At 47.4% G+C, this 57,671-nt stretch carries 53 protein-coding genes and 1 other annotated feature (1 of these 54 cut by a window edge); of the genes, 16 read left to right on the plus strand and 37 right to left on the minus strand.

The genetic code is table 11. From position 1 onward, the window contains the following. Positions 1-85 precede the first annotated feature (85 nt). From speD to ACRPK8_RS00865, 7 genes are all read right to left on the minus strand, one after another. Complete coding sequence (speD, locus tag ACRPK8_RS00835) at positions 86-472, minus strand: adenosylmethionine decarboxylase (RefSeq protein ID WP_023469024.1); 387 nt, start codon at positions 470-472, stop codon at positions 86-88. A 258-nt stretch (positions 473-730) separates the two neighbouring features. Next, positions 731-1,774 (minus strand): glyceraldehyde-3-phosphate dehydrogenase, encoded by a 1,044-nt coding sequence (locus ACRPK8_RS00840; protein WP_432236492.1) that lies wholly within the window; start codon positions 1,772-1,774, stop codon positions 731-733. A 150-nt stretch (positions 1,775-1,924) separates the two neighbouring features. Beyond that, positions 1,925-2,512, minus strand: a complete 588-nt coding sequence (gene coaE, locus ACRPK8_RS00845) for a dephospho-CoA kinase (protein ID WP_432236493.1) — start codon at positions 2,510-2,512, stop codon at positions 1,925-1,927. Further along, a complete protein-coding gene (gene mutM / locus ACRPK8_RS00850; RefSeq protein WP_035396555.1) occupies positions 2,509-3,339 on the minus strand; it encodes a DNA-formamidopyrimidine glycosylase in 831 nt (276 codons plus the stop codon). Before mutM ends, coaE begins: the two co-directional genes overlap by 4 nt. A 16-nt stretch (positions 3,340-3,355) precedes the next feature. Further along, a complete protein-coding gene (gene polA, locus ACRPK8_RS00855) occupies positions 3,356-5,953 on the minus strand; it encodes a DNA polymerase I (RefSeq protein WP_432236494.1) in 2,598 nt (865 codons plus the stop codon). 212 nt (positions 5,954-6,165) lie between these two features. Beyond that, positions 6,166-7,899, minus strand: coding sequence for a two-component system histidine kinase PnpS (pnpS, locus tag ACRPK8_RS00860; protein WP_432236495.1), 1,734 nt, complete (start codon positions 7,897-7,899; stop codon positions 6,166-6,168). Continuing rightward, a complete protein-coding gene (locus tag ACRPK8_RS00865) occupies positions 7,896-8,606 on the minus strand; it encodes a response regulator (RefSeq protein WP_432236496.1) in 711 nt (236 codons plus the stop codon). Before ACRPK8_RS00865 ends, pnpS begins: the two co-directional genes overlap by 4 nt. Positions 8,607-8,828: 222 nt before the next feature. Here ACRPK8_RS00865 and ACRPK8_RS00870 point away from each other — a divergent pair, with 222 nt between their 5' ends. Continuing rightward, the gene (locus tag ACRPK8_RS00870; RefSeq protein WP_432236497.1) at positions 8,829-9,254 is read left to right on the plus strand and encodes a divergent PAP2 family protein; all 426 of its coding nucleotides are present in this window, start codon (positions 8,829-8,831) and stop codon (positions 9,252-9,254) included. Positions 9,255-9,736: 482 nt separating this feature from the next. Here ACRPK8_RS00870 and mdh read toward each other — a convergent pair whose 3' ends face one another. The 10 genes from mdh to dnaE all read right to left on the minus strand — a co-directional run bounded on the left by mdh (position 9,737) and on the right by dnaE (position 22,417). Continuing rightward, positions 9,737-10,675, minus strand: a complete 939-nt coding sequence (gene mdh / locus ACRPK8_RS00875) for a malate dehydrogenase (protein ID WP_432236498.1) — start codon at positions 10,673-10,675, stop codon at positions 9,737-9,739. Between the two features lie 22 nt (positions 10,676-10,697). After that, entirely contained in the window at positions 10,698-11,972 is a 1,275-nt protein-coding gene (gene icd, locus ACRPK8_RS00880) for an NADP-dependent isocitrate dehydrogenase (RefSeq protein ID WP_432236499.1), read from the minus strand. Positions 11,973-12,043: 71 nt separating this feature from the next. Then, on the minus strand, positions 12,044-13,156 hold the full coding sequence (gene citZ / locus ACRPK8_RS00885) for a citrate synthase (protein WP_432236500.1): 1,113 nt from the start codon (positions 13,154-13,156) through the stop codon (positions 12,044-12,046). Between the two features lie 218 nt (positions 13,157-13,374). Beyond that, a complete protein-coding gene (locus tag ACRPK8_RS00890) occupies positions 13,375-13,845 on the minus strand; it encodes a DUF441 domain-containing protein (protein WP_432236501.1) in 471 nt (156 codons plus the stop codon). 55 nt (positions 13,846-13,900) lie between these two features. Then, entirely contained in the window at positions 13,901-15,649 is a 1,749-nt protein-coding gene (gene pyk, locus ACRPK8_RS00895; RefSeq protein ID WP_432236502.1) for a pyruvate kinase, read from the minus strand. A gap of 65 nt (positions 15,650-15,714) precedes the next feature. Continuing rightward, positions 15,715-16,683, minus strand: a complete 969-nt coding sequence (gene pfkA, locus ACRPK8_RS00900; protein ID WP_432236503.1) for a 6-phosphofructokinase — start codon at positions 16,681-16,683, stop codon at positions 15,715-15,717. Positions 16,684-16,830: 147 nt separating this feature from the next. Further along, entirely contained in the window at positions 16,831-17,766 is a 936-nt protein-coding gene (gene accA, locus ACRPK8_RS00905) for an acetyl-CoA carboxylase carboxyl transferase subunit alpha (protein ID WP_432236504.1), read from the minus strand. After that, positions 17,753-18,613, minus strand: coding sequence for an acetyl-CoA carboxylase, carboxyltransferase subunit beta (gene accD, locus ACRPK8_RS00910; RefSeq protein ID WP_432236505.1), 861 nt, complete (start codon positions 18,611-18,613; stop codon positions 17,753-17,755). Before accD ends, accA begins: the two co-directional genes overlap by 14 nt. A gap of 21 nt (positions 18,614-18,634) precedes the next feature. Continuing rightward, on the minus strand, positions 18,635-19,153 hold the full coding sequence (locus ACRPK8_RS00915; protein WP_432236506.1) for a FadR/GntR family transcriptional regulator: 519 nt from the start codon (positions 19,151-19,153) through the stop codon (positions 18,635-18,637). 102 nt (positions 19,154-19,255) lie between these two features. Next, the gene (gene dnaE, locus ACRPK8_RS00920; RefSeq protein ID WP_432236507.1) at positions 19,256-22,417 is read right to left on the minus strand and encodes a DNA polymerase III subunit alpha; all 3,162 of its coding nucleotides are present in this window, start codon (positions 22,415-22,417) and stop codon (positions 19,256-19,258) included. Positions 22,418-22,565: 148 nt separating this feature from the next. Between dnaE and ACRPK8_RS00925 the strand changes: the two genes are divergently transcribed. Then, the gene (locus tag ACRPK8_RS00925) at positions 22,566-22,760 is read left to right on the plus strand and encodes a hypothetical protein (protein WP_294740417.1); all 195 of its coding nucleotides are present in this window, start codon (positions 22,566-22,568) and stop codon (positions 22,758-22,760) included. A 65-nt stretch (positions 22,761-22,825) separates the two neighbouring features. Here ACRPK8_RS00925 and ACRPK8_RS00930 read toward each other — a convergent pair whose 3' ends face one another. Further along, positions 22,826-23,761, minus strand: a complete 936-nt coding sequence (locus ACRPK8_RS00930) for a DHH family phosphoesterase (protein WP_432236508.1) — start codon at positions 23,759-23,761, stop codon at positions 22,826-22,828. A gap of 63 nt (positions 23,762-23,824) precedes the next feature. On the opposite strand from ACRPK8_RS00930, the gene ACRPK8_RS00935 reads away from it, so the two are divergent. After that, positions 23,825-24,133, plus strand: coding sequence for a YtpI family protein (locus tag ACRPK8_RS00935; RefSeq protein ID WP_050677658.1), 309 nt, complete (start codon positions 23,825-23,827; stop codon positions 24,131-24,133). A gap of 52 nt (positions 24,134-24,185) precedes the next feature. Here ACRPK8_RS00935 and ACRPK8_RS00940 read toward each other — a convergent pair whose 3' ends face one another. After that, positions 24,186-25,496: a DRTGG domain-containing protein gene (locus ACRPK8_RS00940; RefSeq protein WP_432236509.1), complete on the minus strand. Its 1,311-nt coding sequence runs from the start codon at positions 25,494-25,496 to the stop codon at positions 24,186-24,188. 156 nt (positions 25,497-25,652) lie between these two features. Here ACRPK8_RS00940 and ACRPK8_RS00945 point away from each other — a divergent pair, with 156 nt between their 5' ends. Continuing rightward, positions 25,653-26,756, plus strand: a complete 1,104-nt coding sequence (locus ACRPK8_RS00945) for a M24 family metallopeptidase (protein WP_432236510.1) — start codon at positions 25,653-25,655, stop codon at positions 26,754-26,756. 58 nt (positions 26,757-26,814) lie between these two features. On the opposite strand, the gene ACRPK8_RS00950 is transcribed toward ACRPK8_RS00945, so the two are convergent. Beyond that, positions 26,815-27,540 carry an SDR family oxidoreductase gene (locus tag ACRPK8_RS00950; protein ID WP_432236511.1) on the minus strand — a complete coding sequence of 242 codons (726 nt, stop codon included), beginning with the start codon at positions 27,538-27,540 and terminating at the stop codon, positions 26,815-26,817. A 154-nt stretch (positions 27,541-27,694) separates the two neighbouring features. Between ACRPK8_RS00950 and ACRPK8_RS00955 the strand changes: the two genes are divergently transcribed. Next, positions 27,695-28,132 (plus strand): universal stress protein, encoded by a 438-nt coding sequence (locus tag ACRPK8_RS00955; RefSeq protein WP_029342342.1) that lies wholly within the window; start codon positions 27,695-27,697, stop codon positions 28,130-28,132. A 104-nt stretch (positions 28,133-28,236) separates the two neighbouring features. Here the strand turns inward: ACRPK8_RS00955 and ACRPK8_RS00960 are convergent, their stop codons facing one another. The 4 genes from ACRPK8_RS00960 to tpx form a co-directional block, all read right to left on the minus strand. Then, positions 28,237-28,842: a 3D domain-containing protein gene (locus ACRPK8_RS00960; RefSeq protein WP_432236512.1), complete on the minus strand. Its 606-nt coding sequence runs from the start codon at positions 28,840-28,842 to the stop codon at positions 28,237-28,239. 305 nt (positions 28,843-29,147) lie between these two features. Next, on the minus strand, positions 29,148-30,359 hold the full coding sequence (locus ACRPK8_RS00965) for an acetate kinase (RefSeq protein ID WP_432236513.1): 1,212 nt from the start codon (positions 30,357-30,359) through the stop codon (positions 29,148-29,150). A 120-nt stretch (positions 30,360-30,479) separates the two neighbouring features. After that, positions 30,480-31,388 (minus strand): class I SAM-dependent methyltransferase, encoded by a 909-nt coding sequence (locus tag ACRPK8_RS00970; RefSeq protein WP_432236514.1) that lies wholly within the window; start codon positions 31,386-31,388, stop codon positions 30,480-30,482. Positions 31,389-31,488: 100 nt separating this feature from the next. Continuing rightward, positions 31,489-31,980, minus strand: coding sequence for a thiol peroxidase (gene tpx, locus ACRPK8_RS00975; protein WP_432236515.1), 492 nt, complete (start codon positions 31,978-31,980; stop codon positions 31,489-31,491). A gap of 171 nt (positions 31,981-32,151) precedes the next feature. Between tpx and ACRPK8_RS00980 the strand changes: the two genes are divergently transcribed. Together ACRPK8_RS00980 and ACRPK8_RS00985 are read left to right on the plus strand one after the other, a co-directional pair. Then, the gene (locus tag ACRPK8_RS00980; RefSeq protein WP_432236516.1) at positions 32,152-32,967 is read left to right on the plus strand and encodes an NAD kinase; all 816 of its coding nucleotides are present in this window, start codon (positions 32,152-32,154) and stop codon (positions 32,965-32,967) included. A 90-nt stretch (positions 32,968-33,057) separates the two neighbouring features. Then, complete coding sequence (locus tag ACRPK8_RS00985; RefSeq protein ID WP_432236517.1) at positions 33,058-33,825, plus strand: MerR family transcriptional regulator; 768 nt, start codon at positions 33,058-33,060, stop codon at positions 33,823-33,825. Here the strand turns inward: ACRPK8_RS00985 and ACRPK8_RS00990 are convergent. Then, on the minus strand, positions 33,817-35,376 hold the full coding sequence (locus ACRPK8_RS00990; RefSeq protein ID WP_432236518.1) for an amidohydrolase: 1,560 nt from the start codon (positions 35,374-35,376) through the stop codon (positions 33,817-33,819). The genes ACRPK8_RS00985 and ACRPK8_RS00990 overlap by 9 nt on opposite strands. A 67-nt stretch (positions 35,377-35,443) precedes the next feature. After that, a complete protein-coding gene (gene ezrA / locus ACRPK8_RS00995; protein WP_432236519.1) occupies positions 35,444-37,150 on the minus strand; it encodes a septation ring formation regulator EzrA in 1,707 nt (568 codons plus the stop codon). A gap of 224 nt (positions 37,151-37,374) precedes the next feature. On the opposite strand from ezrA, the gene ACRPK8_RS01000 reads away from it, so the two are divergent. The 3 genes from ACRPK8_RS01000 to ACRPK8_RS01010 all read left to right on the plus strand — a co-directional run bounded on the left by ACRPK8_RS01000 (position 37,375) and on the right by ACRPK8_RS01010 (position 39,354). Further along, positions 37,375-37,860, plus strand: a complete 486-nt coding sequence (locus tag ACRPK8_RS01000) for a GAF domain-containing protein (protein ID WP_432236520.1) — start codon at positions 37,375-37,377, stop codon at positions 37,858-37,860. A 233-nt stretch (positions 37,861-38,093) separates the two neighbouring features. After that, positions 38,094-38,693 carry a 30S ribosomal protein S4 gene (gene rpsD / locus ACRPK8_RS01005; RefSeq protein WP_432236521.1) on the plus strand — a complete coding sequence of 200 codons (600 nt, stop codon included), beginning with the start codon at positions 38,094-38,096 and terminating at the stop codon, positions 38,691-38,693. A 133-nt stretch (positions 38,694-38,826) separates the two neighbouring features. Further along, positions 38,827-39,354 (plus strand): biotin transporter BioY, encoded by a 528-nt coding sequence (locus ACRPK8_RS01010; protein ID WP_432236522.1) that lies wholly within the window; start codon positions 38,827-38,829, stop codon positions 39,352-39,354. 42 nt (positions 39,355-39,396) lie between these two features. Here ACRPK8_RS01010 and tyrS read toward each other — a convergent pair whose 3' ends face one another. Further along, positions 39,397-40,647 carry a tyrosine--tRNA ligase gene (gene tyrS, locus ACRPK8_RS01015; RefSeq protein ID WP_432236523.1) on the minus strand — a complete coding sequence of 417 codons (1,251 nt, stop codon included), beginning with the start codon at positions 40,645-40,647 and terminating at the stop codon, positions 39,397-39,399. Between the two features lie 55 nt (positions 40,648-40,702). Then, positions 40,703-40,909 (minus strand) — a binding site (T-box leader). Between the two features lie 148 nt (positions 40,910-41,057). Here tyrS and ACRPK8_RS01020 point away from each other — a divergent pair. Next, positions 41,058-43,556 (plus strand): transglycosylase domain-containing protein, encoded by a 2,499-nt coding sequence (locus tag ACRPK8_RS01020; protein ID WP_432236524.1) that lies wholly within the window; start codon positions 41,058-41,060, stop codon positions 43,554-43,556. A 46-nt stretch (positions 43,557-43,602) separates the two neighbouring features. On the opposite strand, the gene acsA is transcribed toward ACRPK8_RS01020, so the two are convergent. After that, positions 43,603-45,306, minus strand: a complete 1,704-nt coding sequence (acsA, locus tag ACRPK8_RS01025; protein WP_432236525.1) for an acetate--CoA ligase — start codon at positions 45,304-45,306, stop codon at positions 43,603-43,605. 146 nt (positions 45,307-45,452) lie between these two features. Here acsA and ACRPK8_RS01030 point away from each other — a divergent pair, with 146 nt between their 5' ends. The 4 genes from ACRPK8_RS01030 (at position 45,453) to ACRPK8_RS01045 (ending at position 48,778) form a co-directional block, all read left to right on the plus strand. Continuing rightward, positions 45,453-46,085, plus strand: coding sequence for an N-acetyltransferase family protein (locus ACRPK8_RS01030; protein WP_432236526.1), 633 nt, complete (start codon positions 45,453-45,455; stop codon positions 46,083-46,085). A gap of 18 nt (positions 46,086-46,103) precedes the next feature. Next, on the plus strand, positions 46,104-46,736 hold the full coding sequence (locus tag ACRPK8_RS01035; protein WP_432236527.1) for an acetoin utilization AcuB family protein: 633 nt from the start codon (positions 46,104-46,106) through the stop codon (positions 46,734-46,736). Beyond that, positions 46,733-47,926, plus strand: a complete 1,194-nt coding sequence (locus tag ACRPK8_RS01040; protein ID WP_432236528.1) for an acetoin utilization protein AcuC — start codon at positions 46,733-46,735, stop codon at positions 47,924-47,926. Before ACRPK8_RS01035 ends, ACRPK8_RS01040 begins: the two co-directional genes overlap by 4 nt. 102 nt (positions 47,927-48,028) lie before the next feature. Continuing rightward, positions 48,029-48,778, plus strand: a complete 750-nt coding sequence (locus ACRPK8_RS01045) for a FixH family protein (protein WP_432236529.1) — start codon at positions 48,029-48,031, stop codon at positions 48,776-48,778. 53 nt (positions 48,779-48,831) lie between these two features. On the opposite strand, the gene ccpA is transcribed toward ACRPK8_RS01045, so the two are convergent. The 4 genes from ccpA to ACRPK8_RS01065 all read right to left on the minus strand — a co-directional run bounded on the left by ccpA (position 48,832) and on the right by ACRPK8_RS01065 (position 52,388). Further along, on the minus strand, positions 48,832-49,842 hold the full coding sequence (gene ccpA, locus ACRPK8_RS01050; protein ID WP_432236530.1) for a catabolite control protein A: 1,011 nt from the start codon (positions 49,840-49,842) through the stop codon (positions 48,832-48,834). Positions 49,843-50,000: 158 nt separating this feature from the next. After that, the gene (locus ACRPK8_RS01055; RefSeq protein ID WP_432236531.1) at positions 50,001-51,086 is read right to left on the minus strand and encodes a bifunctional 3-deoxy-7-phosphoheptulonate synthase/chorismate mutase; all 1,086 of its coding nucleotides are present in this window, start codon (positions 51,084-51,086) and stop codon (positions 50,001-50,003) included. A 199-nt stretch (positions 51,087-51,285) separates the two neighbouring features. Next, positions 51,286-51,822 carry a YtxH domain-containing protein gene (locus ACRPK8_RS01060; protein ID WP_432236532.1) on the minus strand — a complete coding sequence of 179 codons (537 nt, stop codon included), beginning with the start codon at positions 51,820-51,822 and terminating at the stop codon, positions 51,286-51,288. Beyond that, the gene (locus tag ACRPK8_RS01065) at positions 51,819-52,388 is read right to left on the minus strand and encodes a DUF948 domain-containing protein (RefSeq protein WP_432236533.1); all 570 of its coding nucleotides are present in this window, start codon (positions 52,386-52,388) and stop codon (positions 51,819-51,821) included. The genes ACRPK8_RS01060 and ACRPK8_RS01065 overlap by 4 nt, the downstream gene beginning before the upstream one ends. Positions 52,389-52,527: 139 nt before the next feature. Here ACRPK8_RS01065 and ACRPK8_RS01070 point away from each other — a divergent pair, with 139 nt between their 5' ends. Then, the gene (locus tag ACRPK8_RS01070; RefSeq protein WP_432236534.1) at positions 52,528-53,640 is read left to right on the plus strand and encodes an aminopeptidase; all 1,113 of its coding nucleotides are present in this window, start codon (positions 52,528-52,530) and stop codon (positions 53,638-53,640) included. A gap of 54 nt (positions 53,641-53,694) precedes the next feature. Here ACRPK8_RS01070 and ACRPK8_RS01075 read toward each other — a convergent pair whose 3' ends face one another. The 5 genes from ACRPK8_RS01075 to ytpR all read right to left on the minus strand — a co-directional run. Then, positions 53,695-54,135, minus strand: coding sequence for a Dps family protein (locus tag ACRPK8_RS01075; RefSeq protein WP_432236535.1), 441 nt, complete (start codon positions 54,133-54,135; stop codon positions 53,695-53,697). A 92-nt stretch (positions 54,136-54,227) separates the two neighbouring features. Beyond that, entirely contained in the window at positions 54,228-54,743 is a 516-nt protein-coding gene (locus ACRPK8_RS01080; RefSeq protein ID WP_432236536.1) for a DUF2179 domain-containing protein, read from the minus strand. A 171-nt stretch (positions 54,744-54,914) separates the two neighbouring features. Then, positions 54,915-56,210 carry a UDP-N-acetylmuramate--L-alanine ligase gene (murC, locus tag ACRPK8_RS01085; protein ID WP_432236537.1) on the minus strand — a complete coding sequence of 432 codons (1,296 nt, stop codon included), beginning with the start codon at positions 56,208-56,210 and terminating at the stop codon, positions 54,915-54,917. Between the two features lie 78 nt (positions 56,211-56,288). Next, a complete protein-coding gene (locus tag ACRPK8_RS01090; RefSeq protein ID WP_432236538.1) occupies positions 56,289-57,068 on the minus strand; it encodes a hypothetical protein in 780 nt (259 codons plus the stop codon). 37 nt (positions 57,069-57,105) lie between these two features. Next, positions 57,106-57,671, minus strand: partial view of a YtpR family tRNA-binding protein gene (gene ytpR / locus ACRPK8_RS01095; protein WP_432236539.1) — the 3' portion only. It continues 43 nt past the right edge of the window; 566 of the gene's 609 nt are visible here — the last part of the coding sequence; the start codon falls outside the window, past its right edge — the gene reads right to left on this strand; the stop codon is at positions 57,106-57,108.

Here is a 57,671-nt window from a genome sequence, read left to right on the forward strand (position 1 = left end):
CTTCTACTATTAAGAATAACAGACGTCAGACATATTAAAAAGCCCTCGTCTGAACGACGAGGGCTTGACGAATTCGTGTGTGTTGTCAGTTGACGTGCTGGACAGTAGCCGCTGGAACTTGAACCGGTCCCATACCACGCGGAATTTCGACATTTTCACGGATTTTCGCATCGAGTTTTTCAGCGATGTAGTTCGCTGCGATGGCTGGATCGATCCGATCCCCACAAGTAAAGACATCAACCGATGCATACCCGTGCTCTGGGAAACTGTGAATCGTCAAGTGCGATTCAGAGATAATGACGACGCCACTGACGCCGTGTGGTGCAAACTTATGGAATGCTACTTCTCGTACTTCTGCACCTGCTTGAAGTGCTGCATCAACGAAAAGTCGTTCAACGAATTCCATGTCGTTCAATTTTTCAGGATTACAATCCCAAAGTTCTGCAATAATGTGTCTTCCCATAGTATCCATTTGTGGATCCCCCCTACATTCAATGGTCTTCAAAGTAGTTGATCACTTACTTTGCGCCTGAGTCGTTCGCACCCACGGGGGAAAGTTAGTCCAGAGAGGTCCTAACCCTTTAAGCTGCGATTGCCAGACCGATTGAAGTTCACGATTTGAATTATAGCGAGTATCAAAAAGATACACAAGGATAAATTTCAAAAATTAATACATTTCAAGAAAAAAAACGGGACAGGTCCCTTCACTACAGGGATCTGTCCGTTTCAATTAATTTAGTTCGAGTTCTTTTTCAACCGTTCCCATCACCTCTAAGTGCGCAGATACGAGGTGTACGAGATCAACGACGCGGCATGAATAGCCCCACTCATTGTCGTACCACGCAAGAACTTTCACCTGACGACCGCCCATGACCATCGTCGAAAGTCCATCAACGACTGTCGAACGCTCTTCTCCGTTAAAGTCGATTGAGACAAGCGGCTCCATCGTCATACCGAGGATACCTTCAAGCGCACCACCTGCTGCTTTCGTAAACGCTTCGTTCACTTCAGCAACTGTCGTATCGCGACTGACTTCAACGACGAGATCGACGAGTGAGACGTTTGGTGTCGGAACACGAAGTGCGAGTCCGTTCAATTTCCCTTCCAAATGCGGCAAAACGAGCGAGATGGCTTTTGCTGCACCTGTCGATGTTGGAATGATCGATGAACCACACGCACGGGCACGGCGTAAATCCTTATGCGGATTATCAATATTATTTTGATCGTTCGTAAACGCGTGAACTGTCGTCACAAGACCGGATTCAATCCCGAAAGCCCGGTCAATCACTTGAACGACGGGTGCAAGACAGTTCGTCGTACACGACGCATTTGAGACGATTGCATCAGTTTCATGATCATACATGTCATCATTGACACCCATGACGATCGTCCGGACATCCCCTTTAGCAGGTGCCGTGATGACGACCTTCTTCGCACCAGCTGCTAAATGCTTTGCGGCACCTGTATCCGAATTGAACTTTCCCGTTGCCTCGACGACGATATCGATGCCGAGTTCCCCCCAAGGCAATAGCTCCGGATTCCGTTCACTGACGATTTGAATCTGTCTTCCGTCAACCATCAACGCCCCATCGATGATGTCGACCGGATAATTGAATTTCCCGTGTACCGTGTCGTACTTGATTAAATGTGCGAGTGTTTCGACTGGATAACTCGCATTGATTGCTACGACTTCGCTTTTCCCCTCAGCGATCAGGCGTCGAAAGACCATTCGACCGATTCGACCAAAACCATTGACTGCCACCTTGACTCCCATGTGCGGATCCCCCTTCAATGTGACGGATGTAGCTCCGTTTACAGATAGAACTATATCACGAAATGTAAGCGATTTCATTATGTTCTCTAAAAAAAGTGAGAGAAGATGGAAACTTCTCTCACTTTACACGTTTCAGTCCACTCATCATGATTACCGATCGGCATATTGTAACAGCCACTCATCGATTTGTTGGTATAACGAATCAAGACTGCCATCATTGAAGAATACATCATCCGCAAGTTCTTTTTTCTGTTCGATGCCGAGTTGCGCCTGAATCCGCGCATACGCCTCTGCTTCCGATAACGCATTGCGCTGCATCAATCGTTTCAACTGCATGCCCTCTGGACAATAGACGACGACGACCCGTTCAAACAGGTTTCGCCAATCCCCTTCTAGCAGCAATGGAATGTCAAATACGACGAGTGTATGTCCTGAACGTTCGTAGGCATCTGCTGCTTCAAGCATCTGTTCACGAATGCTCGGGTGCATCAACTGATTCAGTTGTTGTCGTTTTTCACTATCCTGAAAAATAATTTGTCCGAGTTTTGGACGGACAAGACGTCCTTCCTCGAATGCTTCCGGGAACGCCGCTCGGACCGCGTCATACGCTCGCCCTCCCGGTTCAACGACTTCTCGCGCGACGAGATCGGCATCGATGACCGCTATTCCTTTTTGCTTCAGATAGCTAGAGACCGTACTTTTACCGGTTGCGATACTCCCTGTCAGACCGACTCTCATAAGGCAACCTGCTGGCACGTCGGACAGAAGTGTGTTCCGCGACCACCGACTTTGATTTTTTCAATGGCCGTGCCGCAACGCGGACAAGGTTCTCCTTTTTGACCATATACCGCAAGTTGAAGCTGGAATTCCCCTTTTCCGGACGGTGAGACATAACTCCGGATTGTACTTCCCCCTGCTTCAACCGCTTGTCGTAAGACATCGACACCGGCTTGATGGATGCGGGAAATATCATCGAGTGTCAAGGCACCCGCCTTCGTTAACGGATGAACACGTGCCGCATGAAGGGTCTCATCGACGTAGATATTACCAAGACCAAGAAAGATCGATTGGTCAAGCAATGCTGTTTTGATCGGACTTCTTTTTTTACGGATCAAGTTTTCCGCTAACACTTCCGCTGTGAACTCCGGGTCAAACGGCTCACGTTCCAGCTGTGCCAGTGGCGCGGTCTGCATCGCTGTTTCTTTATCGCGTAATTCCATCGTACCGAACTTCCGAACGTCATTATAATGAAGTTCCGAGCCATCCGTGAATCGGAAGACGACATGGGTATGTTTATCCCGCTCGACCGGTTGCGGATACGGGAAGTACTTTCCTTCCATCCGTAAATGACTGACGAGATAAAAACGATCAAAATCAAACAGTAAAAACTTTCCGCGACGTTCGACGCGTTCAATCCGTTCTTGATGTAGGGCATCTGCAAATGGTGCCACTTCCATCCCCCGAATCATTTTCGGATGATAGACCTTGACGGAAGAAACTGTTTTTCCAGAGACCGACCGCTCTAAACTGCGCCGGACGGTCTCGACTTCAGGTAATTCAGGCACACCGATTCCTCCTTGCTTACTTCGTTTCGTACCACGTATGTCCGGCGCCTCCATCGACGCGAAGTGGTACGGATAATGCGACAGTCTGCTCCATCGCCTGTTTGACAAGTGCTTGCAACGCATCCAGCTCCTCATCTGGCGCTTCAAAGATCAATTCATCATGTACCTGCAAGAGCAGTCTTGCTTTCAAATCTGACGCTTCTAAGGCCGCATGGACATCAAGCATAGCTTTTTTGATGATGTCTGCAGCGGAGCCTTGAATTGGTGTATTGATTGCTGTCCGTTCAGCAAAACCACGCAGATTGAAGTTCTTTGAATTGATATCCGGGATGTTCCGGCGCCGGTTCATCAACGTTTCGACAAAACCATTGGCTCGTGCCGTCTCGATTGCCGTATCCATGAACTGCTTGATTTGCGGGAACAGCTCGAAATAACGATCGATGAACGCTTGCGCCTCTTTGCGCGTGATGTTCAAGTTTTGCGACAAGCCGTAATCGCTAATGCCATAGATGATTCCGAAGTTGACCGCTTTTGCCTGACGCCGCATGTTTCCGGTGACATCTTCCGGTTCGACACCAAAAACGCTGCTTGCCGTTTGGGTATGGATATCTTCATCATGCAGAAACGCATCAACGAGCGTCTGATCCTGTGACATATCCGCCATGACACGTAATTCGATTTGCGAATAGTCAGCTGCGTAAAGTGACCACCCCGGCTCGCTTGGAACGAACGCTTTTCGAATCTTCCGTCCTTCCTCGATCCGGATCGGGATGTTCTGCAGATTCGGATTGACCGAGCTTAATCGTCCTGTCTGAGCAATCGTCTGAGCGAAACGCGTATGGATCTTGCCATCTTCCTTGACGACCTTCTGCAATCCTTCGACATATGTCGATTGGAGTTTTTGCAATTCTCGATACAGCATGATGTGGTCAATGACCGGATGCAACGGACGGAGTTTCTCTAGAACATCTGCGGCAGTCGAATAGCCGGTCTTCGTCTTCTTGAAGGCAGGTAGTTCGAGTTTTTCAAACAGGATGACGCCAAGTTGTTTCGGTGAATTGATGTTGAACGTCTCTCCTGCTGCTTCAAAGATTGTTGTCTCAAGTTCTGATAAGCGCCCTGCAAGATCCGCTTGCATCGATTGAAGTGTCGGAACATCAACACGGATTCCCGTCCATTCCATCTCAGCGAGGACACCCGACAACGGACGTTCCAACGTTTCATACAGTTCGTACTGCTGATTCGCCTTCAACTCTTCCCGGACTTTCGGGAACAACAACTCAATCATCCGTGCCTTCTCGGCTAGATAGGGATGTAACTTCTCATCATCAGGTGCTACACGTTTTGCACCTTTACCAAGTACCGCTTCCTCGTTCGGTGCCATCATTGCATAATGCCCAGCAATCGAAGCGAGCGTCGTACCGCCACTCAAGTTCAATAAGTAGCCGGCTAATAATAAATCCTCGTACCCGTTTAACGTTAGACCGTGTTTACGTAAGGCGAAGGACACTTGCTTGGCATCAAGACAAATCTTCCGGTGTTCTGACTCGATCCATGTTTGAAATGCCGGGTCTTCGACGAGCGATGGGGCGGCGACATAAATCGCATCCGTCGTCGCAATCGCGAAACCGATGATGTCTTCTTCCATATAATCTTCACGTAACTGTTCAGCGACAAGAACGGCATCCGTCACTTCTTCAGGAAATGACGTGATCGTCACGACGTTCAACTGCTCTTTGTCCTCTTCCTTGACGACTGGTGCAAAACGATTCGTCAACGACTTGAAGCCAAGTGACTGGAACAGCGAATACGGTACTTGTGTATCGACGTCGCGAATCTGCAAATCATCAAGTGTCGTCTCAAGCGGTACGTCGACCTTGATCGTCGCGAGTTCTTTTGATAGTCGTGCCAGTTCTTCGTTTGCGATGACCTTTTCTTTCTGTTTCCCTTTTAACTCTTCCACATGTTCATATAGCCCTTCAACCGAACCGTATGCCGAGATCAGCTTGACCGCCGTCTTTTCACCGATTCCAGGAATTCCTGGAATATTATCCGATTTATCACCCATCAAACCTTTCAAATCAATCATTTGAATCGGCTTCAGACCACCATATGTCTCAGCGAACAACTCTTCCGTCATACACTGAACGTCCGTGATACCACGCTTCGTGATCAAGACTTCCACTTTATCCGTGACAAGTTGCAGTAAGTCCTTATCCCCTGTGACGATACGCGTCCGGTCCGCCGGCATCGTCTCGGCGAGTGTACCGATCAAGTCATCCGCTTCATAGCGGTGAAGCTCCATCATCTGAATGCCGAGCGCTTCACAGATATCCCGGACGATCGGGAATTGTTCCCGCAGTTCAGACGGCGTTTTTTCCCGACTTCCCTTATACTCCTCGTAGACATCGTGACGGAACGTCTCGCTTGAGGCATCGAATGCGACAAGCATATGTGTCGGTTGTTCTTCCTCGAGCAATTTCAAGAGCATCATCGTAAAACCATAGGCTGCGTTCGTGTTTCGTCCTTGTGCATCCGTCATCGGTGGTAAAGCGAAAAACGCCCGATAGGTTAACGAGTTCCCATCAATCAATAGCAATTTATTTTCCATCATCTACGCCCCTTTAATCGATTTTCTGTACCTATTGTATCACTCTACACACATTTGTTCGCTAAAAATGGTCAAAAAAAGACGATTGACTCAGGGAGAGTCAATCGCCAAGGGCATGACGACATGGGAGCTGATCCAGTCGCCATACAGATGATGAAGAAGGTACTTTCATCATAAGCTATCTCTATTAAGGAAATGTGAATCTAACGTGAACTTCACCCACGTTTTGGTAAACGAATCGTAAACGTCGTTCCTTTTTGCTCTTCCGATTCGACTTCAATCTCTCCATGATGCAGATCCACGATATGCTTGACGATCGCAAGACCAAGACCTGTTCCACCGGAGTTCCGGCTCCGCGCTTTATCAACACGATAGAACCGTTCGAAAATCCGCTGGGTCTCTTTCGGATGGATTCCGATTCCATCATCTTTAATGATCAAACGGACGGTCTCTTCCCCATCTTCGAGTTGAATCCAGACATTTCCACCGTTCGGCGTATAATTCAAGGCATTCGCGACCAAATTGACGACGACCTGTTTTAAGCGGTTCAAATCCGCTCGAAGGAATACTTCCTCTTCCGTCTCGATATGAATCGTCATCTCTTTTTCTTCCGCTCGCCGATGCAAAAGTGCCGCTGTTTCCCGTACGAGACTCGTCACATCGACGATTGCCGTTTCGAGTTGATAATTATCCTGCTCCAGACGGGACAGTTCAAGCAGATCTTCCACAAGGGTTTGCATCCGTTCCGATTCATCGTGGATGATTTGTAAGAACTGCTCTCGAATCTCGGGAACCTCCTGCGCACCATCGATTAACGTTTCCGCAAATCCTTTGATGGATGTCAGTGGTGTTTTTAATTCGTGACTGACGTTCGCCACGAAGTCCTTGCGCATCTGTTCGAGCTTTTTAATTTCCGTGATGTCGTTGAAGACGACCGTCGTTCCCTGCACGCGCCCATTCTTATCGAAAATCGGGGCGGCACTGACCATGAAGGTCCGACTGTTGATACCGAAACGGACACTTGATTGTTTGCGGTTCGGTTTCTCGGTCAGATAAACGTCTTCAATCACTTGGCTCATCTTTTCATTCGGAAGGACACGGTAATACAGTTTACCACTCGACGGTTCATGAATCTGGAACATCTCCCGGTAAGTCCGGTTGACGAGCAGGACATATCCTTTTTCGTCAATCAGCATGAGACCGGCCCCCATGTATTCAATCAACGATTCTAGACGTGCCCGCTGCATCGCTTCACCGGATGAGGCATTCTCTAAATTCCGGGCAAGCAGATTGATGGAACGCCCTAAATCTCTCGATTCATCAGGTGCCGTCAGTTCATAGACACGTGACTTGTAATTTCCATGCGATAACTCATGCAGGACATCCGTTGCCTCAGCGATCGGTCGGAGGAAACGTTTCGTCGATTGGTAAATCGTCAAGAAAATGATGAGGAGCGATGCCAGTAGGGAAAAGATGATAACCGTCCAGATGCGGGAATAAATGATGTTCAAGTCTTTTGCATAACGAATGAAACTGATATACACTTCGTTCCCGTCCGCTGTCTGGACGGGTTTCGTGAACTGGACGACACTATCATCGGTTTTCGATTCGAACATTCCTTCATTTGGAATCGCAGAGAAATTGACGGTCGCCACTTTCAGTTTCGTCACATCGACCGGTGTACCGGCAATGATCTCACCACGTCCATTAAATAAAATCATGTCGAAATTCGATTCCGCATACAGTTTATTGACATACTGCGTCATCTCGGTCAGAGAACGTTCCTGTAAAATCGTCTCGACGAGCGCCGTCTCATCCATCAGCTTTTCTTTCTCGTTTTGGACATAGAAGTCTTTAAAGGACTGACCGAGTAAAAAGCCGAGTGCGACGAGCACAAGACTGATGAACGAAATCATTTTGAAGATGAATCGTTTACGATACTTACTCATTCCGCTTTCGGCTCCTCCATCTTGTATCCGAGACCGCGAATCGTTTTAATGTAAATCGGTTTTTTCGTATTCGGTTCGATTTTTTCCCGGACATGACTGATATGCACGTCGACGATCCGTGTATCCCCAACGAAATCATAATTCCAAATCGCGGACAATAACTGATCACGTGTCAGGACACGCCCTTTATTCTTAGCCAGATAAACCAGTAGCTCGAACTCTTTTGGTGTTAATTCGAGCCGTTCCTCTGCCTTGAACGCTTCATAGTTGTCGGGAACGATTTTGACATCTCCAATGAGAATCGTCCCATCCGTCACTTCCTCAGAAGTCGCCGTTTGATGACTCATACGACGTAAAATTGCTTTCACACGCGCGACGACTTCGCGGGGACTAAACGGTTTCGTCAGATAATCGTCTGCACCGAGTTCAAGTCCGAGTACTTTGTCGAATTCATCGTCCTTTGCCGTCAGCATTAAAATCGGTGTGTTGATTTTCTGTTGACGCAGACGTTTACATACTTCCAAGCCATCGAGTTCCGGTAACATCAAATCGAGTACGATCAGAGCTGCATCTTGTTTTTCAGCTAACTTTAATCCAGACAACCCGTCATGAGCCGTCTCAACGATAAATCCGGCCTGTTCCAAATTGAACTTTAGTAATGTTGCAATCGACAACTCATCATCTACCACGATAATTTTATCTTTCAAACCTTGCATCCCCCTCAAGTTTCGTTCTTTTCGAATGAGGAATTCCGTGGAATCCGCTTCGTCTGTCTTCATCTTACCGACTTTTAATGGAAAATCACAAATCTTTCTGCTGTTTCTTTACACAATCTTTAAAGGAGACGGACATTTGATCCCGTTCCTTCGTGTAAAACACTTCGAAATGGGGAATGATTAGTTATCGTCAATGGTAGGAGGTTATAACATATGGAATGGAACCATCCCTTATTTGCGGCTATCACCGCCTGGTTCATCGCTCAAGCAGCAAAACTCATCACTAGTCTCGTCCGGACACGAAAATTCGACTTAGAAATCATGTTCGCTTCCGGTGGTATGCCTAGCTCACATAGCTCAACCGTCGTGGCCTTGGCCATCGTGATCGGCTTTCAGGAAGGATTCTCTTCCTCGATTTTTGCCCTTGCTGCGATCTTTGCGACAATCATCATGTATGATGCGACAGGTGTTCGACAGGCAGTCGGAGTTCAAGCGAAATTACTCAACGACTACTTCAAAGGTATCCGCCATGAGACACCTTTATTGAATGAGCTCGTGGGTCACACGGAATTCCAGGTATTCGTCGGTCTCTTACTTGGATTAGCGGTCGGTTTATTGTGGCCAGTGCTGTTCTTCTAAATAACATGGGGCTGACTCAAAAATCAGTCGCCAGAAAGATAAGGGTGGCAGATCATCATTCTGCCACCCTTATCTTCGTCAATAAACCATTACGCGTTATACGCAACTTCGCTTCGTCTGTTTTCTTTCTGGGAACATATTTTGCTCTTCCTGCGTAAGAACTACTAGATCTACATGTGAAAGGAGCGTCTTACGTGGCACGCTGTACCGTTTGTCGTCAAAACTGGACTGCCCGAACCATCTATCGTTTGATATGGTCAACTCACGGATTACCTTGTCCGTATTGTCAGAACCCCCAGCATCTCCATATGGAACATCAAGGATATTTGATTCGAATCGGATATTTGATTCCTTGGTTGACATTCCTTCTCATTCTAGTCTGTCCTTGGTATGCCAAGTTATCACACCATGCTTCTCCTTATCGTCTATGAAGTACGAAAAAAGACGAACCTGTCGAAAAGGACAGGTTCGTCTTTTTAAATTCAGGATTTTAATAAGTCGAGGACAGAGCGGACTGTAGATGCAGAGCGATTCAAAGCCTCTTGCTCTTCAGTCGTCAGTTCGAGTTCATAGACATGCTCGACACCGTTTCCGCCAAGAATGACCGGTACACCGAAATACATATCGTCATATCCATATTCGCCTTCGAGATAAGCAATGGCAGGTAGAATACGTCGCTGGTCTTTCAAAATCGCCTCGACCATCTCAGCAACTGCTGCTGCCGGTGCGTAGTAAGCAGAACCGTTTCCGAGTAACTGAACGATTTCACCGCCACCTTTACGTGTTCGGTCAACGATCGCATCTAACCGCTCCTTGGATATCAGTTTCTCGATTGGAATGCCTCCCGCCTGAGAATAGCGCAGTAGCGGCACCATGTCATCCCCGTGTCCTCCGAGTACGAATCCCGATACATCCTTTACAGAAACGTTCAGTTCCTCTGCTAAGAATGTCCGGAAGCGTGCTGTGTCGAGGACACCGGATTGACCGATGACACGCTCTTTCGGAAAACCAGATGCTTGATAGACTGTATACGTCATCGCATCGACCGGATTCGTCAAAACGATGATGATCGATTCTGGTGCATGCGCGACGATTTCCTTCGTCACAGCTGTCATGACGGCAGCATTCGTACTCACGAGGTCTTCACGGCTCATCCCTGGCTTACGCGCGATACCGGCTGTGATGACGACGATATCCGCACCATCGATCTCCGCATAATCCGATGTCCCTTTTACTGAAGCATCGAACCCAAGGATTGGCGCTGCTTCTTGCATATCGAGCGCCTTTCCTTTCGTCGGATCCTCTTGCTCTGGTCGATCGACGAGGACGATATCACCTAACTCCTGCTGAGCCAGGTAGAGTGCCGTCGTCGCTCCCGTAAAGCCACTTCCGATGACTGCGATCTTCTTCCGTCTGTTCATCGACTCATTCCTCCTGATCGGATTACATGTTTTTGATGAGTTCGTCTGCGAATTCAGAACACTTCACTTCAGTCGCACCATCCATGAGACGCGCGAAGTCGTATGTGACGACTTTCGATTCGATCGATGTTTCCATCGATTTGATGATGAGATCCGCTGCTTCGTTCCAGCCGAGGTGACGGAACATCATTTCGCCAGACAAGATGACAGATGATGGGTTGACTTTGTCGAGTCCAGCGTATTTCGGCGCTGTACCGTGAGTCGCTTCAAAGATTGCGTGACCTGTCACGTAGTTGATGTTTGCTCCAGGTGCGATTCCAATACCCCCGACTTGTGCAGCAAGTGCATCAGAGATATAGTCACCGTTCAAGTTCATTGTCGCAACGACATCGAACTCTTTTGGACGAGTCAAGATTTGTTGTAAGAAGATATCAGCAATTGAATCTTTGACGATCAACTTACCAGCCGCTTCTGCGTCTGCCTGTGCTTTGTTCGCAGCGTCTGTTCCTTCTTCTTCCTTGATGCGATCGTACTGGTTCCATGTGAAGACATGCTCTGCGTATTCACGCTCCGCAAGCTCATACCCCCAGTTTTTGAAAGCACCTTCCGTGAATTTCATGATGTTTCCTTTATGAACGAGCGTCAATGAAGCGCGTTTGTTCTCAAGTGCATATTCGATTGCCGCACGAACAAGGCGTTCAGTCCCCTCTTTTGAAATCGGTTTGATTCCAAGACCAGATGTCTCAGGGAAGCGGATTTTATTGACACCCATTTCGTTTTGAAGGAATTGAAGAAGTTTTTCAGCGCCTTCGCTGCCTTCTGCGTATTCGATTCCTGCGTAAATGTCTTCAGTGTTTTCACGGAAGATGACCATGTCTGTATCTTCTGGGCGTTTAACCGGTGATGGGACACCTGTGAAGTAACGGACTGGACGAAGGCATGTGTACAAATCAAGCTCTTGACGAAGTGCAACGTTCAATGAACGAATACCGCCGCCGACTGGTGTCGTAAGTGGTCCTTTGATTGCGATGATGTGCTCACGGATGAGATCAAGTGTCTCTTCTGGTAACCAGTTGCCTGTTTTGTTGAATGCTTTTTCACCAGCGTATACTTCTTTCCATTCGATTTTCTTCTCACCGTTATATGCTTTTTCAACTGCTGCATCAAATACACGTACCGCTGCATTCCAGATGTCAGGTCCTGTTCCGTCACCAATGATGAATGGAATGATTGGTGAATTTGGAACTTGAAGTGTACCGTTCGTTACTGTGATGTTTTCGCCTTGAAGTGTAGCCATGTCTAAAAATCCCCCTTAAGTAATTGTAATCGACATCAAAAATCAGGAGAGGATTACTCCTCTCCGTCCTTTTAACGTTCTTGGATGGACACGTATGTCCGGTGCGTTTCACCCGTGTAGTCTGCACGCGGGCGAATCAGACGGTTATCGCTATACTGCTCTAAAATGTGCGCCAACCAACCTGACATCCGACTTACAGCAAAGATTGGAGTGAATAACTCTGTTTCAAGTCCAAGTGCATGGTACGTAGAAGCGGAATAGAAATCAACATTTGGTTTCAATCCTTTTTCCGACTGGACGATTTCGTCAATCTTAACTGACATCTCATACCATTTCGGTTCCCCGATTTGAGCAGTCAACTGACGACTCATTTCCTGAAGGTGCTTCGCACGTGGGTCGCCGTCCTTGTAGACACGGTGACCGAAGCCCATGATTTTTTGCTTGTTCTCAAGTTTATTATGAACATACTCGTCAACCTTTTCAACCGAATCAATTTCAAGCAACATCTTCATGACGGCCTCGTTCGCTCCACCGTGAAGTGGTCCTTTTAATGCCCCCATCGCTGCCGTGACGCCTGAATAGATATCAGAGAGTGTTGCGACACAAACACGTGCCGTGAACGTCGAAGCGTTCAACTCGTGGTCAGCATGCAGAACGAGCGCTTGATTAAATGCTTTTTCCGCCACTTCCGTCGGCTCTTCACCAGTCAGCATGAACAGGAAGTTTCCAGCGTAAGATAGACCCGTTTTTGGAGCGATCGGTTCCTGCCCTTTTTTAATCCGCGCATATGCTGTAACAAGCGTTGCGATTTGCGCCTGTAGTTTGATGGCTTTAGCGTAATTCGCCTCCGTCGACATATCTTCCGATGTCTCATCGTATAGCGCCAGTTGAGAGAGCGCTGTCCGAATCGTCGCCATCGCATTCGCCGACTTCGGTGCTGCCTTCATCGTTTCGAGAACGGCAGTCGTGACTGTCGCTTCGGAAATCAAGGCTTCCGACAGTTGCTTTAATTCCTCTTCTTTTGGTAAGCGATCGTTCCATAATAGGAAGACGACTTCCTCAAATGAGGCGTGCTCCGCCAAATCATCAATCGTATAACCGCCATACGTCAATTGACCATCGATGATCGAACTGATTTTCGATGAAGTCGCGACGATTCCTTCTAAACCTTTAGTTTGCGTCATGACAAAAATCCCCCTTTTTTTCCCCAGAAATTTAAAACGCTTTCATTTCCGTATTGAAAAAAAGACGTCCACCCAAGAGCCGTTCCCCCTGCTTGTAACACTGTACTCTTGAATAGACCATCTTGTTTCTTTTCTTAGTATAAACAAAAATACCCAAAAAGTGAACGAAGTTGCATACTATTATCAAAAAATTAATTCAATTTCTTCGTTCATCCGCTTCATCCTGTGAACGCTTTTGCGATCACATCCCACATTCCGATGACAAGCGCCGCGATTCCTGCCCCGATCAACGGACCGACCGGCACACCTCGGAAAAGTCCGACCGCAAGAATCGTACCGGCGAGTAAAGCCGTCGTCACGAGTGGATCTTCCTTCATCAGACCAACACCATGCGCAGCAACGATTGCGACGAAAATTCCTGATAAAAACGAGATGATACCGATGTGCCCCCGAATACTATGCAACAGTTCCTTAAAGCCGATATCGCCGGCTGCGATCGGAACGAGGATCGCCGCTGTAATCAGCGTAACGCCCCATGTGATCCCTTTCGCCTGTAAGGAAGGAAATAGCCGACTATCCAGCCCGATAGCTTTAACGATCAGCAGGAAGGCTGCTGCGATGATCAATGATTTATTTTGTGCAATGACCCCGATCAAGACGAGGACAATTAAAAAAAGATAAGCTTCCATACGTCCTCCTCAAAAAAAGACGGACATGACCTAAGTCACGTCCGTCATGAATGGATTATGCGTTATAGAGTTTACCTGTCAATGGATCGATCGAGATCATTTGACCGTCTTTAAAGACCGTCAAAGCATCTTCGACACCGACGATGACCGGTTTACCGAGTGATGGTCCAACGATTCCAGCGTGGCTTGTCAATCCGCCATCCACTGTGATCATGGCTGCAGCCATTTCGATGGCAGGCATCATGTCACGATCCGTTGAGTTCGTAACGAGGATCATACCTGGCTTCGCTTTCGCATTCGCTTCTTCCGCGTTGTTTGCGATGACGACTTCACCGACGACTCCACGTTCGCCGATTCCGCGACCGTTTGCGATCTCTTTGCCGACGATGTGAATTTTCAACATGTTCGTCGTACCGGCAGTCAAGGCAGGGATACCAGCAGAGATGACGACGAGGTCACCGTCTGTAACGAAACCAGCTTCTTTTGCTGTGTCCGCAGCAAGTGTCAACATATCATCCGTGTTGTCTGAGAGATGATCAACGACGATCGGGTATACGCCCCAAACGATGTTCAATTGACGTGCGACACGTGCGCTTGGTGTTACCGCGACAATGTTCGGCTCCGGACGGTATTTCGAGATACGTGCTGCTGTGTAACCCGATTGTGTCGGAGTCAGAATTGCTTTAGCATCCAAGTTGATTGCCGTATGCGTAACCGCTTGAGCGATCGCATCTGTTACTGTGTGCTCACTACGCGTCTGACGATCTTTCAACAACAGTTTGTAGTCGAGCATTTTTTCTGTCCGTTTTGCGATCGAGTGCATCATTTGAACTGATTCAATCGGGTAGTCCCCGGCTGCTGTCTCACCTGAAAGCATGATCGCATCCGTACCATCAAGAATCGCGTTCGCGACGTCTGATGCTTCAGCACGTGTTGGACGTGGGAAACGTTGCATCGAATCAAGCATTTGCGTTGCTGTGATGACCGGTTTACCGAAGTCATTACAAAGCTTGATCAAGTCTTTTTGAGTCGGCGTGACTTCTTCCGTCGGGATCTCGATACCGAGGTCACCACGTGCTACCATCAAACCGTCTGAAATCGCGAGGATTTCTTCGATGTTATCGACACCTTCTTGGTTCTCGATTTTCGGGAAGATTTTAATGTGGCTTGCGTTGTGTTTCTCGAGCAATTGACGGATCGCAACGACGTCAGATGCACGGCGTACGAAAGAAGCCGCAATCAGATCGATGTCACTCTTAATACCGAATTCGATGTCCGCAATATCTTTTTCTGTCAAAGCAGGAAGGTTGACCTTCACGTTCGGCAAGTTGACACCTTTTTTCGTTTTGATGACACCTTCGTTTTCGATTGAACAACGAAGCTCACGGTTCGGCAATTTTTCAGTGACACGGAGACCGATGAGACCGTCATCAAGCATGATCATCGAACCGACTTCGACATCATCGTAAAGTCCTTCGTATGTCACCGAGAACTTATCTTTCGTTCCGACGATTTCGTTTGCATCACCACTGACGATGATGACTTCTTGACCACGTTCAAGAAGTGCTTTTCCGTCTTCGAACGAATGCGTCCGGATTTCAGGACCTTTCGTATCAAGAAGAATCGTCACGATTTTGTTTGCTTCTTCTGCTGCACGACGGATATCCGTGATACGTGCACCGTGCTCTTCATAATCGCCGTGTGAGAAGTTCAAACGGGCGACGTTCATACCTGCTTCGATCATTTCCGGAAGACGTTTCTCTGACGCCGGTCCGATCGTACATACAATTTTAGTTCTACGCATATTCCATAAACCTCCTACGGTGTTTGGCCAAGTTCTCTTGTCCATTCCAATCCTATCGACGTTCGTTAAATCGAAAGCTGTTTTGATAGTTCGAGAATATCAAGATCCAGTTCGTGTTTATTTTCGTCGAGTGCCTCATCGATATCAAGATCGATCATCTTACCGCCACGTACACCGACGACGCGTCCTTGTTTTCCTTCAAGCAGGATTTCAATGGCATGTGCGCCCATCCGGCTTGCAAGTACACGGTCTGCTGCCGTTGGTGCTCCACCACGTTGAACGTGACCGAGAACCGTGACGCGTGTGTCGAGCCCTGTTTCTTTTGCAATCGCGTCACCTACGTCTTGCGCACGACCTGCACCTTCTGCAACGATGACGATCGAGTGCTTCTTACCGCGGTTGACGCCGCTTTGAATACGATCGAGGACTTCTTTTAAATCTTCTGGACGTTCAGGAACAAGAATCGATTCCGCACCACCAGCAAGTCCTGCATATAATGCGATATCTCCTGCGTCACGTCCCATGACTTCGATGACGTATGTCCGTTCGTGCGACGATGCCGTATCACGGATTTTATCGATCGCTTCAAGTGCTGTATTGAGCGCTGTGTCAAAGCCGATCGTATAATCCGTTCCCGGAATATCGTTATCGATTGTCCCCGGAAGTCCAATTGTCGGGAAACCGAGTCCCGTCAATTTTTGGGCACCACGATACGACCCGTCTCCGCCTACGACGACGAGCGCATCAATTTCAAATTTCTTCAGATTGACGACTGCTTTTGCTCGTCCTTCTTCTGTGCGGAACTCAGGGCAACGTGCTGAACGTAGGAACGTTCCACCTCGTTGAATGATGTCACCGACTGACCCAAGGTTCAACTGGACGATGTCCCCGTTGATTAACCCTTGATATCCATTGTAGACACCAAATACTTCTAAGCCATGAAAAATCGCTTTACGCGTGACAGCACGCACCGCAGCATTCATACCTGGTGCATCGCCGCCACTCGTTAAGACAGCAATCCGTTTTAAACTCACGTTAATCACCTCTCCATTAATCTGAATCTAAAATAGCACGTTGTTTTCTTGTTTTACAACAGGGCAGATTGCATAAACTTTCACTAGCTTTTTCATCATCGATTCCGGAAATGAGGAATATCAATCATGATAGCGATTACATGGTGCTTATGTGCCAATTTGGTGATATTTTTTGGTCCGCTGATCAATCAGCTCTTCCTTGGTCAGATGAACCAATGATTCTAACTTCTGTACCAGTACAGACTTCAATTTATCCGCCTGTAATGACACATCGAGATGAGCTCCTCCGACGACTTCCGGAATGATCACATCCGCGATTCCAAGCCGTACTAAATCAGGAGCCGTGATTTTCATCGATTCCGCTGCTTTTTCAGCTAAACTAGCATCCTTCCAAAGCAATGCGGCAGCCCCTTCCGGCGAGATGACGGAATAGGTCGAGTTCTCGAGCATCAAAAGCTGATCGCAGACACCGATTCCTAATGCACCGCCAGATCCCCCTTCACCGATGACGATTGAGATGATCGGCACCGTCATCCCAGCCATCTCGAACAAGTTTTTCGCGATGGCCTCACTTTGACCGCGTTCTTCTGCCGCACGCCCTGGGTAAGCCCCTTTCGTGTCGATGAACGTAATGATCGGTCGGTTGAATTTCTCCGCTTGTTGCATGAGTCGAAGCGCTTTTCGGTACCCTTCCGGATGTGGCATCCCGAAATTACGACGAATGTTCTCTTTCGTATCTTTTCCGCGCTGATGCCCGATGATCGTCACGGGACGACCATTTATCGTTCCGATTCCTCCGACGATGGCTGCATCATCGTATCCATGTCGGTCTCCGTGCAATTCCATGAAATCCTCACAAATCGCGTCAATGTAATCGAGTGTCGTCGGTCGTTCCGGATGACGTGCCAATTGAACCCGATTCCACGCTTTCATATTCCCGTAAATATCGAGTTCTAACCGACGAAGGCGCTCCTCGAGGAGTTGTAATTCTTCTTTAAAGTCTAGTCCTTGCGTTTCCGCCATATCATGAAGTTCAAGAATTTTCTCACGTAAAGCGATGACTGGTTGGTCAAATGGTTGCATGGTTCGTTCCCTCCGCATGTAGCTTTAAGATTCGCGTATAGTACGTTTTTAGATCGTGTCGAGATACGACATCATCCAGTTGACCTGCTTGTAACAGGAATTCAGCGGTCTGGAAATCTTCCGGCAGTTTTTCACGAATCGTCTGTTCGATGATCCGACGACCGGCAAACCCGATCAAGGCACCCGGTTCAGCGATATTGAAGTCGCCGAGCATAGCGAAACTTGCCGAAACTCCTCCGGTCGTCGGATGGGTCATACAAGAAATGTACAATAAACCGGCGTCTGAATGCTGTTTCAAGAAGAGACTTGATTTCGCCATCTGCATGAGACTGACCATTCCTTCTTGCATTCGTGCACCACCGGAAGCAGAAAAAATCGTGACCGGCAGACGATGTTTCGTTGCGTATCGCACAGCTTCAGAAATCGCTGCACCGACCGCTGCTCCCATCGAGCCCATCCGGAAACGCGCGTCCATGACACAAGCGACGAGTGGGTGACCATTCACATTCCCGACGCCACAGACGATGGCCTCTTCGAGTCCTGTTCGAACTTGGTCCCCTTTTAATTTCTCTGGGTAGTCTTGGAAACCAAGTGGATCGGCTTTGACATTCGGTAGATCGAAGTACGTCACTGATCCTTCGTCGAACAGTTGCGAAAAGCGTTCTTGTGCTGTCAACGGATGATGATATCCACATGAACAGACACGAAGATTAGCCTCGAGTTGTTTCGTATATTGGATTAATTTACATTTTGGACATTTTGTCATTAGACCAACTGGTACATCGACACGCTGTTCCTTTGAAGTCAGCGTAACGAATTTTTTAGGTTTGCGAAAAAATGCTTGCACGTTCAGTTCCCCCTTGTCATCCTATGGGCGGTTCAAGAGTCGTTCCCGTTCCGCCTGCGTATAGAGTTCCCCTTGACCGAAGCTCTTATGGAAGGCATTGACTTGTCTCCAGATTCTTTCAAACAGGTCATTATCGACCGTTTGAATCAGTCTCTCGCGAAACGCTGCATCAGAGGTGACAACCGGTGCAAGCACCGATCGATCATCCAGTTGTGCGAGTGCGGCTTGCTCAAGCAAACGGAGCGTTCCTGCCAAGTCTTCAAACTTCGAGTCGCCAGTCACTAAGAATTGAGCAATGATTTGAATATAGGTATGATCGTCACGATTCAATAAGAAACTTCCGCCTCCATGGCGGGTCTCGACGATTCCTAAATAAGCGAGCGTCCGTAAGGCTTCACGTACGGACGGACGGCTGATGGATAGTCGTTCTGCCAGTTCCCGTTCTGAAGGAATCCGGTCTCCTGGAACTAATCCATCCTGTTCGATCATCAATTTAATCGCCGCGATATTGGTCTCAAACGCATTTCGTTTCTTCTCCATATCGATACGGCACCACCTTTCTGACCCATCGGTCGGTTGCTCGAATCGGTGGCATTGGTCAGACCAATTACCCCTTATTATAACAAATCTTATTACCTAGTACTAGTTTGAGCGGGGGACATTTTTCAGGATGACATGCTCTTCCCCGAACGTCATTCGCAAGCGGGCCAACAATTCTTCATCGTGACGGACGGCATATAATGACGGAAGCGTCTTCGTCTCACGCGAATCAGCGTAACGAACGACGACCGGGATATCCCCCGGCACGGACTCCAACATTTGCTCGAGTGCGGCTAATTCATTCTTAGAATCCAATTTGACGAATAGGACGTCCTGACCGAGTGGACGGAGGCGTTCCAATATGAATTGACGCTCCCCTTCGCGATCTTGAACCTTTAATTCAATTAACAACACATTCCCTAAATACAGTGACCGTCGGAAACGTTCATATTGACTCGGGAAGACGACGACCTCTTCATTCGAATAACCGTCGACTGCCTGAATGACAGCCATCGTTTGACCACGTTTCGTCTTAAATTCCCGGAGTTGATCAATATAGCAGACTAAATAATGCGTATCTACTCCGACTCCGAGGTCATGAAAGTAGGCAGACGCGATTGGTGATTTCATCGCTGTCGTTAATGGCGAATACGTCAACCAGAATCCGAGTGATTCTCGTTCGAGCCGTGCCCAGTCGGAATCGCTTCGATTGGAAGACTTTTGCGTCCGACGTTTCCCGAGAATCGCTAATTCATCCGGCAATAAGGTGTTCGATGACGCCGTGAAATACTCGAGCACCTCTTGTTCAGCAAGCCCGCGGTCTCCGTGTGTCGCACGATCAAATGCACCACTATAGAGCAATAGTTCGATTTTTGCGCGTTCTTTCTTGCCCCAACCGACTTGCGTCAATAGATCAGCAATCGTCGCCGCATGCTTCGAGGCTTCTTTTAACCGCTCAAACTCGCGTTCGGAAATTCCTTTGATGACATGAATCCCCAGTCGAATGCCTTTACCTTCTAACGAAGAACGGTAATCTGAAATCCAGATGTCGGGCGGCAAGATGGGAAGACGTCGTTCACGCATCAGTCGAACGAGGCGTTCCGGCTGATCGACGGAGACGAGTAGAAAAATCTGCGGAAAATGCGCTTTGATGTAACCGAGCGCATAACTGATTTTAGAATAAGCTACCGCGTGACTCCGGTTAAACCCATATCCGGCGAATCGCTCGATTTGCTCATAGAGTGAATGGGCGATCGTTTCATCGAATCCGTTCGTGCTTGCGCCTTTAAGGAAACGAACGCGCTCTTGTTCCAAGGAATCCGTACTTTTTTTCGAAATCGCTCGTCGTAGAAGGTCCGCTTGCGCCAGTGTAAAACCGGCTACACGCCGTGTGATTTCCATGACCTGTTCCTGATAGACGATGATGCCGTATGTTGGCGCAAGCACCTCTTCAAGTACCGGGTGTATCATCTGATACGGTTGTCCCGCCTTTCGTTTCGCATACAGATCAATGAATTTCATCGGTCCCGGTCGATAGAGCGACATCGTCGCGACCAAATCCTCGAATCGGCTTGGTTTCACCTCACGCAACGTCTGCTTCATTCCGGTAGATTCGAATTGGAAGATATCGTCGGTTTCTGCACGCGCGAAGACGTGAAATGTAGCCCGATCCTCTTCCGGTATCTGCGCCAGCGTAAAGGAAGGATGTTCTCGCCGAATCAACTCTTCCATCCGACGTAACCGGCTCAAATTCCGCAGACCGAGTAAATCAATCTTCAATAACCCTTGGCGCTCTAGTGCCTGCATCAGAAATTGCGTGACATACCGTTCATTTGGTCCCGACTCGACCGGTGTTGTCTCGACCAGCTGTTCGGACCCGATAACAACGCCAGCCGCATGCACCGAACGTTGTCTCGGCAACCCTTCGACAGCTTGGGCGAGTTGCAGTAACTGTCGTCGCTTTTCACTTCCAGAAAACCAGCGATAGGTCTGCTTGTTTTGCTCGATTCCTTGTAAGGTCGTTGATTTCCCGAGCTGTTTGACCGCGGCATCCAGTTCATCCTTGGAAAATTCCAACGTTCGACCGACATCCCGAAGTGCCGCTTTCGCACCCAGTGTCGACAACGTACCGATTTGGGCAACATGGTCTTTTCCATATCGCGCAACTAATTCCTCCAGTACTTCCTCGCGCCGTTCATCTTCGATATCAATGTCGATATCCGGCATGGATATCCGCTCCGGATTCAAAAATCGTTCGAACAGCAAGCCGTACTTCAATGGATCGACTGTCGTGATACCGAGCGCATAACTGACGAGGGATCCTGCTGCAGAACCGCGTCCCGGACCAACCTGAATTCCTTTTGCCTTTGCGTTACGCACGAGTTCTTCAACGATCAAAAAATAGTCGGCAAAGCCTGTTTTTTCGATGACGGATAACTCATAGGCTAGCCGCTCTTTCGCCGGTGTATTTTCGTGACCGTGCGCAAGCAGGCCTTCTTCAGCCAACTGTCGTAACACCGCATTTGAATCCTCTGCGACTCGGGGCAACGAACGATGCTGGACCGGTAATACCAACGGAACTGACGTATCCCCGAACTTCTCCGCCATCGCAATTTCGCGTTCCGTGAAGTCTTCCAGTAGCTCCTCACGTGTCTTCAAATGCATCAGCCGGTCCGTCTTTTGATCTTGGAACGTCGTCGCTTCACGAATTGCTTGGATTGCCTGAAACGCTGGTGCCTCATCACGGCGTAAATAACGAACCGGATCCACCGGGACTGTCTCTATACCAAGAGAAGCCGCTACTTCCCTGTAACGCATCCGGCTCTCTCGCCCGACCGTCGAGCGACTCGATGTTACGCCGAGGTATGTGTCAGCCCCCGTCGCTCGACCCATCCATTGAACGACGGAACGACGCAAACGCGCGGTATCTTCTGACGCTTGCCGGAGAGGAAAGAGGACGGCTATCAGTCCCGAAGTATCGGTCACAAGCTGATGGCTCGCCAATCGGTACAGTTGCTGTAATCCATCCGACGAATAAGCAAACCATAAAATAGAGAGTTCTTCTTCCTCGAGCCGTTGTTCCCAGCCAACGACCGGCTGCAGACTCCGGCTGTTACAGGCGTCGATGAACGCCGGAACCCCCGTCAAAGTCGTCTCACAGATGATGGCCCGTTTCATTTGACGGCGCACTAACTCATCTAGGTAACGATCCAGTCGGATTAAACTCTGCAACGGGCTGTATTGTGTTCGAACATTTAAATGCATCCTCAGTCTCCTTTCTCTTCTAAATGAAAAAGCTACAAAAAGTTTTCAGAACATTCATATCTAACTCACTCAAGTACTCGCCATCTGATTTATTATTCGCTACAATAAGTATAGAAATATCATGACGTGTACGGAAGGAGCATTTCTCATGATTCTCAATCGCAGTCAAATCGCACGTGAAAAGGTTGAACAATTGAAACTCGGTGTTACCGCTTTTACAGAAACCGAAGAAATCGCTGAGAAAATTCGCAAGTCTGTTGCTGAACTTCAACTGAATGTCATTGAAGACCATACAGATCGTGGCGTTTGGTTCATTCCGCAAGATGAAACAAAAACGAAGTAAGCGTAAAAAGGCTGTTCGCTCCGCTTCCTCTCCAGAGGAATGAGATCGAGCAGCCTTTTTTCCATTTAAAACTGGAAGTCAGCAGCGACCTCGTTCAACCGATGGATGACATCGTCGACTTCTGCTAGCTGATAAATCGTTGCTCCGGATGCCATCGGGTGTCCACCACCGTGGAATTCTTTTGCGACTTCGTTGATGACTGGTCCTTTTGAGCGGATCCGGACGCGGACTTCCTGATCAGTTTCAAGGAACAATGCCCAACATTTCATGCCTTTCAAACCGGCAAAACTATTTACGAGTAATGAAGCTTGTTCCACGGTCGCCCCGAACTGCTTGAGTGTCTCTTGAGTCAGGACGACATAGCCGACGCCGTGTTCAGTCAGTTGGATGTGTTGCAAGACATACCCTTGTAAATGAAGTGCCGTCAGTTCCGTCTCGTACATATTCCGGTATAGCCAGTCCGTATCAATACCAGAATCAATCAGTTGTGCCGCGACTTCAAAAGTTCGTTTGGTCGTGCCACGGAACTGGAAGCGCCCTGTATCACCAACGATCCCGGCATAAAATTGAATCGCAGCAGCTGTCGGAATAGTGTATCCCCATTCGTTCAATACATGAACGAGTAGTTCCGATGTTGAACTCATCGTCGTATCGACCAGTTGCACAGCCGCATAGGGATCTTCGTCCGGATGATGATCGATTTTAATGATCTCTTTACCTGTCATTGCGACCTTCCCGTCAATCCGTGCTTGGTTCGCCGTATCGAGGATCACGACTAGCGCTTCTTTGTATACAGCGTCCTCCACTTGATCGAGCTCACCCATGAAGGAAAGCGATACCGCCATTTCTCCTGCCGACAAAATAGTCTTTTCCGGAAATTGATGTTGCAACGTCAATTGTAAGCCGAACTGACTGCCGAGAGCATCGGGATCCGGTCGTTCATGGCGGTGAATGATGATCGTCTTCGCTGCTTCAATCATTTGTTTGATTTGCTCTTTCACTGTGCACAGCTCCTCTAATCTTGATATGATATGAGATGAAGACAAAAAGGAGGTTCTTTTCACATGCAATTCATCCTCATCGCCCTCATCGTTTTCTCGCTTGGTGGGTATTTATTAGCCAAACGCCGCGCGTTCCATACGAAAAGCACGAATCGAAAATACCTATTTAATACGCAAGCGAGTATTTGGTTGAGTCTGTTCGTCATTTTGTTCGCGGTCAACCAATTCGTTTCCGGGAACGGATTAACGACACTCGTTGGAAAAATCGTCTGTTCCGTTTTAATCATCGTTGGCGTTGCTTCATTCATCGCCGGGTTCATCCGGTACAAAAAGATTTATCCGTATGTCGTTCGCGAGATGGAGCAATCCTAAGCTAGATTCAGAGGAACCGAAGTCAATTGACTTCGGTTCTTTTTGTATTCATTTAACGATCAATGAGTTGGGACGTCACGAGCGCCTTCGCTACGATTTGTGTCCCTTGGTACATCTCGACATCGACCTTCCCGAATTTCCGACCGACGTCAAAGACATTGGCTCGAATCGTTACCGTACTCTCGATTTGAACAGGTTTAATGAAATAGATGCTGACGTTCTCAATGACAAGATCACCTTTTTTCATGTGGCGCAGCATCCGTGTTGCGCCCTCGACAAGTAGGGTCGTCAATACACCGCTAGAGGCCGTTCCCATGAAGTTCGTCATCTGCGGTGAGACTTCAAGCGACAGATAAGGTCCTCTTTCATCTTCTGCTGACTTGATTTGTCCCGTGATCAAATCGTCGAACGTCTCCCCGACCTGCGGTTGACGATTCGCGAGTTGCAACGCTTTTAAGACATCTTGACGACTGATGATCCCGAGCAATCGACCATACTGGTCAATGACCGGTAACATCTCGATCCCTTCCCATACCATCTGATGCGCGGAATTGGTGACACTTGTCCGGATACCGACCGTGATCGGATGACGCGTCATGACTTTTTCGACAGCCCAGTCATGCGGACGGTCAATGATGTCTTTCGCCGTAACGACTCCAACGACCTTCATTTGTTCATCGATGACCGGATAACGATTGTGTTTCGTCTGTTCATTCAACTCGTGCCACCGTGAAATCGGATCCGTCGTTTGCAGATAGAATGTATCATGTAACGGGATTAAGATATCGGAAACGAGCAAGATTTCTTTTTTGATCAACCGGTCATAAATCGCCCGGTTAATCATCGTTGCGACCGTAAACGTATCATAAGATGTCGAGATGATCGGGAGCTCCATCTCATCTGCCAATCGTTTCGCATCCTCCGTCGTATCGAACCCTCCCGTAATCAATACGGCCGCCCCTGCTTCAAGTACGAGTTCATGTGCTTTTTCACGGTTTCCAATGATGACAAGGCTATCGACATCAATATAACGCATCATCGCCTCAAGCTTCATTGCTCCGATGACGAATTTCGTCAACGTCTTATGCAGACCATTTCGTCCCCCGAGTACCTGACCATCGACGATGTTGACGACTTCAGCGAACGTTAATTTCTCGATATTTTCCTTCTGTTTCTTCTTAATCCGAATCGTGCCGACTCGTTCAATCGTCGATACGAAGCCTAGATTTTCTGCTTCCTTGATGGCGCGATAGGCCGTTCCTTCGGATACGGTCAAATCCTTCGCGATTTGTCGGACAGAGATCTTCGTTCCGACATCAAGATCTTCGATATGTCGAATGATCTGTTCGTGTTTCGTAGGCATACTGTATCCCTTCTTTTCCTTTTTTCTACTCTCCTGTCATTATACTGTACTACTCTAAAGATGGAAACGTGTACTAGTCTGATTTGCGAGAAATGTTTTTCAATCCGGACGATGGTATACTTATGTAGAAAACGGAACAGAAAGGTGGAGTTATACATGAACGAACGTACGAATCAAATCAGTCATTTCCTGAAGGAGAAAGGGATCGATTTAGCTGTCGTGACCTCTAAAGCCAACGTCTTTTATTTTTCAGGCGTATATGCCGAACCCCATGAACGTGTCATGGCCGTTCTCGTGGACACGACAGGGAAACAAGCCTTATTCTGTCCTGCACTTGAAGCAAGCATCGTCGAAGCGAGCCCTTGGGAAGGGGACGTCGTGACGTATGAGGACCACGAAAATCCATTTGATCGCCTTGCTGAATTATTCCAGACTTTCGAACACTCGAATAACCGAATCGGTATCGAAGGTGAGCATATGACGTTCGGTCGCTACCAAGAGCTCAGTTCACGACTCGAGAATGCAGCAATTCTTGATATCGGTGAATCATTACAAGCCCTGCGCCTGAAGAAAACACCGGAAGAGATCGCGATCCTTCAGGAAGCAGCAGCACTTGCGGACGAAGCGGTCGAGATTGGGAAACAGACCATTCGTCCCGGTATCACAGAAATGGAAGTCATCGCGAAGATTGAATATGAAATGAAGAAAAAAGGCGTCCGCGAGATGTCATTCGATACACTTGTCCTGTTCGGTGCAAACAGCGCGGATCCGCACGGTGTACCTGGCGATCGCGTCATCCAAGAAGGTGACTTCGTCTTATTCGACCTCGGTGTCGTCTGGAAAGGTTACTGCTCAGACATTACACGGACCTTCATTTACGGTGAAGCGAGCGAAGAGCAGAAAACAATCTACGAAACGGTCCGTCGCGCACTCGAAGCCGCGACAGAAGCAAGTCAAATCGGTACGACACTCGGTTCGCTAGATAAAGCAGCACGCGATGTCATCACCGAAGCTGGCTACGGGAAGTACTTCTCGCACCGTGTCGGTCACGGACTCGGCATCGAGGTGCATGAATTCCCGTCCCTCGCGTCAAACAACTTACTGACGGCTGAAGCCGGGATCGTCTACACACTCGAACCGGGCATCTACGTCCCCGGAGTTGGCGGCGTCCGAATCGAAGATGATATTCACCTTACTGCTGAAGGTCCTGTTGCGTTGACACGCACACCAAAACACCTTCAATCGATTCCGTCCTCTTAAGCCGGTTACGATAAGAAAAAACACCTAAGCTATCGACTAGCTTAGGTGTTTTTCATGTTCATTTGCGCGATTGGTGTACGACATTGACGCCACCCGTCACATCAAGAATCGCCCCTGTGATCATACTTGATTCTTCTGCGAGCAAGAAGGAAATCGCTCGTGCAATATCTTCCCCGACGCCCGATCGACCGACCGGTGTCGCCTCATCCGCTTCCGCTTCAGAAATCCGTTTTGTCTTATTTTCTCCGACGATGTTACCAGGATTGACCATGTTGACCGTGATGCCATGTTCCGCTTCTTCAAGCGCTACACTCTTCGTCAAACTCACCATCCCGCTTTTAGCAGCAGCGAATGCTGCCCGGCATACCCATCCGGGTGCTGTCGCACTTTCCGGGAATCCGTACGTAATGACCCGCCCATATGCTTGCTTGCGCATGACGGGTAATACTTGACGTAACAGCCAGAAACTTGCAGTCAGATTTCCCGTGATGACTTCGTTCCATTCCTGATCGGTATAATCCACCAATGCTTTCCGTTCAAAAATATAGGGTCCTGCATTAAGTATCAACGCATCAATTCGACCGTGTTCGTCAATCGCTTGTCGGGTTGCGCGTTCCAATTCCTCTTGCTTCGTTACATCCGCTTGAATCGTTACGAGATTCGGATGTGTAAATTCGGGTTCAGAACGATGGAATGCCGTCACTTTCCAACCTTCTTCTAGTAACTGGCGAGTCACTCGCTCTCCCAGTCCTTTTGTACCTGCTGTAATTAACGCGTGCCTCATCTTGGCATCGCCCCCTTTCACTGACTCCATCTTACGACGGAACGGAAAGGAAGGACAATTTTTAGAACTCGACGAATGTTTCATCCATTACCAATTAGAGAATGGTATAATTAGGATGTACTCATCATATCGTTTACGAAGGGATGGATTCACCATGGCAATCGTCTATCACAATGTACTCGTAGCAGTAGATGGCTCAAAAGAAGCGGAACGCGCATTCGAAACGGCAATCGATGTTTCATTACGAAATGATGCGAAATTGATCATTGCCCACGTCATCGATACTCGAACGTTCGCAACAGTAGAGGCTTACGACCGCACCATTACGGAACGTGCTGAATCTTATGCGAAGGAATTGCTAGACGAATACGTCAAGACCGCGCAGGATCGCGGTGTACAGGAAGTCGAAGTTGCGATTGAATACGGTTCACCAAAAGTCACGATTGCAAAAAAACTCGCTCCTAATCACGATGCTGATTTGATCATCTGTGGTGCGACCGGCTTAAATGCTGTCGAACGTTTCTTCATCGGCAGTGTTTCCGAAAGTATTACACGATATGCAAAATGTGATGTCTTGATCGTTCGTTTATGAATCACTCTTCTATCAAAAGGCCGACCTTCCTTTACCTTCAGGAAGATCGGTTTTTTGATGTCTTCTTAAAAAAATCCATCGAACCAATGTCCGATGGATTGAACTCATTTATATTTCACTGTGACTGTACGGCGTCCCCAGTTGAATGCTTCTGAACGGGAATAGTAAAGGATGTCCATCTTTTTCCCTTTGATGGCACCGCCTGTATCAGCAGCTGTATACGTCCCTTTCAATTTCCCTTTGTAATACACTTTGACTGTCGAACGAAGCGGAATGACACGTGGATCTACCGCAACGACTTTCTTTTTAGAACTCTTGATGTTCCAACCGATTGCCGTCAGGTTACCACTACCTGGATCATACGGTGTGTATGCTGTTGCACTGACATTCGTGATTGTCTTCCAACCACCCGTCGATTGTTTTTTCGATCCGCTTGACGTTACGACTTTCGAGTAGCTTGCGCTGAGATAAGCTGTTTTTCCTTTATAGCTTACTTTATACCAGTTGCCTGTTTTTGCTTTATATGGCAATGTTTGATTTTTGTATAAGAGACCAAGTTTTTTTGAAGATGTCGTAGCTTTTTGGCGAATGACTAGGCTATTGACTGATGACTTGACGTTTTTCTTAGTTGCGGCTTCCGCTTGAAGACCAGCGAACGAGCTGAGTGCTAACACGACCGTTAAAACACTTGCGAGCATTCGTTTCATCATGTATTTTCTCCTCCATCATTGTTCCGTGTTTGTTAACTGAGATTAATATACATGACAAAACAGGGCAGTGCCGTTACATATAGACCACAAAAATATGACCGTACTATTACTTTTGTATTACAAAGGACTCATTTTTTTAAAAATTTCTCCTTTTTGACGTCCGATTTTACAATAATGACGTTTTATTTTTTGTTATATGACAAACCGTGTAACAATAGAACGAACGTTCTTATTTTATCTTCTTCGTTTCTCCTACAAAAAAAAGACCGAATCGTTATCCGAACGATTCGGTCCCTCCTTAAAAATTATGCGTTTTGAGCAACCAATCCACCAACGCGGACTGTATCACGTGCAATCATCAATTCTTCATTCGTTGGAATGATGATAACTTTGACCGGTGAGTGTGGATAGTTAATGAAGAGTTCTTCTCCACGAGCTCCGTTGTTGAGTGATGGATCCCAGTAAACGCCCATGAATTCGAGACCACGTAAGACACGCTCACGGATTGAATCTGAGTTTTCCCCGACACCAGCTGTGAAGATGATCGCATCGACACCATTCATCTCAGCAGCATATTGCCCAATGTAACCGTGGATACGGTTCGCGAAGATACGGAGCGCCATCTCTGAACGGTGGTTTCCTTCTTTAGCAGCCGTTTGAACATCACGCAAGTCACTTGAGAGACCTGATAAACCGTAAATTCCAGACTCTTTGTTCATGACATTTAAGACGTCTTCTGCTGTTTTGCCTGTTTTCTCCATCAAGAATGGAATCAAGGCTGGGTCAAGCGAACCAGAACGTGTTCCCATCGTGATCCCTTCAAGCGGTGTGAAGCCCATCGTCGTATCGATCGATTCGCCACCAGAAACTGCTGCGATCGATGCTCCGCTACCTAAGTGACATGAGATCAAACGGAGGTCTTTTAATGGACGACCGAGTAATTCAGATGCACGTTCCGTCACGTATTTGTGACTCGTACCGTGGAAACCGTATTTACGGATACCGTATTCTGTATAGTAATCATACGGCAAGCTGTAAAGGAAGTTTTCTTCCGGCATCGTTTGGTGGAATGCTGTATCGAAGACCGCTACTTGTGGTACTTCTGGGAGCAATGCTTGGAATGCCCGGATGCCGATCAAGTTTGGTGGAATGTGAAGTGGTCCGAGTTCTGTATACGACTCGATATCCTGCATGACTTCGTCTGTGATCAATACAGAGTCAGCATATTTTTCTTTACCATGAAGAACACGATGTCCGACACCTTTAATCTCATCATAAGACGAGATGATTCCGAACTCCATCAATTTTTCGAGTGATAACTCGACTGCTTCTTTATGTGTAGCAAGTGGGAGAACATCTGTATACTTCTGTCCTTCACCATATTTAATCGTAAAGATTGCATCGTCTTTACCGACACGTTCCACGAGTCCGACTGCAATCATCGTTTCGTTCGGCATTTCGAGCAATTGGAACTTCAAAGACGAACTACCTGCGTTTACCGCCATAATTTTTGCCATGATTTTTCCCCTTTTCCATTTGAATCCAATGAACATTCACATCTGTTTAGGTTTTCTTCTATTTCTGTTCTACAACTAGAATAGTCAAATTAACGACAGATTTCAATCACTTTGCGTAATTCATTTTAATTCTGTGTTAATCCATTCATCAATCTGTTTCACCATTCCGCCAAACGAGCGGGCATCCGTGAAGGACGGCAACTCAGCAAGTAATGCTTGTTTCGGCATCTTCATTCCTGCTAAATGATTCCGGATGATCAAATAACTTTTAGCGGCTTGTTCCTGCTTGAACATCGTGAGTGGTAACTGCAAGATTCCGACGACATGCGCTTTTGATTCAAAGTACTGTTTCAACTTTCCTTCCGTATCGTGTTGGAACAGACCATTCGGAATGACGAAGACACCGAATCCACCCGGCTTAACGTATTGCATCGCCTGCTCGATCAACAAGAAATGACTATAGCTCATCCCTTCGTCCCGTTTCAAGATGTAAGAAGAAGCCGCCTCCTCGTCTGGATAATATCCGACAGGAAGATCAGCCATTGCAAGATCGACCGGGTCTAGCAACAATGGACGTAACGCATCTTGATGCGTATACGTAACAGGGTAATCGAGTAATTCCGTCACTGCTGCCGATAAGCGGATCAACGTCTCATCCACCTCGACTGCTTCTGCAGAGGTACCTGTTGACAACTGACTTAAAACAGCATGCAGCATGCCACCCGTTCCACTCCCTAACTCCAGCAGACGGACATCCTCCTTACCTACCAATTTCCCGATTAGATAACCGGCAAACAAAGCGACGCTATCCGGAGTCGGTAAATGGTTCGGTTGCGCTTGCTTCATCCCTTCGAGAATAGCGAGAGATACTGCCTTTCGAATCACTTCTTTATCTACATTTTCTGTGTGACGATTATTCAGTCGATCAATCACTGTCGTCAACGCTTCTAAATACGGCATATCGAGATCACGTTCGATTTGTTTTGTTTGACGTGTTAATTCCTTATATAACTTTTCTAACGGCTCCATGTACGTCATCCTCTCCAAAACGAAACGGCCCCCCGTATAGCGGGAGCCGTTTCTATCATTAGTTCCATTGTAACGCTTCAGCGGCGTTTGTAAACCATTCTTACTTTGCTTCACGTGCTGCAGCGAGTGCTGCTTCGAAATTGACTTCGTCTGTCGATTCTTCGAGGTATTCGACATACGTGATTTCGTTGTTCGAATTAAGGACGAAGACAGAACGAGCAAGTAAACGTAATTCTTCGATTGCTACACCATACTGTGTACCGAATGAAAGATCACGGTGATCAGACAACGTTACGACTTGATCAAGACCGCTTGATGCACACCAACGACGTTGAGCGAACGGAAGATCGTTTGAGATCGTCATGACCGTCACACCCTCGATTGTTGCTGCCTCTTCGTTGAACTTACGTGTCTGCGCATCACATACGCCAGTATCGATCGATGGAACGACACTGATGATTCGAACGCCTTGATATGTATCGCGTGTTACGGGTGATAAATCATTTGCGAGTACTTGAAAGTCAGGTGCTGTTTGTCCGACTTGAACCGCTGTACCTTGAAGTGTGATTGGATTTCCTTTGAATGTAGCCATGTAATTTCCCCTTTTCCCCTGATCGGATATACTGTATTTTCTATTTAACTATAGGAATGATCCGAGAAGATGGCAAGCATTCTGCTATAATTCATGGTCTTCAGTACACCTCCTCTTAAAAAACAGGTATAATGAAAGAGTTCATGAAACGCTTTCAAGGGGGAATTGACCATGGCTCGTAATAATGTCTACCTGTATTACCGAAATACACAAAAACACGAGACGCAGGTAAGAAAGTTGATCGATGTCGGTACTCGATATGGACTGAACGTCGTTCAAGATCATAAGAAAGCAAACATCATCGTCTCGATTGGTGGAGACGGAGCATTTCTACAAGCTGCACGTTTCACCGGCTTCCGTGATGATGCAATCTACGTCGGATTCGCCGAAGGACCAAATTCCTTCTACTGCGATTTCGATATCAATGACCTTTCCGCTGTCGAAGCGATTTTTAAAGAGACGGGCAACCGTGTCTCGGATGGTGAAATCGAAGTCCGTCGTTATCCATTACTGGAAGCATCGATTAACGGTGGACCACCGATGCTTTGTCTAAACGAATGTTCCGTGAAGTCGAGCATCATCAAATCACTTGCAATCGAAGTCTATATCGATGACTTCCTCTTTGAGACCTTCCGCGGGGATGGAATGGTCATCTCAACACCGACGGGCTCTACGGCTTATAATAAGTCACTCTCTGGTGCGATCGTCGATCCGTTGATCCACTGTCTTCAAGTCAGCGAGATTGCTTCCGTCAACAACAACCGATACCGGACGCTTGGTTCTGCTTTCTTACTGAACCGCGGACGTAAACTCTCATTACGTATCATTGAAGATGGGAACGACTATCCGATCATCGGGATGGATAACGAAGCACTCAGCCTGACACGAACGGATTCTGTCGATATTCAGCTTTCTGAAAAAGAACTTAAAACCGTTAAATTGACGAACAATACATTTTGGCATAAGATTCAACGTTCCTTCTTATGACAATAAAAAAATCTGCCTCTTTGGGGCAGATTTTTTTATTGCGTCTTTCGTTACGTCACCCCTTATACTCCAATCAAAGGAGGAATACAGATGACTTATTCCACTCAGGAAATTGCCACACTCACCGGTGTCACGAAACGAACATTATATCATTACGAAACAGTCGGTTTACTCGTGCCGCAACGCACGGCTACCGGTCATCGGTGTTACAGCAGGGAAAATCTGTTACGGTTACAACAGATTCTGCTCTATCGTGCACTTGATTTTCCACTGTCAGAAATCCAAACGTTACTCACACAATCTGATTCCAATCATCAAGCGACACTGAAAAACCAAATTGAACTGCTTCACGAACAAGCTGCGCATTACCGGATGCTTGCTCAACTCGCTGAACAGACACTTTTAACTTTTAAAGGAGGGACTCCGATGAAAGACGAACAACTATTCCGCGGTTTACGTCACGAAGAAATCGTCCTGCATGAACAGCAGCATACAGAGGAAGTCGAGCAATACTACGGCGATACTGACGCTTACCGGATCAATGCAACAAGACAACAACAACGTACGCCGAATGAAAAAGAACAACTGAGTACCATGCACAAACAGCTCGACCGACGCCTGACGACCCTCTACCGCGATGGGCGCGTGACGACGGATCCAGCCGTTCAACAAATCGTCAAAGAACAACATGACTTCATCGATACGCATTATTATCCATGTGAATTATCCATCTTTGCATCACTCGGTCAGATGTATGTGTCCGACGAACGGTTTCGCGCTTATTACGAGGCCTATGCCCCTGGACTGTCCTCTTTCTATTCAAAAGCGATTTCGCACTATACGCAAGCATCACACTAAGGCTGCTTCCGCCTGATAAACGGTTTTGCCGGCTTGGATCGTCTCGACCAACCGGTTATTCAAGATGGCTTCGCCACGCAAGCGATAGAAGTCTTCTTCAAAGATGACGAAGTCGGCATCATAGCCCGGCAGGAGTAAGCCTTTGCGTCCATGGGTCTCCGTCGCAAGATGCGGATTTTTCGTAAAGAGTAACAGTGCTTCGTACATCGATAACGTTTCATTCATTTTATTGACACGTCCCGCGGTCCCTTCCGTCGCAGCGTACAGGGAACGTCGGACATCGGGATCAGAGATCGGCGCATCCGCCCCGCCGCACAATAATGCGCCAGTTTCTGCCAGTGAACGTAAACGATAACTCCAGTCTAAACGGTTCAAACCGAGTCGATCGACGATGAAGTCGGCATCATCTAATAAAAAGACCGGTTGAACGTCAATCAGGACCGGCAGCTTACGAATCCGGGCAAGTGTCTCCGGACGGACGACCGTCGCATGAATGATGCGATCCCGCTTTCCTTTTGGCGCTGGATATTTCTCAAGCACTTGGACGAATCGTTCAATCGCTAAATCACCGATGACATGGGCCGCAACCGTAAACCCGTAACTGCGCGCTCGTTTAACGAGCTGCTCCAGTTGTTCCGGTGTATGCACTTCGATACCGCGTGTCGTCGGATCATCGGAATAGCCGCGACCGAGAAGAGCGGTTCGCCCTCCGAGTGCACCGTCGACGAACAGTTTCATCGCACCGATTGACATCGTCTCCGGTAAGGTAGGCTGTTGTTGCACGAACTCGTCGATGACAAGATGGTGCACGAGCAGATGCGTACGGAAGCCCGTCTCTTCTGTCACTTCCTTATAGGCTTGGAGGATTTCCGCAACATCTCCGTGATACGACAGGTCTTCCGTGTGTGCCGCAATGATCCCGTATTGGTATAGATTCTTGATTGCTGACCGGAGCGATGATTTATTTCGTTCCAAGTTTCCGGCCTGTAACGCATATAAAGGTTCCAGCGCTGCATCATATAGGAATCCGTCAGCTTCGCCGTTACCTGCCAAGCCGATTTTCCCGCCTTCCATGACAGTCGATGCTTTGTATCCGAGCTGTTGGAACAAAACATCGTTAACGAGTGCTGTATGACGGTCTGTCCGTTTCAATAGGGCAGGTGCATCGGGGAACAACTGGTTCAGCCATGCTTTTGTCGGTGCACGATCGAGTTTCGTTTCGTCATACCCTTCCGCCACATGAATCCCATTGATCGGTTCTGCTTTGAGAAAAGCTTCCCCTAACGCTTCAAGCGTCGCATAACGCGAAGCATCGACGCGATTGATGGCTTCTCCGTATCCGATTAAGTGAATATGTGCATCTGTAAAGGCCGGATATACGGCTTTTCCGTTCAAGTCTTGAATCCGATCGATCCGTCTGCCGAAGCGCCGGCGTAATTTTCCTTCTTCCCCCATCGCGATGATGCGTGTCTCCTCGACGAACATCGCTGAATGGACATCCTCTTCATGTGCCATCGTCCGAATTAATCCGTTTACGTATAATGTACCCACTCTACTCACTCCTCTTTTTACAAAAATAGGGTGACCATGTCGGTCACCCTGAATTGTCGATCCTGATTTAAGCGTGCAATGTTTCTTCTGGTACACACGACCGTTTGATGCGTTCGATCGCGGCCGGATCGTATTCATTTAGGACACGTTCCGCTAAGACAATCGTTCGTTCATAGTCGCCCGCTAAGAACTTGGTTTCCGCGATCGTCAGCGACATATGTATTTCATTGTCGTGGCGACGGTACCGGTTCGCATACTGAACGAGGCGTTCTGCATACGTGACTTCGAACACTAATGTATCTAACCGTTCTTGCACATGTTTAAACGTTTCTTGGACATCTTGGCTTTGAGCAACGATCGATCGGACATTAAACGGTAGCTCTTCTAATCGTGTCTCAAGCGTTTGAAGCGAACGATTCGCATTGCGAAGCGCTTCATCGACTTCCGACGGTAAATTCGGTAGACCGAGTCGCTTCAAGCGAAGACGCGTTTGCGAAAGCTGATGACGCCATTCGACGATCCGTTCGCGAACTTCTGTCTCTTCTTTTCGAAGGGCTTGAAGTTCGACCGTAAAGCGTTCGTACTGAATCATCAACTGTTCCTCTAAGCGAATCGCATCGCGCATTTGATCTTCGAGCATACTGAACGGAATGATTTTTCCGGCGATGGATTCATCAAGATCCTTAGCCGCCTCGAACAACAATTCCTCGTCCCGCTGAATCGCTTCATAGTGTACGCCAAGATCCGCCGAGATTTCATACTTCTCACGCAGGATACTGAACTCCTGTGCTAATTGATGAATCCGTTCCCGCATCCGTAACGCTTTTTGTTTCAAGAATTGGTTTTCTTTTTTCACTTGATGACGCGCATCGACCTCGCGGCGGAACGTATCGTACATTTGATCGACATCTGCAGATAACTGTTGAATCGCCTCTTCCAAACCGTCGACTTCAAGCATCTCGATTTTTTCCGAAAGACTCAAACGCTGTTCCTCGAACCGTTTGATTTCTGACTGGAGACCGAGCGGTTCAAGCGGGTACCCATCAAGAGACATTTCCTTATATCCGGCACCCAGCTGATCAATCCGTTGACGTAATTCATGTGCGAGAATCTTCCATTGCTTCGGTACGAGTTCAACGAGTTGCCGTGTCGCCGCTACTTCCTGCTCGAGTAATAAACTTGTTTCATACGCCTTCGTCACTTCACCTGAAGCTTCGTACTGGCACATCTCATTCCAGTGCGCATCGATCTGTTCACTCCGTTCTTCAAGACGCGCAAGTGCCGGACCAAACGAGGTCGCTTGAATCAATAGCGACTTTCGAACCTGACCTGCATCGGATTCGCCTTGCGCCTTCAGTTCCGCTAACACCGACTGATTCGTTTTGAACGTCGACATCTCGACGAGCATCTCATCGATCAGTCCTTCGAGTTCAGCAATCAATTGTTCCGTTATTTCGAGGTCATTCTTGACGGCGATGAAACGATATTTATCAAGCGCTTCTTCTGCCCGGTAAAGGGTTTCATCGATTTGGGCGACGTGGACCGTTAACAACTCTTCCCACGCTTGATGCCAGGAGCTGAACTTCGTCTCCGTCTCACCCGCCATCGGTAGTTGCTTTAAGTCCTGCAACTCCTTTGGAATCGATGCACTGACGATGCCTTGTTTACGCATATCAAGTTCATCGATTTTCGTGTAGTATTTTTTTCGACTGACCATGCTGAATAGCATGACGAGTAATACGATGACGATGACTCCGATCACCCATGCCCACATTTGTCACGACCTCCACTCTGTCCTGCGACTTCAGATTTTTCTCTAAATCGCAATAATCTTATCCTTATAATAGTATAGCGCAACCGTTTTGCATAGATTTACAAGGGCTTTTCCTGATTTCTTCCGCTCTTTTGAATCCTTTTTCCAAAAATCAATTGTTTGTCAGTCACAGAAAAACTCGGTAAACTAAAAAAAATACGCTTTCCACGGGAGGAATCTCTATTATGTTCGAAACAAAGACTTACGAAGGTGACCGGACGAAACAATATGACATGCTTTCAAAACAACTCGATGCCTTATTAATGGGAGAAGACAATCAGGTTGCGAACTTGTCGAATGCAAGCGCGTTACTCAACCAGTTCCTCGACCGCATCAACTGGGTCGGTTTCTATCTGACGGATACAGAACAAAACCAACTTGTTCTCGGACCGTTCCAAGGTCTTCCAGCATGTGTTCGTATCCCATTCGGTCGCGGTGTCTGCGGAACGTCCGCAGCGGAACAAACGACGCAACGCATCGAAGACGTGCATCAGTTCCCAGGACACATCGCGTGTGATGCAGCTTCCAATTCAGAAATCGTCGTTCCGCTTGTTAAAGATGGTCAAACGATCGGTGTGCTTGATATCGACAGCCCGGAATTCAATCGTTTTGATGAAATCGACCAAGCCGGTCTTGAAGCTTTCTGCGAGACATTGCTTCGCCATCTTTAATTCTGATTGACAGTCGATGGTGCAGACCGTATACTTGTAAAAGTGCAGAAATGATAACGATAGCGGTCAAATCGCTTACGTATCACATTTCATGACTCGGTGAATAACCGGAGGGGCATCGTGTAACTTTGCTATCAAGCGAGGGTGCCACATCATGAAATGGGCGTAATGTGGGTTTGATGGCGTTATTATTTTTATGCAAATAATAACGAACAATAAGGAGGAGTCTTATTATGGCTCGCTATACAGGTCCAGCTTGGAAACTCTCACGTCGTCTCGGTATCTCACTTACTGAAACAGGAAAAGAAATCGCAAAACGCCCTTACGCACCAGGTCAACACGGTAACAGCCGTCGTAAAGTATCTGAGTACGGTCTTCAACTTCAAGCGAAGCAAACACTTCGTCACATGTACGGAGTAAACGAACGCCAATTCAACCGTATCTTCAACGATGCTGGCAAAATGCCTGGTATCCACGGTGAGAACTTCATGTTCTTACTCGAAGCACGTCTTGATAACCTCGTTTACCGTATGGGTATGGCTCGTACACGTCGCGCTGCTCGTCAGCTCGTCAACCACGGTCACATCCAAGTTGATGGCAAACGCGTTGATATCCCATCATTCCGCGTGAAACCAGGTCAAACGATTTCAGTTCGCGAAAAATCGAAGAACTTCGTCGTTATCAAAGAAGCACTCGAAGTTGCTCCAGCAACTAAAGACTTCGTTACTTTCGATGCTGAGAAGCTCGAAGGATCATTCGTCCGTCTTCCTGAGCGTTCTGAATTGAACGATCAAATCCAAGAACAACTCGTCGTCGAGTACTACTCACGTTAATCGATTGTTCCAGCACCCACTTCGGTGGGTGCTTTTTTTGTACCTGGTCCTAAAAAAGAGTGACGTTCGACGTCTCGTTGTGTTAACCTTTAAATATACATAGTTAACACAAATAGAAAAGAGGACTTCATTCATGAAAACAAGAGATTTAACATTTATCGCCCTTGGTGCTGCCATCATCGCAGCCGTCAGCTCTTTGCCGCAAATGCAACTCGTCGGCGCCGTACCGATCACGCTGCAGATGCTCGCGATCATGACGGTCAGTGCGATCCTCGGCGGAAAACGCGGTGGGCTTGCTGTTTTGATCTTCTTATTGCTTGCAGCAGCTGGTCTACCCGTTCTCGGCGGAAAAGGTGGACTTGCTCCGTTCGTCGGACCAACCGTTGGTTATTTAATCGCCTTTCCGATTGCCGGATTCTTCATCGGTCTCGTCGCTGAAAAAACACGTCGTTTTGTTCCCTTATTCATCGGGATGATTGTCTTTGGACTTGGTTTAGTCTATCTGCTTGGAACATTCGGTCTGATGGCTGTACTCGATTTGTCATTTAAAGATGCCTTTGCAATCAACTATCCGTTTGTCCTATGGGATACGATCAAAGCAGTCATCGCAACGACGATTGCCGTTCGTTTGTTGCCACTCCGTTTATTCCGGACCGCTTGAAAAAAACGCTCCCTGTTCATGATACAGGGAGCGTTTCGTATATCATCCAGCATGCTCGACGACGAAGTATTTTTTCTTTCCGCGACGTACGATCGTAAAGCGACCAATCGCATCTGCTGCTGTGATTTCTTTCGTTAAGTCTTGCTCGCGTTCTCCGTTCAGGTAGATCGCGCCGTTCGTGACGTCTTCACGTGCCTGACGTTTGGACGGGCTGATTTTTGCCTCAACGAGCACGTCGACGAGATTCTTCGATTCCCCGAGCGTAAAGCGTGGCATTCCTTTGAACGCATCTTCGATATCTTCGACTTGCAACGATTTAATATCGCCACTAAAGAGTGCCGTCGTGATGCGCTGTGCTTGTGTCAGACCTTCTTCACCGTGAACGAGAACCGTCATCTCTTCTGCAAGGCGACGTTGTGCGACACGCTTCTCTGGTGCTGCTTTGACTTCTTCTGCGAGTGCATCGAGTTCTTCGTGCGTCAGGAACGTGAAGTATTTCAAGAACTTGATGACGTCGAGATCGTCGACGTTGAACCAGAACTGGTAGAATTCGTACGGTGACGTTTTGTCAGCATCTAACCAAACTGCCCCACCTGCTGTCTTACCAAATTTTTGACCGTCTGCTTTTGTAACGAGCGGTACTGTCAAGCCGAATGCTTTTTCTTCATGACCGGCGCGACGGATCAGCTCCATCCCTGCTGTGATGTTCCCCCACTGGTCACTACCTCCGACTTGGAGACGGCATCCTTGATCTTCGTAGAGTTTTAAGAAGTCAAACGATTGAAGCAGCATGTAGGAGAACTCTGTGAATGAGATCCCGTTTTGAAGGCGCGAATCAACCGAGTCCTTCGCAAGCATGTAGCTGACCGGGAAGTGTTTTCCGATATCGCGTAAGAAATCGATGATTGTCAAATCTTTCGTCCAGTCCAGGTTATTGGCAATCGTGACCGGGTTCTCTCCTTCCAGTGGTAAGAAACGAGATAGTTGATCTTTGATCCGGTTCGCAAACTCTTCGACGATGTCTGATGTGTTCAGTGAACGTTCCGTCGCCCGACCACTTGGGTCGCCAATCATTCCCGTCGCCCCACCGACGAGACCGACGACATGGTGACCTGCTTGCTGGAATCGTTTCAAGACTAAAATCGGTAACAAGTGTCCGATGTGAAGCGAATCCGCTGTCGGATCGAAGCCTGTGTATAGTGTCGTTGGTGTCTCAAGTAATGTCTTCAGTCCTTCTTCATCCGTCATTTGATTAATCAATCCGCGGAATTCTAAATCCTCTAATAACGTCATTGTTGTCTCCTCCTAAAGTTCACTTTTACAAAAAAAACCGTCCCTTCGTATAAAACGAAGGGACGGAAGATTCCGTGGTACCACCCTGATTGTCCTTCATAGAAAAGGACCACTTGGTTCGTCGATAACGGGACGGACCGCCTGATTTCTCAGGAAACTCCCGGAAGCGTAATTCATAAGGTCACTGTGTCCTAGTTCGCAGCACCACTAGGTCTCTGTCACAGGGAGTGACTTACTACTGTATTCCGATCTCAGTTTAACGTAAGATATGAAAATAAGATGGTTTCATGATACGTCGAAGGCGAATCCACTGTCAAGTCCGATTTCACTGGTGGATTTATGGTATAATACGTCTATCTGTGATTTAATATTAATTTACACCCAAGTTTAAGATGCAAAGGAGATCATTTATGCGCGAGAACTGGTCCAAGTTTTGGAATCACCCCCGAACGAAAGCCGTTCGGCACTGGTCAAATATCACATATGATGTTTCATGGAACATCATTTTGTTCCTCATCATAGCAGTCTTACTCGTTGGTAGTTTTTCTGTCGGTGCAGCGGGCGGCTATTTCGCTTCGCTCGTCAAGGACACAAAAGCACCACCATTGACTGAGATGAAACAACAAGTCAACAGCTACGCCGTCACGAGTCAAATTTACTGGGGTAGTGGTGAAAAACTGACGAACATCTCTACTGATGAAGAACGTCAGCCGGTCGACATCAAGGATATTTCACCATATCTTGTCGACGCCCTTTTATCAACGGAGGATGTAGATTTCTACCAACATGATGGCGTCGTTCCAAAAGCAACATTACGTGCCGTTCTGCAGGAACTGACGAATTCAGCCTCCCGCACAGGCGGAAGTACGCTGACACAGCAATTAATTAAAAACCAGATTCTGACGAATGAAGTTTCATTCGAGCGGAAAGCAAAAGAAATCATTTTAGCCTTGCGTCTAGAAAACGCAATGTCAAAAGATGAGATTCTACAGGCATATTTGAACGTTGTCTCATTTGGTCGGAATTCACTCGGTCGTAATATCGCTGGGATCGAAGCCGCATCACGTGGTGTCTTCAACAAATCGGCGAAAAAGCTGACGTTACCACAAGCTGCTTTCCTTGCCGGGATTCCGAAGAACCCCTATTACTACACACCGTACCTCCAAGGTGGCGTCGTCAAAAAAGACTTGACGCCAAGTGTCAACCGGATGAAAACGGTTCTGAAGCGGATGTATGTAGCGAAGAACATTACGAAAGAGCAATACGAAAAAGCAATCAAGCACGATATTACAAAAGATTTTGCAAAACAATCAAAACGTTCACGCGATACGTATCCGTACGTCTATGATTTGGCAGAACGCGAAGCCTTAAAAATCATGACGAAGTATTTCATGAAACAAGATGGCGTCAAGGAAGATGAAGTCAAGCCATCTGAGCTAGCAGAAGTTCGCGCAAACTATCAAGATCAAGCACTCGTTGCGCTTCGTCAGGGTGGGTATAAGGTACATCTGACGCTTGATAAAAAAATTCATGAAGCGATGCAACAACCTGCAAAAAATAATGCAAACTTCCCGGGTACCATGCAGTACAAACAAGTCGTCGATCCAAAAACGAAAAAGACGGTTTCAAAGCAAGACCCGGAAGAGACTGCAGCCGTCATGGTTCAAAATGAGACAGGTCGTATTCTTGGATTTGTCGGCGGACGGTATATGGACGGAAAAGCGGATGACTTCAACCGCGCCTTCCAGGCTAAACGTCAAATCGGATCGACAGCAAAACCGATTCTCGTTTATTCGAACGGGATTGAAAACCGCTTAATCACTCCGGCATCGACTGTCAATGATGAAGAGTACTACTACCAGACCGTACCGCGGCAACCTGGTGATACTCCGATTAAAAACGAAGGTGGACGTTACCGTGGTAACGTCACAGTCCGTACAGCACTTGAATTGTCATTGAACGTTCCGGCCGTTAAGATTTATGAGAAAATGAACATGTCGAACTCGATTCAGAAACTAGTCGACATGGGCGTTTCCGTACCGGATGCAATCCGTTATGCCCCTTCTGCGGCACTCGGAACGATGGAAATCACACCAGTTGAACTTGCCGGCGCATACGCAACACTTGCGAACTACGGTGAATTCGTTCAACCGTATGTCATCTCGAAAATCACGAAAGATGGCAAAGATATTTACAAGGCGAAACCAAAGAAAAAGCGGATTTACGAACCACGTACTGCCTACTTGACGCTCGATATGATGCGCGGCGTCTTTACGAAAGGTACAGCTACATTTGCTAAATCACGTTTGAATGTACCTGGCGACTGGGCTGGTAAAACGGGTACGACCAATGATGTCAAGGACTCCTACCTCGTTGGTTCGACACCAGGTGTAACGCTTGCCGTTTGGACAGGGCATGACCAAAATAACTCGCTGATTGGACCAACGACGTATTACCAACGGACACAGAATCTCTGGTCACAGATGGCGAATGCGACGTATGGCGCAAACAGCAGCTACTTCAAATCGGGCGCTCGCTTTACGCAACCGTCTTCTGTCACAGCAAATGACTTCAAGAACAGCGGTCGTTTCAAAGAAGAAGATAAGAAGAAAAAGGCGGAAGAAGCGAAGAAAAAAGCCGAAGCGAAGAAGAAGAAAGAAGAAGAAGCAAAAAAGAAAGACGAACAACAGAAACAACAAGAGCAAGCTAAAGAAAAAGCAGATACTGACGCGAAGAAAAAAGAAGCAGAAGATGCAAAACGTGCCGCTGATGCAAAAGCAAAAGCGGAAGCCGAGGCAAAGAAGAAAGCGGAAGCTGACGCGAAGAAAAAAGAAGCTGATGCTAAGAAGCAGCAAGAACAGCAGAAAAAACAAGATGAAAAGAAAAAAGATGCTGCTTCTGAGAATTAACAAAAAGGATGAATCACCTGTTGCGGTGATTCATCCTTTTTTACGTTTAATCTTCCATCGTCGATAGATCGCCGGTTTCAAGATTCAACTCCCATGCTTTCAGGACACGGCGCATGATTTTACCACTCCGTGTTTTCGGTAACTTATCCCGGAAATCGATTTCTCGTGGTGCCGCGTGTGCCGCGAGCCCCTCTTTGACAAAAGCTTGAATCTCTTGTTTGAGTTCATCGGTCGGCTCATATCCATCTCGTAAAGCGATGAACGCCTTGATGATTTCGCCACGGACCGGATCCGGTTTCCCGATGACTCCGGCTTCCGCAACAGCCGGATGCTCAACGAGACGGCTTTCGACCTCAAACGGACCGACCCGTTCTCCCGCTGTCATGATGACGTCATCGACACGACCTTGGAACCAGAAGTACCCTTCATCGTCCATATAGGCAGAGTCACCCGATACATACCATCCTTTAAAGAAATACGATTCATACTTTTGCGGATTATTCCAGATTTGCCGCATCATCGATGGCCATGGCGTTTTTAAGGCAAGGTTCCCCATCCGAAACGGCGGTAGTTCATTTCCTTGATCATCAATGATTGCCGCTTGAGTACCTGGAATCGGTTTTCCCATCGATCCAGGCTTGATGTCCATCGCTTTATAGTTACAGATCATCATCGCACCCGTCTCCGTCATCCACCATGTATCATGAATGCGTTGATCGAACGCTTCTTTTCCCCAACGGATGACTTCTGGATTCAACGGTTCCCCGACCGATAACACATGGCGAAGACTCGAGAGATCGTGGTGGTTCGCGACATCCGCACCAGCTCCCATCAGCATCCGGAAAGCTGTCGGTGCACTGTACCAGACCGTCACCTTATATTTTTCGATGACGCTGTACCAGAAGTCTGGGTTGAAGCGTCCTCCGACGACGACATTCGTCGCTCCGTTCAAGAACGGCGCGAAGATACCGTAACTTGTTCCTGTCACCCATCCCGGGTCAGCTGTGCACCAATATACATCCTCTTCTTGTAAATCAAGCACCCAGCGTCCCGTCATCAAATGCTGAATCATCGCATTTTGGACATGGAGGACACCCTTTGGTTTTCCGGTTGATCCTGAAGTATAATGCAGAATCAAACCATCTTCGCGATCCAACCAGACCGGTTCAAATACGTCAGATGCTTGCTCGAACGCTTTACGGAAATCGAGTGACGTTTCTGATTCTTCCACGCCCTCGTCGACAAGTACGACCTTTTCAAGTGATTCCAGTTCCCCAACCGGAACACGTGGGAGTAATGCTTTCGTCGTCACGAGCAACTTCGCTTCAGAATCGAGCAATCGATCGCGAACGGCTTGTTCCATGAATGCCTCGAACAATGGACCGACGATTGCCCCTACTTTAAGGGCTCCGAGTAAGGCAAAATACAATTCCGGTGAGCGCGGCATGAAGATGAAAATCCGGTCTCCTGCTTTGACCCCTGCATCAACCAAAACGTTTGCCGCTTTATTCGTCGATCGCTTCATATCTGCATATGTGAACCGCTGTTCCGTCGTTCCATCGAAATAAATCAGCGCATCCTTGTTCGCCCGCTCACCTTCAGCATGACGATCGATTGCTTCATGAGCCATGTTGACTTTCCCCGTTGTCGCCCATGTAAAGTATTGCTCAGCATCTTTCCAATCGTACGTGTTCGTCTCATCATACTCCGCTAACCAATGCTTCCCCGGAAGCGCTTTCAGAACTTTCATGTCTCGTTCCTCCCCTTCTATGTTTTCCTCTTCATTATAAGCTAGTTAAGCGTCAGTTCAATCCATTTGCCGTCAATTTGTTAAAAAATCCCTCTCTTTGCAAGAGCGCTTTCGTCTATAATGAGAAGGAAGGTGGTGACGCTTACATGTTTGAAAAACAATTCAATCATCGAACGCACGAAACATCGCTCGGTCCTGTCGACATCGAAGGTCCGGTACCGAGTGAGACACTCGCAACGTATACGCTTGATCCCGGATTAACGGCTTTTCGTCCACCTGCCGAACAGCACCAGGCACTCGTGGAGATTGCAGCTCTTGAAGAAGGTCGCATCATCATCGCCCGTCAAGGAACGGAAATCATCGGTTATGTAACCTACTTATATCCCGATCCTTACGAAACGTGGAGTGAGGGCAACAATCCATATATTTTAGAACTCGGCGCAATCGAGGTTTCAGCTAGATTCCGTGGACAACAAATCGGTAAAAAACTACTCGAGGTCTCGATGCTTGATCCTGCCATGGAACACTATCTCATTTTGACGACTGAATATTATTGGCATTGGGACTTAAAAGGAAGTGGCTTATCGGTTTGGGACTACCGAAAAATCATGGAGAAGATGATGAATCACGGTGGTCTTGTCTTCTTTCCGACAGATGATCCAGAAATCGCCTCCCATCCCGCTAACTGTCTGATGGCGCGTATCGGAAAACACGTCTCCCCTGAAGTCGTCGCGCATTTTGATGCACTGCGCCTGAGAAGACGTTTTATGTACGACTGAGATCGAGGAGGAATCGTCATGTTAATCGAACAAATCATGAATACGACGTGCGTCACGATGCAACCGACGAACTCGATCGCTCATGCGGTTGAACTCATGCAACGACATCGTATCCGTCATATTCTTGTCGTCAATGCGCGGCACGAACTGGTAGGTCTTGTCGGATTAAAGGAAATTCAAAGTGCGAGTAGCATTTTTCATCCGGATACATCAAAACAGGATCTACAGTATCCCGTATCCAGCATTATGATCGAAAGTCCCATCACGGCTCATCCACTGGATTTCTTGGAAGATGCCGCCGTACTGTTTTATGAATATCGTTTGACATGTCTGCCGATCGTCCGCGGAAAACGACTTGTAGGAGTCGTGACGGAGACGGACTTGCTGCGCACGTTCGTCCAATTGACCGGTGCACTGGAACCGAGTTCGCAAATCGAAATTCGTGTTGAAAATACAGCTGGCACCCTTGCCAAAATCGCTACGTTACTCGCGAAAACGAACATCAATATTTTAAATGTACTCGTTTATCCGACCGATGATCCGTACGTCCGGATCGTTGCGTTTCGTGTCCAGACGATGAATCCGATTCGGATCATCGACAAGTTACGCAAAGAGGGCTTCGATGTACTGGGACCGGATGTGAGCAGATGAAGGACTTCGCTTACCTCTACAGCCCGGAAGAAGCGGCATATCGTTTTTCCGAGACACATCCCTTTAATCCGTTACGTCTCGAGTTAACCGTCTCCTTATTAGAAGCCATGGATCAGTTAACGGATGTTCCCTGCATTGCTCCACGTCATGCGACGGATGAAGAGCTCGCGCTTGTGCATGACCTCGATTATATTGCTGCCGTCAAAGCAGCCGAAACCGGGGAGCTTTCACCGCTTAAAGCGCAGATGTACGGTCTCGGAACGGAAGATACACCGCTGTTTCAGGGAATGCATACCGGCGCCTCCCTCCTTGTCGGTGGAACGATCGAAGCGTGTGATCTCGTCTTATCTGGACAATACAGACGCACCTTCCATATTGGTGGTGGACTTCACCATGGATTCCGTGGAAGAGCTTCTGGATTTTGTGTATACAACGATACTGCTGTTGCGATGGCAGCCATGATTGAAAAATATCACTGTAAAATTCTTTATGTCGATACGGACGCCCATCACGGGGATGGAGTCCAGTGGGCTTTTTATAATCGAAAGGATGTCATGACACTCTCTTTACATGAAACCGGTCGATACTTGTTTCCCGGAACAGGGATGGTGACAGAACGCGGTGCGGAAGAAGGGTATGGATTCAGTTGGAATGTTCCTCTCGATGCGTTTACGGAAGATGATTCCTTTTTACTCGCTTATGAGACAGCCTTGCATGAAGCATGTGAATTATTCCGCCCGGACCTCATCATCACCCAAAACGGTGCCGATGCCCATGCCCTTGATCCCTTGACCCACTTATCCTTGACGATGAAGAGTTATGAACGCATTCCTCAAATCGCCGTTGCTGCCGCAAATAAATACACGAATGGAAAAATCGTCGCGCTTGGCGGTGGCGGATATGACTGGTATCGTGTCGTTCCCCGCGCCTGGAGCCAGGTCTTTGCCGCTCTGACGGATCAATCACCTTTTCGCGGCGACATCCCTGAGTCCTGGCAGCGACGTTGGTGCGGACAGGAAACCACACTACCGACGCATTGGCATGATCCGTTACCGCTCTACCCAGCCATCCCTCGGCGCCCGGAAATCGAAGAGAAAAACTGGGAGACCGTCAAACGATTGGTTTGGCCGTTCGTCAGCGATGAACGCAAGAAACAACTGTCATCCATTTCCCCCTATTCCGCCGAATAATTGACTTTTTCTATTCACAATTATTTCGTTCGGAGTTCACATCTTCTTGCTATACTAAATATGGAATTTTTACTTAGTACATGAATAATTGGGGGAATCATCATGAAAAAGGCATGGCTTTATTCCGGTCTCATTCTATCGACGGGGATCGTACTTGCAGGGTGTGGCAATGAAAAGCAGGCAATGGATCACGATAACATGCAAGGATCCGGAAAACCGACGGTGGACGTCAAGGTGGACGTTCCGGCAAAAACAATGGAAGATGATGCCGTTGTTTTTAAGGCGTCAGCTGTCGAACAGAAGAAACCCGTTAATCTCGAAGACGTAACCTTTGAAGTCTGGGAAGCCGGTAAACAAGACGGTGATCACCAAAAATTCAAGGCAACACTGAAAAAAACGGGTTCCTACCAAGCAGAAGCTAAACTTGCTGAAGGTGAATATGAAGGTCTTTACCATATCAATGATAAAAAAGGTCTCCACCATATGGATAAAATCTCCTTCGTCGTGATGGATCATTCACATGAAGAAGAAGATGCTTCGCACGAGCATGAGCACGCAGCCGTCGATGGTCTGTCTGTTCATTATATGGGAGCCACAAAAGTGAAGGCGGGAGCTGAAATGCCAGTGTCCTTTCATGTGTTCCTTGACGGAAAGCCGATCAAGGCAAACGTCCAAGTCGAAGTGATTGAAACAGGAATCGAGAAACACACGTATGTACCATTGGCTAAAAAAGGCGATGCGTATAGTGGAAAGATTACAGTAACGGAGCCAGGTCAGACGACTGTTCGTCTCCATGTTGAAAATGATCAACTGCACCATCACCAAGATCAAATGATCACGGTAACCAACTAAAAAAACGTCTCTTTTTTCAAGCAGATCGCTTGAGAGAAGAGACGTTTTTTCGATTAAGGGCGTGTCGAATCCCGTTGTTCGATTCGGTGTGGCAGCGTTACATCGTTCGTTTCGATTTCTTCTTTGTTCAAGATTTTCGTCAATAAACGCATCGAGACTGCTCCAATATCATACATCGGTTGCACCACCGTCGTCAATTTCGGACGAATCATCGTCGCGAGGCGCGTATTATCGTGTCCAATGACTTCAAAGTCATCCGGTACGCGATGTCCAGCGTCTTGCAAAGCATGAATGACACCGAGTGCCATCTCATCCGTCCCAGCAAAAATCGCACGTGGACAATTCTCACCGAGTTCTAACAATTGGTTCATTGCTTTCATTCCCGAATCATACGTATAGTTTCCGAGGACGACATTTTGCTCATCAAATGGAAGATTCGCCTCATCAAGAGCCCGACGATAACCAGCAAATTTCTTTTCTCCATTGATTTGTTGTTCGAGTGGTCCCGTGATGAATCCGATCCGCTCATGCCCGCGGTCGATTAATGATTTGACGGCGTCATGCGCAGCACTTTCATAATCGATGTTGACAGCCGGTAAATCGTAATCTTGATTGAGTGTCGCAGCTAAGACAATCGGTACAGGTGATGTTTTGAATTCACGAACGAGATCTTCATGCAGACGTCCGCCCATGAAGATGATCCCGTCGACCTGTTTCCCAAGCAATGTATTCAAAAGATGAATTTCTTTTTCCCGATTTTGGTCGGAGTTACAGAGAATGATATTGTATTTATACATCGTCGCGACATCTTCAATTCCTCGGGCTAAATCCGCAAAGAAAATGTTCGAGATATCAGGTACGATGACACCGACCGTCGTCGTTTTCTTACTCGCAAGTCCACGTGCAACAGCGTTCGGGCGATAGCCGAGCTGTTCGATTGCATCCTGGACCTTCTTTCGTGTAGACGGTTTGACATTCGGATTTCCGTTGACGACACGCGATACCGTCGCCATGGAAACAGCTGCCTCCCGCGCGACGTCATAAATCGTAATATTACTATTCAAAACAAATTCCTCCTTTAGTATGATCCATCTCAAGTGTTTTCATTTCGTTTTCATTTTTAGGCAACACGAAAGGAAGACAGGAAAAGATAGTTTTCTTTTCCCATTCTTCCTTCATTGTAAAACGTTTTCATTCGCTTTAGGTCACCCTTTTTCGAAAATCATTGAACGTTTAGTGCCGGAAAGGTAGTCGTCAAGTTTTCGATGAACGTATCGAATTCTTGGAAATCAAGTTGTTGGTTGGCATCAGATAGTGCGAGTGCCGGGAATGGATGAACTTCCACCATGACAGCGTCAGCACCAATCGCGTATGCTGCTTTAGCTGTCGGTAAGAGAAGATCTTTCCGTCCTGTCGAATGCGTCACATCAACCATGACCGGGAGATGCGTTTCTTGCTTCAGAATCGGAACAGCCGAGATATCGAGTGTGTTTCGCGTTGCACGTTCGTATGTCCGAATGCCACGTTCACACAAGATGACTTGTTCGTTTCCACTCGCCATGATGTACTCGGCAGCATACATGAACTCTTCGAGTGTTGCGGCAAGACCTCGTTTTAAGAGGACCGGTTTATTCGTACGGCCGACCGCTTTGAGTAAATCAAAGTTTTGCATGTTGCGTGCACCGACCTGGATGATGTCGACATATGGTAAAGCAGATTCAACCGCACTCGGTGTCATGATTTCAGTGATGACATGCAACCCGTGCGCATCCGCTGCTTTTTTCAACATTTTTAGACCATCGAGTCCAAGACCTTGGAAGTCGTAAGGTGATGTACGCGGTTTGTACGCTCCGCCTCGCATGAACTTCACGCCATGTTTTGCGAGTTGTTCCGCGACTTCGAATACTTGCTCTTCGCTCTCGACCGCACACGGTCCAGCGATTAATTGTTGTGAACCGTCTCCAATGACGGCGTCCCCGATTCGGATGATCGTATTCGTCGGCTTCTGTTTCCGTGATACGAGCAGTTTCCGAGTCCGGTCTTCTCCTTGCAGTTCAAGAGAAGCTTTGAAAATTTCTTTAAATACATGCTGAAGGCGTCCTGTTTCAAAAGGTCCATGGTTATTAGCGGCAATTGATTCAAGCATTTGACGTTCCCGAACAGGATCATAACGGTCAAGCCCTTGTGCCCGTTTGACTTTTCCGATTTCGACGGCGATTTGACCACGTCGGTTCATCAATTCCAATAATTCTGCATTCACTAAATCGAGTTCATCACGTAATCTTTTTAATTCTGCGTGTTGATCCATGTCCTACCACTCCCTAATCAGCATATAGCTCGTAATAGCAACTAATTATAACGAACTCTTTCCGTGTTGTACATAAAGAAGCTGCATGATTTCTTAAAATATGAAAATTATTTATGTTTTTTCATATAACTTTTCCCGTATTCTTTCATGAAGAAATACGAAAAAAGAGCTCTCGCGACGAGAACTCTTCATTCCATCTTTATTTTTTATGATTGACATCAGACTGTGGATCATTGTCTTCCTCTTGTTCTTCTGCCAGTTGTTCCCGTAGCTCCGAAAGATCAGCGACCGTCTCCGTATCGATTTCTTCTGCAACGGATGCCCCGTCAACCTCGTCGCCGATTTCACGTTCGATGTCACGGACGAGCTGTTCTGCTTCTGCGAGAGCAGCATCGATGCTTGCCTGATCCTTTTCAAAACCGGCATATTGTGCCGCTTCCTGTACCGTCGAATTGTTCTTCGCCTTTTCAATGACAGGCGCTGCCTTGTCTTTTGCAAGCTGAATCCATTCACCTACGAGTGGTTCTGCTTTTTCACGAACGACTTGCGTCTGTTCCGTCAAACGTTGACGCGCAGGTGCGGTACGCTCATCAATCAGATTGCGTACTTCACGACCTGATTTCGGACTAGAAAGGAGAGCTGCCGCAGCACCAATCAATCCACCAACGATGACTCCCGCAAGGAAGCCACCTCCTTTAGAAGAATCTTGTGCTTGATATGGGTGTTGTTTCGTCATGATTTACGATCTCCCTTCAACTCATCTGGAATGCTTTCGACATCCGGTACCGACACGACTTCCGGTGTGACCGGTGTCTCCGCTTTTTTGCGGAAGCGGCGACGTGGCTTTTTCTCGACCGTCGTCGTTGCCGTCGAATGATTTTGAACTGTTGTTTCTGCCGGTTTATTTTTCTTGAATAACTCTACAGCAACCGAACCCCAACGGACTGCTTGCGCAATCTGTTCTTTATTCGTATCCGCCGCACCAGCAACCGTATCGGAGACCGTCCGGACAGAGTCTGTCACTTTGTTTAAGGATGTACCGAGTTCTTCAATCGAGTTGGCGACAGGTGCAAGCAATTCTGTCTTTTCTTCAATCGTATCGACCAGACGATTCGTTTTATGTAACAACGCTGTCGTCTCCATCATGATACCGTCTAATTGACGTTCAAGTCCTGCTGTCGTGTTGGCTACATTGTTGAGTGTCTTACTCGCAGCACCTAATACACGGGCAAGGAAAATAACGAGCACTACGAATGCGATCGCAGCGACTAATCCGGCGATTCCGCCTAATGTGATTTCCATGGTTCTTGCCTCCAATTTTTTTGCATAGTCTTTTGTTGTTAGTTCGACATGTAGCAAGTCGTTCCTGCTACTCCAAATGGTTTATTTCCGTTACAATGATAAATGAAACCTACATAATCCATTTCAAGGGGGAAATTTCATGCGTGACCCACGTCTTACTCAACTGGCAACGAATCTCATTAACTATTCGGTTGCCCTTGAACCTGGTGAAAAAGTATTGATTGAAAACTTCGGCATCGAACGCGAACTGGTCGAGGCACTCGTTGAAGCTGCCTACGCGGCTGGTGGTCATCCGTTCGTCTTACTGAAGGATAATCGTATCCTACGAAAATTATACCGAAATGCTTCAGAAGAGCAACTCCAATTGATGGCAGACGTCGAACGCAAGCAAATGCAAGCGATGGACGCATACATCGGACTACGGGCTGGTGATAACATCAATGAACTGTCGGACGTACCGGCTGAACAAATGAAACTGTACGGTCAAACAATCGGGAAGATGCATACACAGGATCGTGTCAAAGGAACGAAATGGGTCGTCCTTCGTTTCCCAACCGCATCGATGGCACAACTTGCCAACCAATCAACGGAAGCATTCGAAGACTTCTACTTCGATGTCTGTACGCTTGATTACGAAAAAATGGGACGAGCGATGGAACCACTCGTCGACTTGATGAACCGGACGGACCGTGTTCGCCTCGTCGGACCAGGAACGGACCTAACGTTTTCGATCAAAGACATCCCGGCCATCAAATGCGCTGGAAACGCCAATATTCCAGACGGCGAAGTCTTTACAGCACCGGTCAAGGATTCCGTCAACGGTGTCATCTCGTACAACACACCGTCTCCGTATCAAGGGTTCACGTTTGAAAACGTCAAACTGACGTTCAAAGACGGTAAAATCGTCGAAGCGACGGCGAACGATACGGATCGGATCAACCAAGTCTTCGATACCGATGCTGGTTCTCGCTTCGTCGGCGAATTCGCGATCGGCGTCAATCCCTTCATTCAGCATCCGATGAAGGATATTCTGTTTGATGAGAAAATCGATGGCAGTTTCCACTTCACACCGGGTCAAGCTTACGAAGAAGCTTACAACGGTAATGATTCATCGGTCCACTGGGATCTCGTCAACATCCAACGTCCTGATTACGGTGGTGGAGAAATCTGGTTCGATGACGTATTGATCCGTAAAGAAGGTCGTTTCGTCCTTCCAGAACTCGAAGTCCTCAATCCCGAAAACTTGAAATAAGAAAAAGCGGATGGCTGGTCCAATAAAAGGACCGGGTCATCCGTTTTCTTTATCTTATTTTTTCAATGTCGCACGAAGCATCCAAATTTGTTTTTCGATTTCCTTCGCTTGACCGAGCAGATCATCTTCCACCGTCACGTCCTGCGCCTCAAGATGTTCAATTGCATCGAGCATCTCTTTTCGGACTTGCTGGAAGTCTTTGATGACGGAATCAATCATCTCATCAGCCGACAATCCTGATTTCGCTTCTTCAAGCGTCGTTTGCTCTAGATATTCTTTTAGCGTCGCTGAAGGCGTTCCGTTATTCATCAAGAGACGTTCCGCTACGGCATCATATTGCTCTGACACCCATGTATAGAGTTCTTCGAGCTTCTGATGAAGCGTCAAGAAGTCTGGTCCTTTAATATACCAGTGATAATTGTGGAGTTTAACGAATAAGACCCCATAGTTTGCCACCTGTTGATTCAAAGCTGTTTTTGCGTGATTACTGATCATCTGATATTCCCCTTTCCTGATTTCAAATGACGTTCTATTTCATCTTTATCCTTAAATAACAAAGGATAAACATCATTTTCAGGAAGAGTGGATTATCGCGGACGTTTTAAGCCTTTCAGCATATACCCGCCCTTAAAATCAACGGAATCAAAGGCAACGAGGAATGCTTTCGGTTCATACTCCTCAACAAGGTTACGGAGCACTTTCATACGGGTTCGAGCCGCAAGAACATCTAATCGGTAACGGATACCGTCTCGTCCTTGACCTTGATAATGTGTCACGCCAAAACCATTATCCCGAATGACTTGAATCAGTTCTGCCGGAAATTCCTGCGTATGCACTTGAATCATATTGTAACCGATGGCGAGTTTTCGTTCGACATATCCACCGACAAGTATTCCAAGTCCGAATCCGAGCGCATAAACGACCATACCGAGTGTCGTTAAATCTCTAAAAACGATTCCGAGTGCAAAAATGTAAATCAATGTTTCAACCGTTCCGAATAATCCGGCAATGACGGTCCGCCCTTTGACAAGCATGATCGTCCGTAATGTCAAAACAGGAACGTAAATCAACTGGAGCAATAAGATGAGTAAAATCTGTCCCATGGTGTCTTTCCTCTCTGTAATAACTTCAACACATACACACTATTTCAAACTTCATTTCAAGATGCAATCCTATTTTAGATTTTCCTCATCCGTTTTTTGAAATTACTATCATAATTCAAAAATACGACAAAAAAAGTGCCACTCCGGTCGAGTGACACTTTCGGTTCTCACTTATTTCGCACTTTGGTACTGATGCTGATACGTTTGGATATCGCCCGCTCCCATGAACAGAAGCACGGCATTTTCATGCTGACGCAGAACAGAAACGTTGTCGCGTGTCAGAATTGAAGCCTGCGGGATTTTTTCCTGCAAGTCTTCGACTCGTACTTGTCCTTCCTGTTCACGTGCCGATCCAAAGATTTCGCACAGATATGTCGAATCTGCTTCACGTAACGAAGTGGCAAAATCATCCATGAATGATTTTAAGCGTGTGTACGTATGCGGTTGGAAAATCGCGATGACTTCCCGGTCCGGATATTTCTTCCGTGCCGACTCGATCGTTGCGCTGATTTCCTTCGGATGGTGTGCGTAGTCGTCCACTAGAATCTGTGTGCCGAATTCCGACTCACTGAAACGGCGTTTCACGCCACCGAATGTTGCTAGGCGTTCCGCAACATCCTCTTTGCTCAATCCTTCATACTGACAAATCGCAATGACCGATAATGCATTCAAGACATGATGGCGACCGAATCCTGGAATGAGGAACGTACCATAGAAATCATCACGTAGATATACATCAAACGATGTGCCATCTGGCGTTGACGTCGCATTCTCTGCCCGGAAATCATTGTTTTCTCCAAAGCCGTAATAAAGAACAGGAACATTCGCTTGAATGTTTTGAAGATGTTCATCATCTCCACAAGCAATGATGGCTTGCTTGACCTGCATCGCCATCTCCTGGAAAGCCGAGACGACATCGTCGATTCCCGTGAAATAATCCGAGTGATCGAAGTCGATATTCGTCATGATGGCATAATCCGGTTTGTAATATAAGAAGTGACGTTTGTATTCACATGCTTCGAAGACGAATGCTTTCGCATCCTCTACCCCTGCTCCGGTGCCATCTCCAATTAGGAAAGCAGTCGGTGTAATGCCACTCAAGACATGTGAAAGCAAACCTGTCGTCGATGTTTTTCCGTGTGAGCCTGTAATGGCGACCGAACGATATTCATTTGCTAAGTGCCCTAGGAAATCGTAATAATGATGGATCGTTAAACCAAGTTCATTTGCCCGTGCGATTTCTGGATGATCATCCCCAAAAGCATTCCCTTGGATGATGACGTAATCTTCTTTGATGTTATCCGCATTGAACGGGAAAAACGGAATTCCCTTAGCCCGTAAAGCGTCTTCAGTAAAAATGTGCTTTTCGATGTCTGAACCTTGTACCTCATGATTCATTTCATGCAGTACCTGGGCGAGCGCACTCATCCCTGTTCCTTTGATTCCAACAAAATGATACTTTGTCATATAAAAGCCCTCCAATTCACGTTCCGGTCCGTACCATCGGGCTCGGGTACAAAACCTGTACCATTATAGCAAACCGATTTATTTTTTACCATGTAAATTATTTTGTTCTCGGCGAGCACGATACATCGCCATTAAATCCTTTGTCGTCATGACGACGTTAACAGGCGGTCCGACTGGTTTTTTTACTTCAGACTGTGCAGGACTTGAAGCGACATCTTGTTCCGCGAACGATACGTCCGACGTCGAAGATGGAGCAACGGTTGTATCTTCCACTTCCTGATCAACGATAAGTCGCTCATCTGATACTTCACGGGAATCCGTCTGCACAGTCGCTTCCTGCTCCGATGCTTCCTCGGGTTCAGAAGTAGCCGGGACGATGGATTCCGGCATTTCTGACTCCGATTCTGTTTCTTCTACAGATGTCACCAGGTCTTCTGATCCTGTCAGCGCTTCGGCTTGATGGGCATCGTCCTGATCAATTTCCGGTTCCGGTACGAGTAATTCAGCATCTGTCACCGGAACAAAGCCTGCATCCGCCTCTGATTCGTCTAAAACGACTTCTTCCGATACAATCACTGCTTGCTCATTCGAGGCAACCCCATCCACAATTCCCTCTTCGTCTCTATCTGAAACCTGATTGACGTTCTCCGTCTCTTCCACAGGATTCGTTGCATCCGGAACGGATTGTTTTGGACGCTGAAATCCGTAGATCGGTGATGGAACATCCGTCAAAACGAAACGATCTTCCCGCTCTTCTTTTTTAGGACGCTCTACAGGCTTCGTCTCTCGTTCCCCCGCAAGTTCGCGGCGAATCCGAGCCGCTTGTTCCTTTAGTGACTGCTCATAACGATTACTCATACGCTCACCCCTCCATCTTGTTAAAAAATCGGTCGAATCATCGACCGATTGAGAATGCTTCCCCTACTGCTTTTGTATCATCGAGTACAAGAATACCCTTTTCTTGTGGTGCATCCGCTAGACCAAGTTCACGTGCTGAACAAAGCATTCCGCTCGATGGGACACCGCGTAGCGCTGAAGGACGGATGATCAAGCCCGATGGCATGACTGCTCCCGGTTTTGCGACGACGACCTTTTGACCCGCCGCTACATTCGGGGCTCCACACACGATTTGTAAAGTTCCGTTGTCCACTTCCACTTGACAGACTGACAATTTATCGGCATCCGGATGTTTCTCACAAGACGTTACGAATCCAACGACGAACTTCGGAGTATAATCAACGTGTTCAAGTGACAATTCGATTTCTCGGTTCGCAAGTTCCTGTTGAATACGTCCGGCTAATTCCTCTGTTAATTCGACAGGCCCCTGTGTATCAATCGTAAAAGCAGTTGAAGCGTCAAACAGGTTATATCCGATGACACGATCGCCGTGTTTGATCGTTGCAACGTCTCCACTGCGAGTCGCTGTCACTTCCGCACGTGGTGCATCTTCTAAGATGATCA

It is taken from the genome of Exiguobacterium sp. TDN 0502 (assembly GCF_050846835.1).
GTDB lineage: Bacteria > Bacillota > Bacilli > Exiguobacteriales > Exiguobacteriaceae > Exiguobacterium_A.

What these genes read in the sequence shown, in the direction of transcription:
- speD (WP_023469024.1), bottom strand. Translation starts at nt 472, where the DNA reads ATGGATACTATGGGAAGACACATTATTGCAGAACTTTGGGATTGTAAT.
- ACRPK8_RS00840 (WP_432236492.1), bottom strand. Translation starts at nt 1,774, where the DNA reads ATGGGAGTCAAGGTGGCAGTCAATGGTTTTGGTCGAATCGGTCGAATG.
- coaE (WP_432236493.1), bottom strand. Translation starts at nt 2,512, where the DNA reads ATGAGAGTCGGTCTGACAGGGAGTATCGCAACCGGTAAAAGTACGGTC.
- polA (WP_432236494.1), bottom strand. Translation starts at nt 5,953, where the DNA reads ATGATGGAAAATAAATTGCTATTGATTGATGGGAACTCGTTAACCTAT.
- pnpS (WP_432236495.1), bottom strand. Translation starts at nt 7,899, where the DNA reads ATGAGTAAGTATCGTAAACGATTCATCTTCAAAATGATTTCGTTCATC.
- ACRPK8_RS00870 (WP_432236497.1), top strand. Translation starts at nt 8,829, where the DNA reads ATGGAATGGAACCATCCCTTATTTGCGGCTATCACCGCCTGGTTCATC.
- mdh (WP_432236498.1), bottom strand. Translation starts at nt 10,675, where the DNA reads ATGAACAGACGGAAGAAGATCGCAGTCATCGGAAGTGGCTTTACGGGA.
- icd (WP_432236499.1), bottom strand. Translation starts at nt 11,972, where the DNA reads ATGGCTACACTTCAAGGCGAAAACATCACAGTAACGAACGGTACACTT.
- citZ (WP_432236500.1), bottom strand. Translation starts at nt 13,156, where the DNA reads ATGACGCAAACTAAAGGTTTAGAAGGAATCGTCGCGACTTCATCGAAA.
- ACRPK8_RS00890 (WP_432236501.1), bottom strand. Translation starts at nt 13,845, where the DNA reads ATGGAAGCTTATCTTTTTTTAATTGTCCTCGTCTTGATCGGGGTCATT.
- pyk (WP_432236502.1), bottom strand. Translation starts at nt 15,649, where the DNA reads ATGCGTAGAACTAAAATTGTATGTACGATCGGACCGGCGTCAGAGAAA.
- accA (WP_432236504.1), bottom strand. Translation starts at nt 17,766, where the DNA reads ATGCAACCATTTGACCAACCAGTCATCGCTTTACGTGAGAAAATTCTT.
- ACRPK8_RS00915 (WP_432236506.1), bottom strand. Translation starts at nt 19,153, where the DNA reads ATGGAGAAGAAACGAAATGCGTTTGAGACCAATATCGCGGCGATTAAA.
- dnaE (WP_432236507.1), bottom strand. Translation starts at nt 22,417, where the DNA reads ATGCATTTAAATGTTCGAACACAATACAGCCCGTTGCAGAGTTTAATC.
- ACRPK8_RS00925 (WP_294740417.1), top strand. Translation starts at nt 22,566, where the DNA reads ATGATTCTCAATCGCAGTCAAATCGCACGTGAAAAGGTTGAACAATTG.
- ACRPK8_RS00935 (WP_050677658.1), top strand. Translation starts at nt 23,825, where the DNA reads ATGCAATTCATCCTCATCGCCCTCATCGTTTTCTCGCTTGGTGGGTAT.
- ACRPK8_RS00940 (WP_432236509.1), bottom strand. Translation starts at nt 25,496, where the DNA reads ATGCCTACGAAACACGAACAGATCATTCGACATATCGAAGATCTTGAT.
- ACRPK8_RS00945 (WP_432236510.1), top strand. Translation starts at nt 25,653, where the DNA reads ATGAACGAACGTACGAATCAAATCAGTCATTTCCTGAAGGAGAAAGGG.
- ACRPK8_RS00950 (WP_432236511.1), bottom strand. Translation starts at nt 27,540, where the DNA reads ATGAGGCACGCGTTAATTACAGCAGGTACAAAAGGACTGGGAGAGCGA.
- ACRPK8_RS00955 (WP_029342342.1), top strand. Translation starts at nt 27,695, where the DNA reads ATGGCAATCGTCTATCACAATGTACTCGTAGCAGTAGATGGCTCAAAA.
- ACRPK8_RS00960 (WP_432236512.1), bottom strand. Translation starts at nt 28,842, where the DNA reads ATGATGAAACGAATGCTCGCAAGTGTTTTAACGGTCGTGTTAGCACTC.
- ACRPK8_RS00965 (WP_432236513.1), bottom strand. Translation starts at nt 30,359, where the DNA reads ATGGCAAAAATTATGGCGGTAAACGCAGGTAGTTCGTCTTTGAAGTTC.
- ACRPK8_RS00970 (WP_432236514.1), bottom strand. Translation starts at nt 31,388, where the DNA reads ATGGAGCCGTTAGAAAAGTTATATAAGGAATTAACACGTCAAACAAAA.
- tpx (WP_432236515.1), bottom strand. Translation starts at nt 31,980, where the DNA reads ATGGCTACATTCAAAGGAAATCCAATCACACTTCAAGGTACAGCGGTT.
- ACRPK8_RS00980 (WP_432236516.1), top strand. Translation starts at nt 32,152, where the DNA reads ATGGCTCGTAATAATGTCTACCTGTATTACCGAAATACACAAAAACAC.
- ACRPK8_RS00985 (WP_432236517.1), top strand. Translation starts at nt 33,058, where the DNA reads ATGACTTATTCCACTCAGGAAATTGCCACACTCACCGGTGTCACGAAA.
- ezrA (WP_432236519.1), bottom strand. Translation starts at nt 37,150, where the DNA reads ATGTGGGCATGGGTGATCGGAGTCATCGTCATCGTATTACTCGTCATG.
- ACRPK8_RS01000 (WP_432236520.1), top strand. Translation starts at nt 37,375, where the DNA reads ATGTTCGAAACAAAGACTTACGAAGGTGACCGGACGAAACAATATGAC.
- rpsD (WP_432236521.1), top strand. Translation starts at nt 38,094, where the DNA reads ATGGCTCGCTATACAGGTCCAGCTTGGAAACTCTCACGTCGTCTCGGT.
- ACRPK8_RS01010 (WP_432236522.1), top strand. Translation starts at nt 38,827, where the DNA reads ATGAAAACAAGAGATTTAACATTTATCGCCCTTGGTGCTGCCATCATC.
- tyrS (WP_432236523.1), bottom strand. Translation starts at nt 40,647, where the DNA reads ATGACGTTATTAGAGGATTTAGAATTCCGCGGATTGATTAATCAAATG.
- ACRPK8_RS01020 (WP_432236524.1), top strand. Translation starts at nt 41,058, where the DNA reads ATGCGCGAGAACTGGTCCAAGTTTTGGAATCACCCCCGAACGAAAGCC.
- acsA (WP_432236525.1), bottom strand. Translation starts at nt 45,306, where the DNA reads ATGAAAGTTCTGAAAGCGCTTCCGGGGAAGCATTGGTTAGCGGAGTAT.
- ACRPK8_RS01030 (WP_432236526.1), top strand. Translation starts at nt 45,453, where the DNA reads ATGTTTGAAAAACAATTCAATCATCGAACGCACGAAACATCGCTCGGT.
- ACRPK8_RS01035 (WP_432236527.1), top strand. Translation starts at nt 46,104, where the DNA reads ATGTTAATCGAACAAATCATGAATACGACGTGCGTCACGATGCAACCG.
- ACRPK8_RS01040 (WP_432236528.1), top strand. Translation starts at nt 46,733, where the DNA reads ATGAAGGACTTCGCTTACCTCTACAGCCCGGAAGAAGCGGCATATCGT.
- ACRPK8_RS01045 (WP_432236529.1), top strand. Translation starts at nt 48,029, where the DNA reads ATGAAAAAGGCATGGCTTTATTCCGGTCTCATTCTATCGACGGGGATC.
- ACRPK8_RS01055 (WP_432236531.1), bottom strand. Translation starts at nt 51,086, where the DNA reads ATGGATCAACACGCAGAATTAAAAAGATTACGTGATGAACTCGATTTA.
- ACRPK8_RS01060 (WP_432236532.1), bottom strand. Translation starts at nt 51,822, where the DNA reads ATGACGAAACAACACCCATATCAAGCACAAGATTCTTCTAAAGGAGGT.
- ACRPK8_RS01065 (WP_432236533.1), bottom strand. Translation starts at nt 52,388, where the DNA reads ATGGAAATCACATTAGGCGGAATCGCCGGATTAGTCGCTGCGATCGCA.
- ACRPK8_RS01070 (WP_432236534.1), top strand. Translation starts at nt 52,528, where the DNA reads ATGCGTGACCCACGTCTTACTCAACTGGCAACGAATCTCATTAACTAT.
- ACRPK8_RS01075 (WP_432236535.1), bottom strand. Translation starts at nt 54,135, where the DNA reads ATGATCAGTAATCACGCAAAAACAGCTTTGAATCAACAGGTGGCAAAC.
- ACRPK8_RS01080 (WP_432236536.1), bottom strand. Translation starts at nt 54,743, where the DNA reads ATGGGACAGATTTTACTCATCTTATTGCTCCAGTTGATTTACGTTCCT.
- murC (WP_432236537.1), bottom strand. Translation starts at nt 56,210, where the DNA reads ATGACAAAGTATCATTTTGTTGGAATCAAAGGAACAGGGATGAGTGCG.
- ACRPK8_RS01090 (WP_432236538.1), bottom strand. Translation starts at nt 57,068, where the DNA reads ATGAGTAATCGTTATGAGCAGTCACTAAAGGAACAAGCGGCTCGGATT.